Consider the following 57,671-nt stretch of genomic DNA (forward strand, 5'->3'; position numbering starts at 1 on the left):
CATTGGTGACCTCTTGTCTTGGGTGAAAGGATGAATAATGAAACTCGTGTCCCTTCGCATCATCACCACTTCTTAATAAGAAATTATCGGTTTCACCACTAACCTCACGATAACCAATCGCCGCTAACCTTTGTTGCATTTGGATCACACCCGGTACGACGCCTGCCATAGAATGGATTTGACCGTCTGCCGTGATCAGTGAATCACAGATAAACATAAAACCACCACATTCCGCCAAGGTCGGCATCCCCTGGCTAATGGCTTTTTTAACTGAACTTTTGACCGTTGCTTGCTTTGCTAGCTTCTCCGCAAACTCTTCAGGAAAACCTCCTCCTAAATAAAGGCCATCTATATAATCTGGAATCGGTTCATCATTTAACGGGGAAAAATAGACCAGCTCTGCCCCATTAGCTTCTAGCAATTCTAAGTTTTCCTGATAATAAAAGTTAAAGGCGAGGTCTCTGGCAACGGCAATTTTCACACCTGTATTCGGTTTGTTTTTGAAAAGGGGCGACGTCTCTACGTTGAGCTTTTTTGTTTTTGCTAAGTCATACAGCTTATTCATGTCAATGGTTTGGGACACGAGCTCGCCTAATCTATCGAAAAACGGATCCAGCTCCCCTCTTTCAATAGAAGGAATTAAACCTAAGTGTCGTTCAGGGATTTCAATCTCGGTTTCTCTACTCAAATAACCTACGACCGGAATTTGACATTCCTGTTCAACCGCTTCTTTGATTAACTGAAAATGCCCTTCACCTCCGACTTGGTTCGCAATAATCCCAACAATGTTAACCTCATCAGATAATGCTTGAAACCCTTTAACAGTAGCTGCCGCACTACGAGCTACCCCTGAGCAGTCAACAACTAAAATAACCGGACTTTCTGTCATGACACTAATTTCTGCCGTACTTCCCTTGTTTGACTTCGGGTCCTTACCATCATAGAAGCCCATGACCCCTTCAATGATTGAGATATCAGCTCCATCACTCCCGCGCTGTAATATCTCTTTCATTACACTTGGTGAGAGCATCCAGCTATCTAAATTGCGCGAACGACGCCCTGTTACGGACGTATGGTATGTAGGATCGATATAATCCGGTCCACATTTAAAACCCTGAACCGTGTAACCCTGCTTTTGAAAGGCTGACATGAGCCCAATCGTTACTGTCGTCTTGCCGGCACCACTCCCGGTCCCGGCTATGACTAATCTTCTTTCTGACAAAATAAAATCCCCCTATGTTTAAAGGTTCGAAGTATCATTTAAATCGACTTGTATAGATAAAGTACTGGTATATTTAAAGAATTGTTGATGACCCTGATTTATTGCCTCCAATCTAAGTACAAAAGGAGGAAAATCAAAACCAAGAAGTTCGAGGCACGGCATCTGCGAAGTCCGGAGCCTATCGAGTTAATACGTGAGGACTGGAGCAGCAACATAGCGAGCTTTCCCAGGATGGGGTGATTCCTGCGTTCGCCACAGGACGTCGCGGCACTAGCAGGAGGTCCTATTCCAGGACGGTTATGATTCCCGCATTTTTTGAACATTCCCTAAAACTCAATCCCTTTTACCGCTGGAATCCCCTCATCATAATAATGCTTCTCAGCCTCAATAACAGACACAAGGTCTGCTAACGTTTTTATCTCTTCTTTTGCATCTCTTCCGGTAATCACAAGGTGCACATGACGAGGTTTATTTTTTAACATGTCAATGACCTCATCTAATGGTAAGACGTCATCGATCGGAAATTGGCTGATTGCTAAAGCATTGTTCAATTCATCAAGGATGACGACATCGTATTCCCCACCCATCACAGCTTCCTTTGCTTTTGGCCAGCCCTGCTTTAATGCTTCTCGGTGTTCCTCAGGGGTTTTGGTCCATGTAAAACCAATCCCAAGCTGAATCATATCGACACCAAGTTTTTTTAGCGCGATTTGTTCTCCGTAAGAACGTTGTGGTGATTTGATAAACTGATAGATTTTTACTGATTGTCCTCTACCTGTTGCACGTAGAGCCAGCCCTAGAGCGGAAGTTGTTTTTCCTTTGCCGTGGCCAGTATAAACGAGTGTTAATCCTTTTTGATCTTCTGTCATGGTATCCTCCTGTAAAAGAAATTTCTCATTTTTCAAGGCTTTAGTTAGAAGTCGCCACAGGCGGACGCTTTCACCCCTGGGCACAAGTGCGACATCAGCGTTTTTCAAACATAAAAAAACATCTTCCTCATTAGAAAGACGCTAAAATACTTTAAAAGATATAAAATTGCCCGTCAAAAGGAAAAAACTTAATAGGCACTTAACTTCATTGAAGGTTTCCTTTTCACATATCTTTTTCTTTAAGCATTCTTTCCGCGAAGAATTCTTACTAAACAAACAGGCAGGTTTCCTGACTTACGTTTCATCACAATGGCTAAACCCTTCCCATGCTTTATCAGCACAGTGGATTCGACTCTCGTTCATTAGTCTTTGCTCAACGAATACAGTGGCGGGACCGTGCCGGATTCACACCGGCTTCCCTTTTACCCCTTTATAACTATATAAATAGGCACCTGTTTGTTTTATTAAGTTTTATTTTTTATTATGAAAAGTATGTCTTCTTCAATTGTAACGTAACACTAGATGTAAGTCTTGTTTTATTTTTAACCGGTTATCGATTTAACGACAGTGAAGCATTCATCTCATCAACCGTTTCGACTTCAAATCCTAAGTCAAGTAACATTTGGTGGTCGTCGGTTGTTTCTTGACCTTCTGTCGTTAAGTAATCACCAACGAAAATGGAATTCGCTGCATAAAGGCCTAGCGGTTGTAAGGTGCGTAAATTGACTTCCCTTCCACCTGAAATTCTAATTTCTTTCGTAGGGTTAATAAACCTGAATAACGCTAGGACTTTTAAACAATAAAGCGGGTTTAACTCCTTAACACCCTCTAACGGCGTTCCATCGATGGCGTGTAAAAAGTTCACAGGAATTGAATCAGCATCAAGTGCTCTTAAGCTATGCGCAACGTCAACAACTTCTTGCTTTGTTTCTTTCATGCCGACGATGACACCTGAACATGGGGACATCCCCGATTCCTTCGCAACTTCAACCGTATTGACTCGGTCACCATACGTATGTGAAGTTGTAATATTATCGTGGTTCGTTTCTGCTGTGTTTAAATTATGATTATAACGATCCACACCTGCATCTTTTAACCGCTTCGCTTGCTCTGGCTTTAATATCCCTAGACAAGCACAAATTTTCATCCCATATGTGTCTTTAATTTCCTTTACTGCATCGACAACTTGATCAACCTCACGATTTGAAGGACCTCTGCCACTTGCCACAATACAATACGTTCCGATATTTAAATCATAGGCTCTTTTCGCCCCTTCAAGAAGCATATCCTTCTTAACCATTCTGTAGGATTCAATAGGTACTTCTGCAATGGAAGATTGAGAGCAATAGCCGCAATTTTCCGGACAAAGACCTGACTTTGCATTCATAATCATGTTCAGCTTTACTTTTTTTCCAAAATAACGCTTGCGAATTTGAAAAGCCGCATGCAATAAAGGTAATATTTCATCGTCCGGACTCTCTATTATTGATAGTGCCTCTGTATTCGTAAGTTCCTGTCCATCTAATACACGGTCTGCAAGTTCCATCCATTGGTTCATGTTCAGTCCTCCATTTATTTAGTCAAAGACGCAATATTTACGTTATCTTTGACCATCTTTTTTATCTTTTCATTTGTCATATCGTTAAGCTTCGGTGTGATTCCTAAAATCGGTACTTCACACCATTCTTCGATCATTTTCGGATTTGTCTTCTGTGACGGATCTCGCGTATCACTAGCTCCGTTAATCACAATTCCTGCTACTTTTAATCCGGCCTCCCTAGCATAATGTACCGTCAAAAAAGTATGATTAATCGTTCCAAGGTCAGGTCTTGCGACGATAACAACCGGCAATTCTAACGCTTTTATTAAATGACTGACTAAGAAGCTTTCACCAAGGGGGACTGCGATACCACCCGCTCCTTCAACAATAAAAAATTCATGTTTCGTTTTTATCATATTCCACCGCTCAAGTACCTCATCAAATTGAACACTCGTTCCTTCCAACTGTGCTGCAACATACGGAGAGAGAGGTTCTGAAAATTGAAAAGGGGTAACCTCCTCATCTGAAAGAGCGGTTCCAGACATTTTCTTTAATAGAAAAGTATCGCTCTCGGGGTTCTCTCGGGTGATACCACTTAAAAATGGTTTAAACACACCGACATCGACCTTTTTTTCTTTTAATGCAGCCGCAATCCCACACGAAATAATCGTTTTCCCTACTCCAGTGTCAGTCCCTGTCACAAATATTCCAGTCATGTAATCACCTTCAATTCTTCACCGATAAAACGAAAAGCTTCTATTAAATAATCGATCTCTTCATCTGTATGGTCTGATGTGAGCGTAAGCCGAATTCGACTTTCGGAGGGAGAAACAGTAGGTGGGCGAATCGCCGGTGCATAAATGGCTTTTTCTCGGAGCCGATCTGCAAATGAAACCGCCTTTTGTGATTCCCCGATAATGACTGGTACAATTGGTCCTTGCCCTCCTATGACGTGATAACCTAATTCTTGTAAATTCATTTTTAGATACTGGACTTTCGACACCAAAGACTCACGTTTATTCATGCTACTTTCGATCACGTCGAATGCAACAGAAGAAGCGGCACAGCTCGCAGGAGAGATCGCTGTCTGGAAAATAAATGGCCTTGCATAGTTGAGAAGAAAGTCAACGAGGGTCTTTGAACCCGCCACATAGCCTCCTTCTGTGCCAACGGCTTTACTCAACGTTCCGATGATAACATCTGGTTTTATACCAAAGTACTCACTCGTCCCTCGACCATGTTTGCCTAAGACTCCAGTTGCATGAGCATCATCGACGATCACTGACGCGCCATACCTGCTGGCTAATGTCATGATTTTATCTAAGGGAGCAATATTGCCATCCATACTAAAAACGCCATCGGTTACGATAAATCGCCGCTGATAAGACCTTTCTTCTTTCAATTTTTTCTCTAAATCGATCATGTCAACATGGTTATAAATCATCGTGTCGGCTTTTGACAAACGGCAACCATCAATGATGCTTGCGTGGTTTAATTGATCACTTAAAATGACGTCACCCTTTTCTGGCAAAGACGACAAGACACCGACATTAGCTAAATAGCCATTTGAAAAAAGAAGTGCAGCTTCGGTTTGTTTGAATTGCGCGACTTTTTCTTCCAGTCTTTCGTGCCAGATTGAATTGCCGGTTGTAAGCCTTGACCCACTACTGCCTACTCCAAACTCATCTAGCGTAGCTTTGGCAGCGTTAATCAGCCGCTGATCATTAGCCAACCCTAGATAATTATTTGATGAAAATACAAGTTGCTTTTCACCATTGATGTCCACACGCGGTCCTGGTGCAGTATTCATCGTTTTCAGTTTTCGGTACAGCCCCTGTTTTTTTCGCTCGGCCAACCTGTTATTCAACCGCTGATCAAACTCACCCAAGCTCGACCCTCTCCCTTGTAACGACTTCAATAGCTTCCTTGATGATCGATACCATTTCCTGAAGCTCTTCCTTTGTACTCGCTAGCGGTGGCATTAAAACAATGACATCTCCTAGTGGTCTCGTCAGCATACCGAGCTCTCTCATTTTTAAAGAAACGTGATAGCCTACGCGCTTTTCAAAAGGAAATGGCTCTTTTGTCTTTTTTGATTGAACAAGCTCGATACCGCACATAAAGCCAAGCTGACGTATGTCTCCTACGTGCGGAAGCGCATACAAATCATCGAGCATGCTTTTTAGATCTTCCGTTTTTTTGGCTACTTGACCGACGATATCTTCAGCTTCAAATAATCGTATATTCTCAATCGCTACAGCACAGCCAAGTTGATTTCCGGTATACGAGTGACCATGGAAAAATGTTTTCAAATTTTCATAGTCATCATAAAAAGCTTCATAGATTTTCTCTGTTGTATAAGTAACCGCAATCGGTAAGTACCCTCCAGTGATTCCTTTTCCGGCTGCCATTAAGTCTGGCTGAACCCCTTCATGCTCACAGGCAAACATCTTCCCCGTCCGACCAAAGCCTGTCGCTACTTCGTCGACAATCATGAGAACATCATATTTCGTACACAATGTTCTTACTCCTGATAAAAACCCTTCAGGCATAACAAAAATACCTGACGCTCCTTGAACCATCGACTCAATGGATAGAGCCGCAATTTCTTGATGTTTTTCAATAAGTAGTTGTTCGAGAGCGTGTAAGCATTCATCCCGACATTGATCCGGGTCGCCACTTTCTGATCGATATACATTCGGGATCGGTGCTTTATAACTCTCAAACATAAGGGCTCCGTATACGTGATGAAAGAGGTCGATCGATCCAATACTTACCGCACCAATCGTATCCCCATGATAGCCATTACGCATCGAAACTACCTTTTGTTTTTCAGGTTTTCCAATGTTCTGCCAATATTGAAACGCCATCTTAAGAGCAATTTCCATTGCCTCTGCTCCACTGTCTGAGTAAAAGACACGAGTTAAATTTTCAGGGCTTAATTCGACTAATTTTTCTGCTAATTCAGTAGCTGGTACATTCGTCATCCCGAGCAAAGTTGAATGTGCAATCTTACTTAACTGATCTACAATAGCCTCATCGAGCTCTTTTTTACGATGTCCATGTACATTAAGCCAAACCGAAGAAAACCCGTCATAATATTCCTTTCCATTAACATCTCTTACCTTTATACCTTTTCCACTTTCAATAATTAAAGGGTCCCGATCATAATCTTTCATCTGAGTAAATGGAAGCCATAAATGCTTTTTACTTTTTTCAATTATTTCATGTGTCATTGTTCTCCCCCCATTGTACAAGTATCGGTTGCTTTTCCATGTAATGAATATAGGCAGCGGTATCTTTTATATTGTCGACAAAAAAGATCCGACAACCATTTTCATCACCACTATCTTTTAGCTTATTTATTCTCTCGTATCCTGATTTTTTACTTGCCACATAACCGGTTACATAATCAGGGTCATCCGACCAGCATAGCTCCGCCACTGTCGCAACGTGATGATTCACTTTACTAGCTAGAACGAGTGCTTCTTTCATTCGAGGATTGTCAGGTAAGTGATGGTTCTCTGCCCACATTTGAAAATTAGCATTTGTCCAATCCATTCTTGAAACACGAACACTTTTTGCCAGGCATGCTCCACTGTGAATATCAATGAGAGTTGCTCCAGATTGATTAAGGTCCTCAGAAAGAAGATGATAAGCCTTTTCAATAATCCACTTTGGAACTCCCGCACTCTCAAGAAGCTCTCGGGCTAATTGCTGCCCTTTTCCAACTGTTGTAACGTCGTAAGTCGAGACGTGTAATGGTTTAATCCGTTCTACAGCTTCGTCCACAGGGTCGAACTGAATTTGCATAAAATCTGGATTTCCTTTGGGATGAGTGAGCGCCTTATCTAGTAAAGTATTGACCGCTATTTTCATATCTTGATAGCTGGTGAGCATCTCGCCACCTGAAATATGCTTTCCACCTTGTTCATGAGACCTGTACTTTGAAGCTCGCATTCTTACACTGTAAAGCTTATCCTCTGTCATCTCTTCCGCCCTTTCCCCGAATTTCAATGACTTCATAAGTCGTATAAACTCCATCACCTGCTCGGTGCGCAAGATCATACCTTCTCATTACTTCTTTAAGTAAAGCCCTTGATGTTCCTAGTGAGTAATGGTTTTCGCTATAATTAGCGCCCACTGCTTTTACCGACTTTAAAAACTGTTGACAGTTGCCATAGGTAAGTCGCTCGATGGTCTGTTCCGTACTGACTTCTTTTAGCCCGACACCAATTAATACAGCTTGCCAAGCCTTCTCCTCTTGCATCGGAAGCGTATGCCGACCATCTGTAAGCCCCATTTCTTGCTTCACCTCTTCAAAAATTCGATGTAATTCCTGAAAAGTTGCAGGTCCGAAGGTTGAAGCGGCAATCCAGCCATTTGGTTTTAGTGCGCGCTTCAAGTTGGCAATCGTGTGATTTGGCATCTTAAACCACTGAAAAACAGCATTAGAAACAATCAAATCGTAAGGCTCATGCGTTGACCACTCGATCCTTTCTGCGTCACCAACTAAAAATGTCACCTGTGAGCTTACATTTACGCGGGCCTTTGACGCCTCTACCATTTGTTCAGCGATGTCTATCGCTGTAATCGCTGCTTTCGGAAAGCGATCTTGAAGAATTTTTGTCAGTATACCCGTCCCGCAGCCTACTTCCAAAATTCGAATCGGTTCATCGGTTTCTAAGTCACGCAATAATCTCTCCGCCATTTTTCTCTGAATAATCGCATGATCATCATAGGATTGAACGGAGCGGTTAAATTGACTCAAAACTTGACTCTTATGTAATTCCACTGTCTACTCTCTCCTTCATCCAATGAAAAAATCGATCTGCTTCTGTCCAAAACGGCAAATGACCCGCATGGTCCCAACACGTAAACTCACTTTGCGGCAAAGATGCTTCTAATTGTTTCGCTCCTAAATAAGGACAGATGGCATCTTCTATTCCTGTGAGTAAATAGGCCGGAGTGCGAATGCTTCTCGTTTTTTTACCTATGGTAAATTGCCGTAAATAATCGAGTCCCACCTCTAAAGCGCCCTGGTTCACGCTGCTTTCTTTCCTAAAACTCTGCCAGCTTTCATATTTTCCCTGCTTGACTTCGGAAGGAGAAAACATTTGGAGGTCAAACCCCTCAATCGCCCCTTTAGGATTAAGAGATACCTGTCTTTTTAACCTGCGAAGTGATCGTTCATCCGTCCCATGCGGAAACTCATTGGAACGAATAAACTGTCCGGTACCGCCAATTAAGAAAACAGAATGTACGCGGTCTGGGTGTCGGTAAGCCAAATCTAGCGCAGTCATTGCTCCAAGTGACCAGCCAACAATAACAACTGGCGATGTTAACTTCTTTAACGCAGCTTCTGCGATCAACATCATTTCGTCCACACTTTTACATCCATTAAAATCGACTTTTTTATGTATTCGTTCAGGCCAACGCATCATTTGTTCTTCCCAGACTCTCGAATCAACTGACCAACCTGAAACCCATAAAAAAGAACATTGATCTGACATGAAAACTCACTTCCTGACTTCGGTTTAAGAGCTTTTTTCTTTACACCAACCGATAATACCTAATTGTTAACTATATATAAAAATTAGTTAACAATAGGAGTATACCACATTAAAATAAAATAGATAAATAGGTTCCGTTAAAATTTGAATTTAACAATAGAGAAATAGACCTTTAAATCTGTACGAGAGCCTAATGTGGGAAGAACAAATGTGCATGACGTCTGAAGCTAGAAATCACTCCAACTTTAAATAGTGATCCACAACCTTAAAAAATATCAAACAACAAAAAAACTACCCTTTTCGGATAGTTTAAATGGCGGCAAAAAACTGTTTAGATGTAAAAATCAAATTTTTTCTTCTATTCATAACTCCTTTCACTATGATTATTAATAATTGTCACTAATTTTAATTCCCCTCATTAGTTAACATCAGACTTTATTGAATTACCATCGTGTGTTCCATTATCTACAATCGATCGTTCTTTTGATAAAATCTGTAATGCTTCCTCTTTTGAAACTTTATTTCTTGGTGTGATTAAGCTAACGACTATCCCCGCAATTATTGCGACTCCAAGTGACGGAAGGATTGGATTCCCCCAAAATGCCATAAGCGACTCGCTCATTAAAACAACGAAGGAAATGGCCGACCCTCCAATGATACTAGCAAGTCCACCTTGCCAAGTCGCACGTGGCCAAAACTTCCCTAAGAGCGCTGCTACGAACAACCCTGACATAACAGTCGCTATAAAGTTAGAAATATAATCAATAATATTGTCTGCTCCTAACGTAAGAACAAAGGCTAAGATTAACGTAATGACTAAAGCGATTCTTGAATAACCAACCATATTGTCCTTCTCTGGTAGTTTACCTGTAAACGTTTGGAAGACATCTCTTAATAGAATTGTAACACCTGTAATAAAATCAGAGCTTCCAGATGACATTGTTGCACTTAACCCTGCCACTAAAACAATGGCTCCAACCCAAATCGGGAACACTTCAGTCGCCAAAAATGGGAAAGCATACCCCGCCTCTAGATCGGGATTAATGGCATTTGCAGACATCCCAATGATTGCAGGAAATAATGAAAATATGGCAAAAAGAGTGCCTGTGACAAAAAAACCTTTTTTAACTGTCGTAATACTTTCACTCGAGTAGATGCGATGACGAAATGATGGTGTCGCTAATACTCCAACCGCGATCACAACAACAAGCGATAACGCAGGAATAAACCCTAACTTTTCAATACCTAAGAAAGAAACCATTTCATTTGACAGTTCACTTGACAGCTGTCCAAGTCCTCCAACTTTTACAACTGATAGTATTGTAAGCGTTATAAAACCAACAAATAAAATAGCACCTTGAATCGTATCTGTATAAACAACTGCTAAAAAACCACCAATTAATGTGTAAAGTGCAAAGCCAACAGCTACGATGATTTTTGCGTAAAAAAGGTCCAACCCCGTTATCCAAGATAAGTAAAGACTTCCCCCTAAAATATGAGCACCTAACCAACCAAGTGAAGCAATATACATCAGAATTGACGTAGATCCTTTTACTATTTTATTTGCACCATAATAAAAGCTTAACTCTTCAGAAAATGTCATAAAGTTATACTTCCTTACATCAGCAAATAGTAAAAGTAATCCAAACATTCCAATCGAGCCGCCTATTCCATATAAGGCACCTGCCCAACCGTTTTCAAACGCAAATCCCACAGCTCCCATACTTGACCCCGTTCCGACTAAAGTGGCTACGGTAGTCCCTATTAACAGAGGTAGTGTTAACCCTCTGCCTCCCATTAAAAAGTCCTCACCATTTTTTACTTTTCTTGACGTCCAAATCCCAACTAGGATCATAAACATTGTAAACACTAAGAAGACTGTTAAATAAACTTCCTGGTTCTCAATCATCATACTTCCCCCTAACTACTCATCATCACTAGCATCATTACTATACTCAATAAAACCGGTTACATTTTTTACTTAGACTACAACTATCTCTAGCACGAATTAAATTAATAATAAATTAAATATTCAGATTTCATTATAAATAAAGGGTCCTCTTTTATAACATTTAATGTCTTTAATAAACCACCTAAAACGCTTTCAAAATCTTGGCGAGAAAACGATTTACTTCGCTTCCTCGCTATCTTTTTACACATCATAATTTACAACATAATGTTGCATTTGAGTGTTGTAATACCCCTGACTGTATTCAATCACATTACCCGATTCATCATAAGAGTAACGTGATCGCTTTAATAAAGGCGAACCCTTTTTTACACGTAATATTTCTTCCACATGAAAAGGGGCGTGGGCAACAGCAAATTCATCTCGAAATTTTTCTAAAGAAATACCCTGCTCATCAAGCAAACCGTACAAGGAGTGTGCATTTAAATCCGATAATTCAATATCTTCCATTCTTGCAATTAAATAATGTGTGTAATGGATATATGGAACCTCATCAAGGTGATAAAGACGTTCGATAGAAAGACAGCGTTCTCCAAATAATTGATATAACTCTGTTCCCTCTGCATTGTATACAAGTTTTGCTTGTAACAATTTCTTTTGAACTTTATGCCCTTCCCCTACTAAAACTTCTGTAAAACGTTTTCCTTTGGAAAGTTTTGAAGCAGAAGTATTTTGAATGACTTTCGTCCCTTTACCGCTCTTTTTTTCGAGATACCCTTCTTGAACAAGTTCTTTTATTGCATTGCGGACTGTAATTTTACTGACATCAAATTCATTTTCCAGTTGTGGTTCTGAAGGTATGTTTGTCCCAATCGGATACACCCCATGTAAAACTCGATCTTTCAAGATATTCTTTATTTGTAAATACAATGGTCCATTTTTTGGCGAAACGTTCACTATTACATTCACTACCTTTCTATATCACCTACTGAATCAGTTATCGCCCGGAGTATTTCATTTTCCGATAACATTAAGGTATCACCCACAACTGTATGAGTAAGCATCCCTGCAGCTGTGGCAAATGTGACGGTTTTTTCTGGTGAAAATCCTTTAATCTCACCGTGTATGATACCACTCGCATAGGCATCTCCTGCACCAATTCTATCATAAAGTGAAAATGTGAATGTTTTTGAAAAAGTGAATGTTTTCTTCTTAAATATAAAGCCACACAAAGTATGCGTATTGTCCTCATTGATCGATCTATGAGTACCTGAAATTACAGAAATCCTATATTTCTCTGCGACGACTGGAATAAGATCCAGAAGTTGTTCTTGACGTTTATCCTTCTCTGTTTTCATGTCAAGGACAAATAGTGCGTCTTTTTCGTTCATCATGACAATATCAGCCAAATGTAGCATTTCCTCATAATACGGTTTCGCTTTTTCATATCCGTCTCGCCCCCAAAGTGACGGACGGTAGTTACAATCGAAGACAACTGTACCACCATGACTTTTGACAGTCTTCGCAAACGATTTCATGTGCTGACGAACAGAATCATTCATCGCAAGTGTGATGCCACAGAAATGAACAACGTCATTTTCTTTGGCCATCTCTTCAAAATCATACGTTCCTTCATCTGCTGTATTGAAGCTACTTTCTTTACGATTAGAATAGGTAACACGACTTGGCCTTACTCCGAAACCATTTTCTAAAAAATACATGCCAATATAGTCACCACCACGATGAAGGAACCTTTGTGAAACACCCAGCTTTTGAAGATACGATACTGCAGCATCCCCAACCGGATTGTCTGGTAAAATGGATACGAGGTGTCCCGTATGCCCAAAACGTGCTAAAGCTGAGACCACATTCACACCCGAACCAGAAAAAGAATAGTTTAATGTGCTAGCTTGGGACAACAATTCATACCCCGGGACCTGTAAACGCATCATGACTTCTCCAAAAGCTGCAACCTGTTTACCCATGGTCATCAACTAATTTCTTCATCGTTTTAAGTAATTCACGTACATCTTCAACTTTTGTTTTTCCTGTTTCTTTGTCAATAATCGATGAATATACGTGAGGAATAACTTTTGGAACGTTAGCTTCTAAGGTAATGCGTACGATTTTTTCAAAATTTTCTTTATCAATTCCACCTGTTGGTTCTAACGCAAAACCTTCTTCTCCACATGCTTGTGCAACTGCACGATACTCGTCTTCCCGACTTAAACCGTTCATTGGAAAGTATTTCAATGCATTACCACCCATATCACGCACAAGCGCAATCGCCGTTTTAACTGGTACGATCGCACGTTCGTCTTGCGCAGCGCTTATTGGACCTGTTGAAATATTTACATAACCAACGCGCCCTGTTGGGGACACTAAACTGTTAATCCAGCCATCTTTTTCACCAAGGTTGGCACGTGTTGCCCCAACATAAGGGAATACTTGGTTAATGTGACTGCCAGGATAAAATTTCGCTATCTCCGCTACTACAGCTGCTTGGCGATTGTCACCAGCCCCTAGTCCAATCGATACCGCTTCATCTATTTCCTCTCCATATTCCTTCATTGATAATACGGCTGTTTCAACAGTTGGGTAGTCTTTTGAAAGAATACCGACTAAAACGTTTCCTTCTGCCGCTATAAATACATCTTTGGCGTTTTCTACACTATTAGCTAATACATTTAATGCAACACGGTCTTTGTAAAAACGTTTTGTGATGTTTGACATTTTACTTTCCTCCTACTAACTCATGTACTCTTGATTCGATGACATGAATGTCGTCTCCTTGAAGCGGTCGCGGATCAATATCGAAAAAACCTTGTCTCACGCCATAATCTCGAGTATAGATTGCAATTTCACCTTCGCGCAGTCCCGTAACGACATCCTGTGCTGTTGTATTTGCTTGTTGTGATTCTATGTGAATACGTGCACGGAAAATCGCTCGCCCTGCTTCATCCTGTACAATTGCAACCTGAACACCTTCAAGATTTTGCAATGACATTAGTGCTTGTAATGTTTCTTTTTCTTGTTCGCTATTATCTTTTTTAACACCGTATTCATCAAGTGCTTGAAGTAACCCAAAGGTTGTTTCTTTCCCCACCTTCATACTTCGTCCAATACAATGTAACTGTACTTTTACCCACTCAATATAGTCTCGTTTACCCCCAACAATCCCTGAAGTTGGTCCTTCAATTGCCTTTGAACCACTGTAAATTACAAGGTCAGATATTTTTACATATTTTTGAATATCCTCTTCTGCTGCTGCATCCATAATGAGTGGAACATCGTTACGCCTAGCAACTTCCCAGGCTTCTTCGGCAGAAATCATATTTTTTTGGACTGCATGATGTGATTTCACATAAAGAATAGCGGCAGTGTTTTCAGAAATCGCTTCTTCAATATGTTCTTCTCTGCCTTCATTGGCATAGCCAACTTCAACGAGCTTCCCACCACCCAAATGAACCATCGTTTCAACAGGGGCTCCGTATTGTACGTTTTGACCTTTTAGTATAATAATTTCACTTTTAGGAATGTCTTCTTGGTGCAGACGTTCACTTTTGCGACGATTCCCTTGTGTCACTAGCGCAGCAACAGAGAGTACAATCCCACTTGATGCCGAGTTAACAATAACCGCTGCTTCTGAATCAAGGATATCTGAAGCGTAATCTCCTGCTTTATCCACTAAGTCTGCAATCTCTACATAATTTTGCCCGCCTTGTTTCATCGCATCCATCACAGTATCCGACGGAGCTGATACACCAAGGATGCTCATCCGTCCACTAGCATTAATCACACGCTTAAGTCCATATTTAGCATTCAAAGAATTCACCATTGACAACCACTCCTTTTGTTTCTATTCGCCTTTCTGCTACACGCTTCTCCCCTTCAGAATCAACAAGTGTAGTCGGTCCACCTTTAACTGTAAATAGGGTTAAATTCGCAACATCGCCAACTTTAATTCGACCAAGCTCGGGTTTTTCAAGCCAGCTTGCTGCATTTATTGTGACCGCTTCGATCACATCTTCAAGCGAATATCCTAGGTAAAGAAATTTCGAAAGGACATTTGCCATGCTATATACAGGACCGTTTATTCGGTTCCCACGATATATGTCTGTACTGATTGTATCTAAACCGATGCAATGTTGTTTTGCTGCTTCTGCAACCTTAAATGAGAAGCTTGCAGTACCATGACCAACATCCAAATGTACACCACGTTCAATTGCATCGGTGAACACTTTAAGCGGTTTACCATGACCATTGAAAAGGTTATTCTCTTTCCCGTTGAGATAATGAGTAAGGACATCCTTATTTTCTAAAAGCGGAATGACCTCTTCAATATTTGGCGGACCAGAACCGATGTGTACCATTAACGGCAATGAGGTTTTACTAGAAAGTGATCGTGCAATATGTAGGGGTTCAATACCGCTGTCACAAACGACACTCTTACTTATCCGTGCCTTCAACCCAACTATGACATCTCTATACTCATTTACTGCCCGCACTACCTTTTCTTTGTCTATCCATTCTATATTGGATAATTCATCGACCCTTTTCAAACCGATTCTTGAAATGTTCAAAAAAGCGAACATGTTTGTTTTGGCTCTGTTTCTACTCGCACCTATATCTGCTATTCGGTCGGCTCCACAACTACCAGCATCAACAATTGTTGTAACGCCTTGTTTTACTCCTATTTCATCTATTTCATCGCCATAGGGGTCAAAATGAGGAAATGCATGGACATGTAAATCTATCCAACCACTCGATACATACACACCTGAGTGGTCTAACACATACCCGCGTCCACTCCCGGCCTTTGTCACCTCAGCAATTTTACCGTCCCTAATCACGATATCGATCTTCTTTTCATTATTCACCCGCTTTACATTACGTAATACGAATTGACCTTTCATTCATTTCACCTTTTCCCACTCTTATTAAGCACGCTTACTTTCTATGAAAATCAAAATATAATTATAACGTTATAATGTTAAGGTACCACATAAAATAATCAAAGTAAATATAACATTATAATGTTTATTGTCTCACCTTTCCGGAATAATAGAAAAAACCTTTAGTCATCTGGACTAAAGGCATAAATTCTAAATCTACTTAATATCAAAATCCCCCTTTCGCTTCCCACTATTTATTAAATTTTCCATTTGATTGATTCGCTTTTGTAAATAAGTTAATTGATTAATTACACATAGAAGTAAAGTTTCTCCTAGTAGAAAACTAAGAATAATATTGATTTTAAGGAATAATCATACCTAATAGCAGGAAGAAGACCATTCGTTATATGAATGACTTAATCGAATTACCACAGATGAGACAAGACATAAGTACAACTTTAAATACATTTACGTGAATATCATGATGACGGGATTGACCTCATTTAAAGTCTACCAGTAATGAAATAACTGAGCAGATGCAAGAGGTACAAGCAGATAATGTAGGCTTGGGTCAATATGTAAGAAACAGTCTTTCCTATCAAGAGTGGACCGACCTTAATTTGGCGTGAAGCTTATAAAAATGCAGAAATAGATGTGAACGTGGAAGTCAAATGAAAAGAGTTTGGCAACATACATTAAGATAAAATCAAGAGGGTGAGCAATAAAGGAAGTCAAATGAACACCCCCGCATATTTTAGCTTTATAATCAAAAGCAATAAATCCTCCTCAGTTTATCGGGAGGATTTTCTCTGTTCACTTAATCGAATAGTCGTTGCCATAGAAAAAAATAGACGAGAAGTACCCTCACTCTCGCCTAGTAGCCAATTTTATTTTTCTCGTATTTTCTTCGGCACGATATTAAAAATTTCACCGGTTTCAAACAATGAAACGACTTGTGTAAGCCATTCATAATAGGCTTCAGCGTCTTTTAATTTCTCTAAATCGACATCGATTTCACGTTTAATTTGGTCGTGCTCGGTTTCTCCTTCCAAAGAAACCAACATCCTCTTTGTTTCTTCAATCGCTCGTTTATTTTTCTCCGTGGCTTCGCTCCAGCGCGTGATAAAGACATTGGAGAATGACTTATACCAGTCGTCTTCTGTTTTGTACAAATCTTTACGAATGCCTTTTTCCCACACTTGCTCGACCATGTCTGCTTGCAGCAGGGAGCGGATGTTGGTTGACATGCTTGTCTTGCTCATTTCCATTTCGCAACTCATTTGATCTAAAGTCATAGGGCGCTCAGAGAAGAAAACCGTACCGTAAAGTCTACCTGCAGATGGGGTGATGTTATATAAGTGAATATTTTTCGCAATTTCATTTATAAACCGGTTTCGAGCGGCCTCGAGCTTATTTTTGTCCTGGTCGTAGGTGCTATGGTTGGCCATCGCCCTACCTCCTTCTCTTATTACTATACAAAATAGTAGCAGACTCAACTTAGATGTTAAAGACAGAAGAAAGAAAGTAAACAGAAGTAATCACGAGGAAATATAAGTATTTATAATGATAAATCCATACAGTTTTTACTGAACAAACTTTTTATCCAATATAAATGATTCATTCCGTTTGAACATCTTTAACTAAACCAGTATAGTGAGACAAGTGTGATTGAATCTATTTACATATGACTTTTTAATCATAATACAAATTAAACTTTGTTTTCACACCGCGTCACTAGGTCTAAGGTAATAACCTAGTGACGAAAGTTGAGTCTAAAAACTTACACTTTTATCGTTGCATCTTCGTTTTACTTTTACTATCGTCTTTTTTCCAGTTATATATTCTAGCAGTAAAAAAATTGAGGTGATCGAATGTCAAAAATAAAAGTTGAAAAGTTAACCAAAGTATTCGGTAAACGACCGAAACAAGCTTTGAAACTATTAGATAACGACAAATCAAAAGACGAAATTTTAGCAAAGACAGGGATGACAGTAGGGGTCAACCAAGCATCCTTCGATGTCGAAGATGGTGAAATCTTTGTAATTATGGGATTATCGGGAAGCGGAAAGTCCACACTCGTGCGTCTGCTCAACAGATTGATTGAACCGACAAGCGGAAATGTTTGGGTCGACGGCGAAGATCTCGCTCATATGAGTGATAATGATTTACGTCAAGTTCGGCGTAAAAAGCTCAGCATGGTCTTTCAAAAGTTTGGACTGTTTCCGTTTCGATCGATCCAAGAAAACGTCGAGTATGGATTAGAGATTCAAGGAATTGACAAAGAAGAACGGATAAGAAAAGCAAGCCAGTCCCTTGAACTTGTTGGTCTTAAGGGGTATGAGGACAAGTATCCTGATGAACTATCTGGTGGAATGCAGCAACGTGTCGGTCTGGCAAGAGCATTGGCCAATGATCCAGATATCCTCTTGATGGATGAAGCTTTCTCAGCATTAGACCCTCTCATTCGAAAAGATATGCAAGATGAACTTCTAGACCTTCAAGAATCTATGAAAAAAACGATCGTCTTTATTACGCATGATTTAGACGAAGCGCTCCGGATCGGGGACCGCATCACGATCATGAAAGATGGTGCCATTGTCCAAATTGGCACACCGGAAGAAATTTTAACCAGTCCTGCAAATGAATATGTTGAACGATTTGTTGAAGATGTAGATCGTTCAAAAGTGTACACTGCAGAAAACATTATGGTGAGGCCTGAAACAGTAAATGCAGAAAAACATGGTCCTCGTGTCGCTCTACAGCGTATGCGTGACGCGAACATTTCCAGTATTTATGTAACAAAAAGAAACAAAGAATTGATGGGGATTTTGCATGTAGACGAGGTTTCCACTGCAGTAAAAAATAACGAGACTGATATAATGCCTTACATACGAAATGAAGTGCCAACAGTCGATGCAAGCACACCTATGAACGAACTCTTTGAGATTTCATCAACTTCTCAAGTACCAATTGCTGTAGTTGATGAAAACAGACGACTAAAAGGTATTATTATCCGTAGTAAAGTGCTGGCCGCTCTATCTGGAAATGAGGTGAACATTCATGAATCTGATTCCTAGAATTCCCTTAGGTGACTGGGTTGAAGCGTTCGTCGAATGGTTAAAAAGTGCAGAAATGATTATTGGGGCATTAAGAAGTACGATCGAATTTATTGCCTCAAACATCTTTCTATCACTCTTTGAAGTGATTCCACCACTTGTATTTATTCTTTTATTAACTGGAATCTCATTTTTACTCGTACGTAAAGAAAAAAGTTACGGCTTACCATTGCTTGTTTTGTTTGGACTTCTTTTTATAGAGAATTTAGAATACTGGGATGACTTGTTAATTACATTATCCCTTGTTCTTACTGCGACATTAATTTCTGTTATTATTGGAATTCCGTTTGGAATCTGGATGGCAAAAAGTGATATTGTCAGACGAATTTTCACACCGGTATTAGACTTTATGCAGACAATGCCAGCTTTTGTTTACTTAATTCCGGCTGTTGCCTTCTTTGGAATCGGTATTGTACCTGGCGTGGTCGCGTCTGTCATTTTTGCAATGCCGCCAACTGTCCGGTTAACAAACCTAGGGATTCGTCAAGTACCTACAGAAATGATTGAGGCTTCAGATTCCTTTGGGTCCACTCCGAAACAAAAATTGTTTAAAGTTCAACTTCCTATGGCAAAAACAACGATTATGGCTGGTGTAAACCAAACGATCATGCTTGCATTATCTATGGTTGTTATTGCCGCTATGATTGGAACAGATGGCATCGGCCGCCAAGTTTATTACGCGGTTGGTCGTAATGACATCGCAATGGGATTTGAAGCAGGGATCTGCTTAGTGATTTTAGCAATTATCCTAGATCGCATGACACAAACACTTAATAAGAAGGCTTAATCTCTATTCAATATTTAAATGCGTGTTTAACCTATTAAACTATGTTTTTCTCCCTTTTTGAACATCCTTAAAAAGGGTAAAATAAATAGATTTAGTAAAGGAGAGGGTCATGTTGAAACTTAAAAAGTATGGTATCGTTGCCGGTATGTCTTTAGCACTTGTTGCTGCAGGGTGCGGCACTGACGAAGAAGGAGACAGTACTCCAGTAGACGAAAATGGTGGTGCTGACGAGGAAACAGAAGAAGCAGGCACAAACTACGGAGAAGAGCTTGACTTCACAATTACAGGAATCGATGCAGGCGCAGGAGTTATGGCAGCAGCAGAAAAAGCTGTTGAAACGTATGAATTAGACGAATGGACGGTTTCTGCAAGCTCAGATGCAGCTATGACACAAGCACTTGCTGATGCTTACGAAAATGAAGAGCCCGTTATCGTTACAGGCTGGACTCCTCACTGGAAGTTTGCTGCTTATGACTTAAAATACCTAGAAGATCCAGAAGGAACATTTGGTGAAGCTGAAAACATCTACACTTTTGCACGTGAAGGATTAGAAGGCGAAATGCCTGAAGCTTACACTGTTCTTGATAACTTCCACTGGACAGAAGAAGATATGGGTGAAATCATGATGGCTATTAATGAAGGCCAAGATGAAGCCGAAGCTGCAGCTGAATGGGTTGAAAACAACGAAGACACGGTTGCAGAGTGGACAGAAGGCGTTGATTCTGTTGACGGAGATTCCATCGAACTTGCTTTTGTTGCGTGGGATTCTGAAATTGCTTCAACAAATACGATGGGCAAAGTACTAGAAGACCTAGGCTATGAAGTTACGCTAACACCACTTGAGGCTCCATACATGTTCCAGGCTGTAGCAACAGGCGAAGCTGACGCTATGGTAGCAGCATGGTTACCATTAACTCATGACCATCTTCTAGAAGAGTACGAAGATGATCTTGTAGACCTTGGTGTGAACCTTGAAGGTGCTCGTACAGGTCTTGTAGTCCCAGAATACATGGAGATCGACTCCATCGAAGACTTAAAATAAAAAGAATGGGTGCCTGACCCCCACTGCTGTGCAGCATTAACGCAACGGGGGTCAGGCACCTTTTATGATAATGCTTTTAATCCTGTTACGCCAATGACGATTGCAAAAAGACTCACAATGCGCGCTCGGCTCTTTGATTCACCAAAGAATATCATGTTCACGACTACAGCACCGGCTGTACCAATGCCAATCCATACTGCGTAGGCTACACTTATTTGTAGGTAGGTAAAGGATGCGTATAAAAGGGCAAAGGCAATCCCAAAGCCTCCAACAAAAATCAGCATATTTTTTAACGTTTTATTTTGACTAAACATTTTCAATCCTATGACACCGATAATTTCAGAGACTGCTGCTATAAAGACTAAAAACCAACCCATGATTATGCAACTCCTTTTTGTATATCGTCTTCTTCATTTTTATTATCTGCTAGCTTTAAGCCAACAACTCCAGCAACGAGCAGTCCCATAAATAGTCCTTTTGCTACGCTAAAGCTACCTCCAAATATAAACACGTCCATTAAGGCCGTTCCAACTGTACCGACTCCAGCAAAAATAGCATAAACCGTTCCGGTCGGTAGACTTTCACAGGCTTTAGAAAGAAAGTAAAAATCTATGAGAATTATGGTAATTACGATGGCCCAATGCCACCAAGTAGTTGCGACATTAAAACCAAAAATCCACATCCATTCAAATAGACAAGTTAAAATAACATAAACCCAAGCTTTATTCATAAATATCTACCTCCACTGACTGAATATCAGTCATTTTTTAATAAAAAAAATGTGAGCTTCATTTTTAACGATGAAGCCCGAGGCCATGGCCCAAGAACTCAAGTACTTCCTGCTTTTGAAAACGAGCATTGTCTTCCTCGCCGCTATCATACATATATACTTGTTCTGCTGCAGACTCAATGAGCCCAATGATCAGCTTTGACGTACGTTCAGTGTGAACATTATCACGAATGATTCCAGATTCCTTTGCTCGATTTAAAAGCATGCTCACCCATTCGTAAAAAGGCGCATAGATCGCCTCCCACTCTTTTAAATGCTCGGTTTGTGTAAGTCCAGCATAAATAAGAGAAAACACGTCGCGATATTCTCTTGTCAACATAAACACGACATCGACAATCTGTTCAAGCTTAGTTGAAAAAGAGGCACCTTCCTGTACATGATCTTTAATTTCCGTCATTATTTTATCTACCATCACCCCTGCAATAGCAGGCATAACAGATAGCTTCGACGGGAAGTATAAATAAAACGTCCCTTGAGCAATGCCAGCAACCTTCACGATATCAGCAACCTTCGTCTTCTCAATCCCCTTTTCACGAAAGACATCAATAGCTGCATGAATAATTTTTTCTTTTTTATCCATCTCTTACCCCCTCCAACTGACTGACTATCATTCATTTTACAGTCTAACTCGACTGTTGTCAACAGGTGCCTCAACAGGTGCCTGACCCCCACCACTGTACGGCATTAACGTGGTGGGGGTCAGGCACTCTATTTAAGGTTCATTATTCAGCAACGTTGTCCTTTCGCTTCTCTTCATTTCTATCATGGAGCTTACGAGGCCAAAAGCTCCATTTCCCTAATTTAATAATAATAGAAGGAACTAGAATCGTTCGCACTAAGAAAGTATCTAATAACACCCCAAGCGCAACTGATGGTATCTGCGTAGCAGCGCTCTAATCCGAAATAGGAACTCTTTTAGTTCAAACGGCTTGACCAGATAATCATCGGTTCCTAAAGAAAACCCTTTCTCCTTATCTTGAATCTGGGACTTCGCTGTGAGCATAATCACCGGCAATTCGTAATGCTCATTTATTTCTTTTGTCAATTGATAGCCATCCATTTCAGGCATCATAATATCGACAACGGCTAAGTTAACATCATTTTCTTCAAGTAAATTCAGAGCTTCCAGACCATTAGAAGCTTGTATCACATTAAAGCCTTCTTCTCCTAAGTACCTACTTATTAACTTTCTAATATGTTTATCGTCATCCACGATAAGAATCGTCTCATGATCATCCCATCCTTTTAAAAAAGGGTGCCATTCTAAGTTAGCTTTTTGAGTGTTAAACAAGTAAAGATTTGCCCAGTCCCGTTGGACATTACAGATTCTTAACTCCAAAAGCAACAAATGTCTATTATTTTAGTATAGGTTAATGGCTAAAATTCTACTTTCAAACTAGTCCAAATTGCGAAAGGATCGGCTTTTCCATATTAGCAAAATACTAAGAACAAAACCTCCTATGCCTGAAATAGCCAGAACCGTCTGGATCGGAAGTGCTGCTGCAACGAGAATCGAGATGAGCCCAAAGGCAATTGGTTCAAACCCACTTGCAGCAAGCGTAATAATACTCATCACACGTCCCAGCTTATCTTTATCTGTTTTCTCCTGCACCATCGTCACTGTAGGTAAATAAACAAACATAGCGACGAAACCTGTTAACGCAGCTAATAATACAAGGAGTGAGAATACCTCCAACTGACTAAACAAAATAAACAGTACAAAACTTACTAACAATGAAGCAAAAACTAATCGACCTCTCTGTTTCTTTACATTCCATATCACGATCAAGATACTTGCTGAAAACGTTCCGAGAGCTAACCCGCCTTCAAGTAAACTCAGTTCAAATGGTCTCCCACCCAGCGCTTCCACTAGGATCGGAAAGCTAATAAGAATCGGTCCAATCATAAACAAATTGATTATTACAATAGAGAGGGTCCCCGTTCTATGAACGTCAGACCGTCTCACATAATTCAATCCTTCCACTAAGTCTTTCACAGCACTTTGTTTTTCCCCAGTTCGAGCTGACTTTGGGTCTCGAATTAATGGAGGAAACACAAAAACAGCAGATAGGAAAATTAACAGAGCCGAAGCAGAAAACGTAAGCGTGAAATCACCAATTGTTAAAAGGACCCCTGCTAATAAAGGTCCTAAAATAAACATTAACTCTGTTGACCCTTGAAACAAAGAATTGGCTCGCTGCAATTGTTCATCACTCACAATAATCGGGATCATCGATGAAACAGCTGGAAAAAAGAATGCGTCCAAAAATCCAAATACGAAAGCAATCCCAATCAACGAAGTCACACTTAACCAATCATTTGTAAAAAGCACAATCATTGCAATCATGACCAATGCTTGAAGAAGATTTGTCACGAACATGATCAAGGACTTGCGAATCTTATCGGCTAGTATCCCTCCGTAAACCATCATAACAACCCGTGGGATCGACATAGACATAAGTACGATCCCTAAGACTGCTGGCTCGTTCAAAGCATCCACGATAAACCAGGAAACGGACAAAAAAAACATCGAGAATCCGAGCATTACACATAATCCTGCTAACCAAACGAGAACAAACGAACGATTTTTTAATAATGACTTTTCTAAAAGATGACGATTGACCATAACTCATTCTCCTTAATATTACGTACCCTCTTGTGAACTTGTTTCAAATTACGTTCGATGCTCTGCTTTAAATATTTGTCCTAGTCTATAAATGCCCTGTTTAATATCATTTAACGAGGCAAATGCATATGACAACCGGAGATATTGATCCGGCTGCTTTGCATAAATACTTCCTGGATTAAGAAGAACACCTTCAGATAAAGCTTTTTCGAATAAATTCCTTATATGAAACTGAGGCTGAATCTTTACCCATATAAAAAAGCCCCCACCTGGCTCCTCCCAAGTAGCAAACCTTGCTAAATTCTCTTCTAAAGCCTTCACAGCAATTTCTCTACGAACCTTAAGCTGTTCTCTGACAACTTTTAGGTGATCATCGTATAAACCGCTAGACAGCCATTCCGATGCTACCCGCTGAGATAAAGAACTTGAGCCATAATCGGACTGCATTTTCAAATCAGATAGTCTTTCAATGACAGATTCAGGTCCGACAATCCAACCAATCCTTAATCCTGGGCTTAAAGATTTGGATAAACTGCCAAGGTACAGTACATTTCCATACTTATCATTTACTTTTACAGGAACTGGCGGCGCGTTGTCAATCCATAAATCTCCATAGACATCGTCTTCAATGATCGGAATTTGTTCTTTTTCACAAACGGTAATGAGTTCTTGACGTCTTCTGTCCGGCATCAAGATACCAGTGGGGTTATGAAAAGTTGGATTGACATACAAAATAGCGTTCTCTTGTTGTTTTTTTATTATAGGTATGGTGCTGGGAATAAGTCCATCATCGTCCATCGGTAAGCCATGAAGTTTCATTTCAGCCGACTGAAACACTGATAGTGAATAAAGATAAGAAGGCTTTTCCAAAAAAATCGTCGATCCCCTTCTTAAAAGACCGATCGATATGAGTTGTAATGCCTGTAATGCCCCAGATACTATTAAAATCGATGATGGAGACGTGTAGATCCCCTTATTTTTCAAATGGTGACTAATGGCTTGACGTAATTCTAAATTCCCTCTTGGCTCTTCATATCCAATCGGTGAAAGGGTATCGGCAACTTTCACCATGACTTGTTTCATTTTCTCTAATGGAAACGTTTCTGGAGCCAGTTCACTTTTACCCAGTTGAATAAATTTTTTATTTGCTTCAGTCTCATTTATTTCTTTTACAGTTTTAACACTTGCTTTATGAATTCCAAATGTAACATTTTCATTCCAGTTTACGGGCTTATTTTTATGCATCAGCGTCCAAGTATTATTTACGACAACCGTTCCCTTCCCCATTTTCCCCTCGATCAGTCCATCTGCCGTTAATTCTTCTAAAGCAGTAATAACAGTACTTCGGTTCACTGCAAACAACTTTGCTAAGTCACGCTGACTTGGAATCTTACTTCCTATCGACCATTCACCTCTTGCAATTTTCTCCCTTATGTAGTCAATAATGTCGTTATATTTCGTTTTTCTCATTTATGACGTTTCTCCTTCAACCAACCCACCGCTCCAAAAAATAAACTGGTTGGTTTTAATTTTTCTAACTGGTTGCAGACAGTGTATCAGTTAATGGATATCATTGGAATTAGTAACGATCAAAAACATATTTGGTTGGTTTCGATTAGGAGGGAGTAAATGTCATGGACACGAGCCTAAAATTAAGGATACTATCTGCACATGTCTTAATCATCACACTTTGGGCATCTGCCTATTCAGGAATTAGAGTAGGACTTGGTGCCTATTCTCCAGAACATCTCTCTCTTCTGAGATTACTCGTAGGTTCCATAGCGCTGTTGATTTTTGCGGTCATTATTAAAATGCGGTTGCCGGAAATAAAGGATATTCCAATGATCTTTATTTTAGGCGGTTTAGGCTTTGCCGTTTATCAAACTGCATTAAATTACGGTGGGCAAACGGTAAGCGCTGGAGCTATAAGTCTCATTGTTTCAACAATACCCATTTTCTCTGCTATATTAGCCTTTATTTTTTATAAAGAAGGGTTTGGTATCCGAGGATGGATTGGTACGATGATTGCGTTTTTCGGAGTCATCTTTGTGTCAATTGGACCAGGGGATACGATGCCGATTAATTTCGGAGTGTTTTTTATCTTAGTAGCCTCTTTAGCTACCAGCATATTTTTTGTTTTTCAAAAAAAATATTTAAAAAAATATGGTTTCATTCCTTTTACAACGTACACGATTTTTGCTGGTACGCTCATTATGTTCTTCCAATTTCCCGGACTCGGTGAAGAAATTGTCACTGCACCAATGAATGCGACATTAAGTGTCATTTATTTAGGGTTATTTCCAACGGTTTTGCCATATTTCGCTTTAGCTTATATTACATCTCACACAGGAGCATCGGCTGCTACAAGCTCCCTTTATTTAACGCCTGTTTTATCATTTTTAATCGCCTGGGTCTGGTTAGGCGAAGTCCCCACACTTTTTGCCGTCTTGGGCGGAGTTATCACATTAATAGGCGTACTGGTCGTTAATCTTAAAATCGGAAAAAAAGAACAACAACCGCAGCCTGCAAAAATCACACAGGAAGACCGCGAGTACCAACAGGTGAATGGGTAGCAGGCGAAACAGATTCGTATAAGAAAAACCGCATAGCGGTCATTTATTAAAACAGCGTTAGACATCGAAACGTAGATTTTTATTCGCGCAACTCTAAAAAGAAAGGTGACACCAAAGGTTATTGTGGTGTCACCCAATTTGCTATTATTGTTGTTGGTTTTGAGATTGCTGAGCTTGTTGTAATTGTTGCTGAGCTTGCTGTAATTCCTGTTGTGCTTGTTGGAATTGCTGTTGCTGTGCCGGTTGTGCACCTGCTTGAGCTTGCTGTAATTGTTGGGTTGCTTGTTGTAGCTGCTGCTGCGCTTGTTGAAGTGCTTGTGGATTTGCTTGTTGTGTTGCCTGTTGAACTTGCTGAGCTGCTTGCTGTGCAGCTTGTTGTGCTTGCTGAGCTTGCTGTTGTGCTTGTTGTTGCTGTTGTTGGTTCTGTGGCATAAAAAAGCCCTCCTAAAGTTGGATTTTTATTACACCACTTATCATGCCTTTTTCCGAAAAAGAAATACGCATTATTTTATTTTATAAAGTTAAACGGCCATGCTCCCCTTCATTTTGTGCACCTTCTCTATATTTGAACAGCAGGTTGAAGAATTAGACATCGAAACTTAATAAATGATCTGTCCTTCTCAAAAGAAAATGAACCTCTACGTTCCTGAAGTTAAAGGTGATACAGTAAGCGTCGAACATTTTAGCAGAAGCTAGAACCGACTGTATTCCCTCCTAAAATATAGCTCTGTTATGTCAGTTGATACCACCGTATAATCCGCTTGTATAAAGATTTGTTAAATTATCAATGATTTCATCCATTAAAAAATGATTTTCTCCCTTTACACAATCCCACATAAACATTTCATTCGCATAAAACCACCCTCGCGCAACAAGGCTTGGGCTAAAAGAGGGCTTTGCTAGACCATTTGCCTGGGAATAACGAATATCAACAGAAATTCGCTCAATAAAGCGTTCTCGAATGCTATTCCACCTTTGTTCAACAATAGGAGAAATCCCAACGGCTTCTTTAACGACCCTCATCATTGCGCCTTCTTCGATTGCCAAATTGAGAAAAGAACGTACTTGCTCATTAATCATTTGACGTGCTTCCCTTTCTGTTTTTGGTTCAAACTGACGCTCTGCTACTTCATAAAACTGCCCCATTAATTCTTCCATTAAGATGATAAAAAGATCATCCTTGTTTTTGAAATAGACATAAGCAGTACCGTATCCAGTATTTGCTTTTTTGATTATCTGTGAGATTGTTGCTTTTTGGAATCCGTTTTCTAAAAATATATCTCGTCCCGCATTTAAAAGCTTCTTCCTCGTTTGAATAGCTTGACGTTCCCTTGATGATAAGTTTTCATTTTCGTTCGCCATGTGTTCACCACTTTCGGTTTCTGTTCATCTCAACATTATAAGTATATCCATTTTACAAGCAGGTTTTTTTTATTGCAATTACGTACCTTTTCACGTTATACAAGGCACCCCCAATAATTGACACGGCGTCATTGACATGATGTCAATACTCATTATACAATTCAACTATAAATAAATCACTACTTTAATTATTGGGAGGTCTCGCGAATATGCCTGCTTCTAAAAATACTTACAGCCAAGAACACGCGATTCATTTAGATAAACAAGATGAACTTGCGTCGTACCGCAAAGAATTTTACATTAAAGAAGATAGTATTTACCTTGATGGGAACTCACTCGGACTTCTTTCAAAGCGAGCAGAAGAAACACTCTTAAGCCTGCTTGATTCTTGGAAAAATTACGGAATTGATGGTTGGACAGAGGGAGAACACCCATGGTTTTATTTATCCGAATCATTAGGTGAAAAAATGGCTCCACTTGTAGGAGGACTTCCTGAAGAAGTTATTGTAACCGGTTCAACAACAGTGAACCTTCATCAATTAGTCGCTTCCTTTTATAAACCTGACGATAAAAAGACGAAAATAGTAGCAGATGAGCTAAATTTTCCGACAGATATTTACGCTCTGCAAAGTCAGCTCAAGCTAAAAGGCTACGATCCAGACAAGCACTTAATCGAAGTAAGTAGCGCTGACGGACACACGTTAAACGAAGACGATATCATTAAAGAAATGAAAGACGATGTCGCATTAATTGTTTTACCAAGTGTATTATATCGAAGTGGGCAAATTTTAAATATCGAGCGTTTAACAGCAGAAGCGCATAAACGAAATATTCTTATCGGATTTGACCTTTGTCACTCAATCGGCTCTATCCCTCACCAACTCAGTGAATGGGGAGTTGACTTTGCTTTCTGGTGCAATTACAAGCATTTAAATGGGGGACCAGGTGGCGTTGGCGGATTGTATGTCAACAAGAAACACTTTGGTAGACACCCAGGTCTTGCAGGGTGGTTCAGCTCGCAAAAAGACAAACAATTTGACATGGATCATGAGTTAACACCGGCAGAACACGTTGGTGTTTATCAAATGGGAACGCCCCATGTCTTCAGTATAGCTCCATTAATCGGATCAATGTCTATTTTCAATGATGCAGGAATCACAAATATCAGAAAGAAATCACTACAGCTGACTCGTTATATGATGGATCTCATTAGTCATGAATTAGCTGAACATGGGTTTACGATCCGTAACCCAAAAGAAGATCATAAGCGTGGGGGCCATATTTATATTGAACACCCAGAGGCTGCAAGAATATGTAAAGCACTCAAAGCAAAGAACATTACTCCTGATTTTCGTTCACCAAACGGGATTCGCTTAGCACCCGTTGCCTTATACAACACATTTGAAGATGTATGGAAAAGTGTTCAAGTATTGAAAACGATCATGGAGGAAGAATTATATAAGCAATTTAAAAACGAACGAGGAGTAGTGGCGTAACGATGAACGAGAACGTTAAAGACAACAACCCATGGATTGATATTTCACAGCCATTGCACTCAAAGCTAGCCCATTGGCCGGAAGATACACCTTTTTCATATAAAGTCACGTATTCAAAGGAACAAACCGGTTCAGTTAATATTGGACAAATCACCACCAGTGTCCATTCTGGAACTCATGTCGATGCCCCATTTCATTTTATTAATGACGGCGCGAAAGTCTTAGATTTAGACATCAACTTGTATATCGGAGAGGCGCGAATAATCGATGTTTCCTCCTACAATGTTATCGATAAAACCACGCTTCGTCATTTTAATCTAGAAGGGGTAATTCGACTTCTTATTAAAACATCGATTCCTAATCAACCGGAGATCTTTCCCGAGAGCATTCCTTATGTGACAGCTGATGGTGCTAATTACTTAAAAGAAAAAGGGATCCGGTTACTCGGTGTCGATGTCCCATCTGTCGATCCTCTTGATAGTAAAGAGCTAGAAGGTCATCACGCCCTATTCAAAAACAATATTTACATTTTAGAAAACCTGATGCTAGATCATGTTGATGAAGGAAATTATGAACTAGTCGCACTTCCTTTACCATTAAAAGATGCTGATGGTAGCCCAGTCCGCGCCGTCATTAGACCTTTATAAAAAGAAAATTCGACATAAATTTAACGCTCTATCATCAGAGCGGAACCTAGACTTTTTGAAACTGCAATTTCAAAAAACTATTTTCAAGGAGGGGAAGCATGACTAACAAACATGACCAACAACACAAAGCAACCGAATCTGAAAAAGGAATCCATACCGATTTTATGAACAACATGACCTACGGGGAGTATTTAAAGTTAGATGATATTCTTTCTAGTCAAAAACGGTTATCCGATCACCATGATGAGATGCTTTTCATCATCATCCACCAAGTAAGCGAGCTTTGGATGAAATTGATCTTGCATGAAACGAATGCAGCCATTGAGTCGATTAAAGCTAACGAGCTACAAACCTCATTCAAGCGTTTAGCTCGTGTTTCGAAAATTCAATCGCAAATTATTCAAGCATGGGATGTTCTCTCAACATTAACACCAGCCGAATACATGGAGTTCCGCGAATCTTTAGGTCAAGCATCAGGATTTCAATCTTATCAATATCGCTTAATTGAATTTGCTCTCGGCTACAAAACTAGTCATATATTGAAGATTTACGAGAAAGATCCAGAGCTTCACCGTATTCTTGAAGAGGCATATCATGCGCCAGGTTTATATGACGTAGCTATCCAAGCGCTTGCAAAAAAAGGGTTAGCAATTAATCCGGATACGGTAAATCGTGATTTCTCAAAGCCGTATAAAGAAGATCCTACTGTTCGAGAAGCTTGGTTAACGGTTTACCGAAATGTAGATCAATACTGGGATTTATACCAATTAGCTGAGAAGCTAGTAGACATTGAAGACTGGCTTCAACAATGGCGCTTCCGACACATGAAGACGGTAGAACGAATCATTGGCTTTAAAACGGGTACTGGTGGTTCATCTGGTGTCGATTATTTAAAGAAGGTATTAGACCACCGATTTTTCCCAGAATTATGGGATTTACGCACTGAAATATAGCGTTCCTTTTTCCAATGAGAACTTAATCATGGCAGGCCCCTTCTACTTTTGGAGGGGCTCATTTTTTTCTAAAAAAATCCATTAAACCACTCCTTAATGGAAAGGAAGAGTGATTGAAATACGTATAAATACTTTTTACGATGGTGACGTTTTTCCTCTTATTCTACAGGTAGAACAACTACCTAACAGCACAAGGCGTTATCCAACACATGTTCCTAAACGAAAATAAAAACCCCCATCATGAAGATGAAGGTTTTCCGGAAATTTACAAAGAAGAAGCACGAGAACCGTCTCTATGCTTCCAAAACCTTTGGACTGTTGCCTTAGAAACATCTGATAAGTGCTGATATTGATAATGTGGATTATGGTCTTTATCTATAAGAGTTGCGCGTACCCCTTCGAAAAAATCGTGGTGATTCATAAAATTTGTAGCAAGGACTAAATCAGTAGCAAAACACTCTTCTCGTGTTTTGTTTTCTCCTTCAATTAGCTGCTTTAATGTTATTTTTAAAGAGAAAGGAGATTTTGATAGCAATGTTTCTTTTGTTTTAGTTGCCCAATCACACGATTTGTCCTCTAAAGATTTGACGATGTCTTCAATCGTTTCAAAAGAAAAGTGATAATGTATATCTTCTTGATATGCGGCTAGCTTACTTGCATTTGGAGGTAGCTCACAAAATTGACTTACGAGCTGCTTAAGTATAGTGTCTACGTCATTGTTATGCCAATTGGTTTTCTCAACATGTAAGAGAAAAGCTTCAAGATGATCATTCTTCATGTAGGTATCTGCTCCATTTATATACATAACATCTGAGGCCTGAATGACAGATGCAGTTAAGGCTAGGTAGCGTCCCGTATATCCTGGTGCTTTATTTAAGAAATAGGCAGCTCCTACATCTGGAAAGAACCCAATATTCATTTCTGGCATCGCCCATTTTGTACGGTCAGTGACAATTCGATAACTGGCTCCATAGGTTAATCCAACTCCCCCGCCCATCACAACACCATCCAAACAAGCGATAATTGGTTTCGCATATTGATAGATGCATTGGTCGACTTTATACTCTACTTCAAAAAAACGTTCTGCTTTTTCCAACGCCATTTGATTAGACTGAGCTTCATATAACGTTTTAATATCACCGCCAGCACAAAAACCTTTCTCACCACTACCTTTCATGACAATCAAGCGAACCTGGTTATCTGCTTCCCAATCTTCCAGCTTTTGTCCAATCACTTCCAACATTTCAAGAGACAATGAATTCATAGCCTTTGAGCGGTTTAGCGTTATGGTTGCTACACCATTTTCACTAACCGAATAGAGCACGTCATTCGTCAATTGTAAAACCTCCCTTTTATGAATGTAGAAAATCAGGCTTTCGCTTTTCAATAAAAGCTTGAATGCCTTCTTTTGCATCGTTAATTAAAAATAACTCAGCAAACTTTTCCCGCTCTCTTTTTAACCCGTCATCTAAGGGCTCCTGATTTCCTTGGATAATGCATTCCACTACTCGTGAAACACTTGTCATGCTCTTTCCTTCTACAAGAGTATTGGCAATCGCAACTGCAGTTTCTAACACTTCATTTTCAGAAGCTACTAATTGAATAATCCCAAGATTGACAGCTTCCTCTGCACTAAGCTGTTTGCTTGTTAATATTAAATCCAATGCATTGGCCGTGCCTGTTATCCTCGCAAGGCGTTGAGTACCTCCGAACGTCGGGAGTAGACCAAGTTTCAACTCCGGTAAACCGAGGGTCGCACTATTTGAAGCAATTCGATAATGACAACTCATCGCTAACTCTAACCCTCCTCCAAGGGCAGGACCATTAATCGCAGCAACCACCGGCTTATTCATCGTTTCGATTTCGTTACATAATGCTTGACCTGCTTCTGCCATTGCCAATCCTTTTTCTTCGTCTCCTAAAGCAGATAAAAATTCCTTTATATCCGCTCCGGCAATAAAAAACCTTCCCGCACCAGTAACGATAACAGCTCTTGTTTCTTCATCATCCGCTAACGTATTGAAGCGTGCACGCAATTCATCGATACATGCAGACGATAACATGTTTGCCGGGGGATTATTCACTTCTACGATCGTGATAAAGTTCTCTTTGATTACTTTCGTATAGTTGTATTCCACCTTGCAATACCCTCCTTCACATTTTTACCATAAAAATTTCGAGACAGCCTTTCGAAAAAAGGGAACCATCGCTTTTTCCATGGCTCCCTTGTAAAAACACAGCTTAAAACCAGCGCTCCGTAACGACTTTTTTACGAGTGTAAAATTGCACACCATCCTTTCCGTTCGTACCGAGATCTCCGTAGAAGGATGCTTTGTTTCCTGCAAATGAGAAAAACGCCATTGGAGCTGGGACATTGACATTAACGCCAATCATTCCAGCATCAATTTTTTCACGGAATCGTTGTGCGTCTTTACCACTTGATGTATAAATGACTGCGCCATTTGCAAACTTAGATTGATTCGTAATTTGAATCCCTTCTTCAAGATCCTTTACTCTTACCACACTTAATACAGGTGCAAATATTTCGTCTTGCCAAATTTTCATATCCGGCTTTACGTGGTCAAAAATCGTTGCCCCTACGTAATACCCGTCTTCATCAGTTACACCTTCTCGGCCATCTACCAATAACTCAGCGCCTTCTTCAACTCCCCGGTCAATATACCCAAGAACACGCTCTTTATGAACTTCGCGAATTAATGGCCCAACAAAGTTTTCTTCGTATCGTCCATCTCCTACTTTTAATTTACGTGTTTCTGACACGAGAACGTCCATGAATTGATCTGCAATATCATCCTCAACGGCAACAACTGAACATGCCATGCATCGTTCGCCACTACTGCCGAATGCCGATCCGATCACACCTTGAACGGTTTTGTCGATATGACAATCGGTCATAACCAGTGCATGGTTCTTTGCGCCCGCAAGTGCTTGGACTCGTTTTCCATGAGCCGTACCTGTTTGATAGACATGTTTTGCTACTGGTTCAGATCCTACAAATGAAATCGCTTTAACATCGGTATGTTCTACTAAGCGGTTTACGACATCTTTACCGCCATGAACTAAATTCAAGACACCTTTTGGAAAACCTGCCTCATAAAACAGCTCGACTAGTTTCCCTGCCAAAATAGGTGTTCGCTCTGATGTTTTCAACACAAATGTATTCCCACATGCTACGGCAAGCGGAAACATCCATAGAGGGATCATCATCGGAAAGTTGAAAGGTGTAATCCCTGCAACGACACCAAGAGGGTAACGCCAAATGGAGCCATCAATTCCTTCTGCAATATTCGGAAGTGCTTCACCCATCATTAAATTTGGTGTCGACGTCGCTAGCTCAGCCGCTTCAATTCCACGTTGAACTTCTCCGCGTGCGTCCTTTAACGTTTTACCATTCTCTAATGTAATAATTTCAGCCAATTCTTCTTTTTGTTCTTGTAATAATTGAAGATACTTGTATAGCAACCTAGATCGTTGTGGAACTGGTACTTCAGACCACGATGGATAGACACGCTGAGCCGCTTCGATCGCACGATTAGTGTCTTCTATTGTAGATAATGTGACGTGCGCAATGACCTTTCCATTTGCGGGATTGGGAACCGCTTCAACCTCTGTGCCAGTAGAATTTTCCCATTTACCATCAATATGATTTTGAATATGTTGGACTTTTGTCGTAATCATTCCATCATCTCCTTTCCCGATAATAAAGACGGCGTCTGTTCACTAATTTTACGATAAAGAACAGACATATCTTTTTCACCAAACCCATTTTTCTCCACTTCTTCGTACATTGAAAACAACGCCTTACTTATTGGTAAATCTAGTTCCTTCTTCTCTGCCAAATCTAGCGCAAACCGTAAATCCTTGTTCAAAAGCTTTAAAGAGAAGCCGGGTTCATATTGATCGCTTGCTATAAAGCTTTTGTAATTCCGTTCGTAAATTCGACTTTGACCATAACTAACATTTAAAATAGTAAACAATTGATCTAAGTCTAAATCACTTTGTTTCGCTAGGTTAAGTGCTTCACTTACCCCTGCCGTATAAAAACCGATGAGGAGATTGTTAATGAGTTTTGTAACCGTTCCACTTTCAATTTTTTCACTAATATGGACAACATTTTCGCCTAATGTATCCAATACCGGTAATGCTTTCTCATAGGCTTCTCTTGGACCACCGATCATGAACGTTAGTGTTCGATTGAGCGCACCGACAACGCCTCCGCTGACAGGTGAAGCTAAGTAATCAATGCCATTTTTTTTAGCAGCTTTTTCAATTTTACTATTAGTTTCCGGAGTGACCGTACTCGTGTCAATGAGTACGGTATTCGGGTGGCTGTTTCTAACGAGTCCCTCGTCTCCTAAAAAAATGGACTCTACTGCATCAGTAGATGGTAAGCTTGTTATAATAACATCACAATTTTGTCCCAAAGAAGGAATGGAAGCGCCAATCGCCCCCCCTGCTTGTTGAAAAGAAGCTTCAGCGTCCGCATTTAAATCAGAACCATAAACAGTATAGCCGGATTCGATTAAATTACTAGACATCGGGAGCCCCATGTTCCCAAGTCCAATAACCGCTATTTTTTCCATTTTAATTCCTCCATTTAAATGTTTATCGAGCTCGATCGGTGATCTCTTTTGCAATCTCTCGTTTATACGAAAATAGATTGTTGTATAGAGGAATATGAAGATGACGGACTTCATTTAGCAGGCTCTTTTTATCCTCTTCATTCGATACGATCCCAGATATAAAAGAGATGACGGCCTTTTCCACTCTACGGAAGCCTTCCTCACATAAAACATTTGTCATCAATTGCTTGATCTTCTCTTTTTCCGGACCATTTTTTGCTTTAGCTTTTTCTGTGCGCAAATAGGACGACTCCATTACATACAAATCGCTCATCGTATCAGCTAATATTCGTAACAATTCTTGCTCTTTCTCAACCTTAAGACCAGATACAGAAAACGCTTTTAAGGATTGGTTAAGTAATTGTTTAGATAGTTGAATGTACTGTCCATTTCGATCACTGTTTGTTTCACTTGTCATGTCTGTTGTTGTAAATCGAGATTGCCGGAATTTCTTCAACAACGATTTTGCGATTGTCAAACGATTAATTTCGTTTGTACCTTCAAAGATGCGACTAATTCTAGCATCTCGATATAACCGTTCTACTTCGTTTTCTTCCATATAGCCATATCCACCATGTATTTGAACGGCTTCATCTACAACTCTACCAAGCACTTCTGAACACTTCACTTTGTTAATCGCACATTCCATCGCATAATTGGCGATCTTTTTGTTTATGTTATCGCCGTTATCTGCTAATTGGATCACCTCATCTAACACACCAGCTGTTCGGTACGTAGCACTTTCCGCTCCGTATATAGAGGTAGTCATATTTGCGATTTTTTCTTGAATAATTGTAAAATCGGCGATGGGCTTTTTAAACTGCTTCCGTTCTTTCGCATACTTAACTGACAATTGAAGTGCCTGTTTAGCCGAACCAATATTCGCAAACGCAAGCTTAAGACGTGCCATGTTTAATATATTTAGTGCAATATGATGACCTTCACCAACTTCTCCAAGTACATTTTCATTTGGTATTAAAACATCTTCTAATATGAGCGTTGCTGTAGAAGATCCTTTAATCCCCATCTTCTTTTCTTCTGAACCAATAGATACACCTTGAAACGTTCTTTCAACGATGAAAGCCGTCATGCCTTTTGCTGTTTTTGCGAAGACGACATATACATCAGCAATATGGGCATTCGTAATCCACTGCTTTTCTCCATTCAGTACCCACGCTGTGCCCTCATCATTTTGCACAGCGCTCGTTTTTGGGTTTAATGCATCAGAGCCTGCATTTGATTCCGTTAATGCATAGGCGCCAATCCAAACCCCTGAGGAAAGCTTAGATAAATATTTTTGTTTTTGTTCCTCCGTTCCGAAATAAACGTATGGTAATGTACCGACACCAGCATGAATATTAAATGCAACGCCAAATGATCCACCATAACCCATTTTTTCTGCTACAAGGCCTGATATTTTTTTATTTAAGGACAATCCTCCACATGCCTCTGGAACTTCGATCCCTAGTAAACCAAGCTCTCCTGCTTTTTCAAATAGTTTGCGGGCGATCCCATAATTGTGTTGCTCTAGAGACTGTAATTGAGGGACAACTTCTTGGTTTACATATAGTTCTGTTGTTTTCGATATGAGATGATCTTCGTCGCTGAAATCTTCCGGCGTAAAAAGATCAACACTCGTCTCATGTGATAAAGAATGAAGCGCTAATTCATCCATCACGACCCTCCTCATCTTCAATGTTCATCAGGTATAACTGTTTTGGCTATCTCACTATCTAAGTCCTCAAATTTATAATAGGAAATCGTTTCATACAATTCACTTCTCGTTTGCATCTTTGAAAGGCGATCCTTTTGAGAGCCTTGCTTTTTAATCATTTGAAACACGTCTTCGTATGCTTTAGCGGCAACTCGAAGTGATGTGACTGGATAGATCACCATCTGAAATCCCATGCTTGCAAATTGTTCTGCCGTATAATAAGGTGTTTTTCCAAATTCGGTCATATTCGCAAGCAATGGTGCCGTTATTTTATTTGAAAATACGCGAAATTCCTCTTCTGACTGGAGCGCCTCGGGAAAAATGGCATCTGCACCTGCTTTAATGTATGCTGTTGCCCTATCGATAGCGGAATCTAAGCCTTCAACACCTCGAGAATCTGTCCGTGCTACGACAACCATATCTGGTGCTACTTCTTTAATCGTTTTTATTTTTTGTACCATCTCTTCTGTTGAAATGAGCTGTTTTCCGTTTAAGTGTCCACATTTTTTGGGAAGCTGCTGGTCTTCAATTTGAACGGCTGCTACATTTGCTTCCATCATTTCTCTAGCTGTACGTGCGACATTCAATACACCTCCAAAGCCAGTATCGATATCAACAAGGACAGGCAGATTTGTAGCTCGTACAAGATCTCGAGCTCGATCTGCCATTTCTGTTGACGTGACAATACCCAAATCCGGTAAACCGCGACTAGCTGTATAGGCTGCTCCTGATAAATAAAGTGCCGAAAACCCTGCACTTTTTGCAACTAAGGCAGCCATCGCATCATGAGCACCTGGAATTTGCAGGATTTCTGGAGATGATATTAGCGAACGAAATTGATCTGCCAGCTCTTTTTGTGTTACCTGTTGATCTACTATCCAAGCCATCTAGGAGTCCTCCTTATTAAACTAAGAACAAATCGACAAATTTTTTAACACTCATTTTTTCTAATGTTTCTTGGTCATAACAAACATCTTCAATCCTTTGTGTCTGTTTCCTTGGAAAATGATTTTTTATATTACTAGAAAATTTCTCTTTAATCTTAGGAATGGCTTCTTCCCTACGGAAGCGGTGACCTAGCGGGTATTCAATTGCCACATTTTCAGTTGAACTTCCATCTTTAAAATGAACCTGAACGGCATTGGCGATTGAGCGCTTGCTCGGTTCAAGGTAATCACGACTGTACTGTTCATTTTCTAAAACGACCATTTTATCCCTTAAACGATCAATGTTAGTATCTAAAGCTACACCATCCTCATAATGCTCGGCTTTAATATCCCCTTTCAACAAGCCGATTGCGGTAATGTACTGTAAGCAGTGGTCGCGATCGGCCGGATTGTGGAGTGGTCCTTTTTTATCAATAATACGGATAGCAGATTCATGTGTCGTGATCGTAATGCTATCAATATCATCAAGACGATCTTTCACTTGTGAGTGAAGCTGTACAGCACATTCTGCAGCCGTTTGTGCATGAAATTCTGCTGGATAGGACACTTTAAACAACACATTTTCCATTACATAGGAGCTTAAAGGACGACCGAGCTTCAATTCTTTTTTATTGAATAATACATCTTGAAAGCCCCATCCTGGAGCTGAAAGTGCAGATGAATACCCCATTTCTCCCTTTACAGCCATCATCGCTAAGTAAACACCTCTGCTCGTAGCGTCACCTGCTGCCCACGACTTACGTGATCCCGTGTTTGGAGCCTGCCTGTACGTACGTAAGCTGGAATTGTCTATCCACGCGTTAGATAGTGCGTTCGTAATTTCCTCAGCACGACCACCTAACATTTTCGTGACCACCGCTGTCGTCGCAACCTTGACAAATAGCACGTGATCCAAACCAACTCGATTTAAACTATTTTCTAAAGCAAGCACACCTTGAATTTCATGTGCCTTAATCATCGCCTCTAACACGTCTTTCACTGTTAGCGCACTTTTACCCTCTGCTACATTCTGTCGGCAAATGTAGTCTGCCACAGCTAAAATACCACCAAGGTTATCAGATGGGTGCCCCCACTCTGCTGCTAGCCATGTGTCGTTATAATCAAGCCAGCGAATCATACAGCCAATATTAAAAGCTCCTTGAACGGGGTCTAGTACATACGGCGTTCCTGGAACTCGACTACCATTGGGTACAACCGTTTCAGGTACGATTGGTCCTAACAATTTCGTGCAATCTGGATAGTCTAATGCAAGAACTCCACAGCCAAGGGTATCAAGCAAAACATAACGAGCAGTATCAAACGCCTCTGAGCTAGTAATCTCTTCATGCAGTACATAGTCAGTAATTTCCTCTAATAAACGGTCTACATTGGTTTGTTCATTAAGTTGTAGCAATTGAATCTTCCCTTTCTAAATGTAATGGTTTAAGTCATGCTCCTGAAAGCAGCGTTTACAAGTGGTATAAACAGCTGCGAGATAAATCAATCGTTGCAGACATGTTGTTTTCCTGTATAAAGTACACGCGGACGGAACAGTCGATTATTGTTGTGCTGTTCAATCACGTGAGCACATAACCCTATCGTTCTAGCACTGAAGAAGATAGGTGTATACAATGGAATCGGAATTCCAAGCATCCAATATACAGGAGCTGCATAATAATCCAAATTCGGATAAAGCCCTTTTTCTCTTTCCATAACCTTTTCTCCTGCTTCACACATCTGGTAAAGCAAATTGTTACCTTTCACTTCACACAATTGCTTTAACGCTTCCTTCATCATAAGTGCTCTTGGGTCCATTTTCTTCATATATACACGATGTCCAAAACCCATAATCCGTTCTTTTTTAAATAACTTTCGTTCCAACAATTCCTCAAACTGCTCTACCGTTTCCACCTGAAGCAGCATATACATGACTGCTTCATTTGCACCACCATGTAAGTTCCCTTTCAATGAAGACACTGCCCCTGTCAGTGCCCCATACAAATCAGCGTTTGTGGAAGAAATGACTCTTGCAGTAAACGTGGAATTAGGCATCTCATGTTCACTATATAAAACAAGAGACTTATCAAAGATTTGTTCTTCTAATGACGTTGGCTTCTTTCCCGTAAGCATATAAAAGAAATTGGCACTATACGACAAGCTCTGAAGTGGAGCTACGGGTTCATTTTTATTAATGATCCGATAACTGTTACTAACGATGTTTGGAACCTTCCCTAGTAGTTTATAAGCTCGATCCCTATTCACTGTTAAAGAACGGTCCTCCAGTTGGTTGTCGTAACCTGCAAGAGCAGATATCCCTGTACGTAGCCCGTCCATTGGGTGCGTTTGCTCTGGCAAAAGCTTAAAGCCGTCCAACACTCCTCGCGGCAGCTCATACTCCTTCTTTAACACCTCTTGCACAGCTTTCTTTTCATCGTTCATAGGAAGTGTCTTTTCAAGTAAAAGATGGACGACATCCAAATACTCCTTTGTTTGAGAAAGCTCAATAAGATCATACCCCTGAATGACAATTTTCCCTTGCACTGTATCTAAAAGAGAGATTTCTGTTTCTGCAGCAACTACCCCTTCAAGTCCTGGAGAATACTCCACTTTAGATTCCATCTTCATCCTCCCATCCAAATAAATCCTCATTTATAATTTTGTAAGCCTTTTCAAGATTTCGTAAATAAGTATATCTCCGTTTTCTCATTCAAATTTTTTATTTCAGTATTTAGCCATTGATAATTTGTTTGCAAAGTAGAAGAGTTTCTTAAAATGTAATTGTTCATAATGCAACTCTTGAAGTGATTCATAAAATAGTCGACTGTTCCAAACATAGCTTCTCCTCCATCATGACCATTACTGAATTTCAGTAATAAAAAAAACAACTCCCGAAGAAGTTGTTAAGTCACGATTGTATACTTAAATAAACATGCTAATGACTAGAATTTAAAAGCATGCTTTCCATTTCGCACTTAACACCCCCTATCCGCGTAGGTATTGATGCTTGCTAAAACAGGCAGGTCTCCTGGCTTATGATCATCGCGTTTCGAACCTTCCCGTTTTCCCATCACGGAAAACAGTGGTGTTTTCGAATTGCTCCCAAATACAGTTGCGGGACAGCGTCGGATTTTAACCGAACTTCCCTTTTAAGCAGATAAGAAATTATCTACACCTATTTTTTCTAAAACTATTTACTTTTACCAATCCAATATAACAATTTTTCTGAAAATTTACAAATGGTTTTTTGTGTGATTGGAGTTGTAGCGTTCTATTTCGTGTATAAATTGCGGTTTTACACCGATATATTTCATTCGAGAAAGTTACTCTAATGCTAGGTTCTGTGGATAAAAAAGCTTGTTGCTAAGCAAATACTTGCCCAAAAAGCAATAAACTTTACGAAAACAGTCGTTTATTTTAAAAGAGTGTCTCAAAAGGTGAAAAATTGACCTTTCTAATTCGGCTTTTTAAAATAAATTATTGAACCAATTCCTAATAGAAAGAAAGAATGTTTGGAATACATTCTTATTATCTTCTGTTTTCACCTGTTTAGCATTCTCATCTCTTGTTGATACGTCTAATAACTGTGCATCTACGCCCTCAACGACCTGAACCATCTCTGCGCCATATTCGTCATAAATAATTTGTGCGTTCTCTTCATTAAAAGGTAAGATCCCAACGTCGACTTGATTATTAATAACATCAACACCGGTATGGTGAATCGTTATACCTCGATCTTCAAATTCACTTAAATCAATTTCCTCTTGCTTTTTTGTTAATTCACTTTCCGTATAAGTAACTTCACGTAATTCGATTTCGGCAGGCTCTTCTACTAAATTCTTTATATCTTGTTTCGCTTCTTCACTAATTTGTTCTATAAAGGAAAACACGAGCACCCCTAAATCTCTTTGTTCACGATCAATATGCATGCTCACGAAAACATCATCTTCTATATTTTCATCAATATAATCCATAATGTTTTCAGTCACCTCAGTATGATTCGGATCAACCCCTTGTTCTTCCCATTCCTGCATTTGTTCTGTAAAGGAATCTACTTCACCACTTTCCGCTAAAGTAAATTGCCCCCCAAACCCTGAAAGAGAAAAAATCATAACACCACTTACAGTTAACACGACTTTTTTAATCGGTTTCATTTGAATAGCTCCTTTCTTATACATGATCGCCTTACTAGCAACTGTGCTCTTCAGCTAAACTAGAAGATAATTGGATATTGTTTCTATGTATTAAGACGTCTCTTTATGTGAAGAGTTACAGTTCATAATCCTCATAACTGTCTCTTACAACGAAAGAAATACGATTTTGAGCAATCCTTAAAGTAACATATAAAGCATAACCTTTCCTACCTACTAAAAAAACTTCCGAAACATGCTTCGGAAGTCTTCATAAGTTTATGTATGGTGGAGACGGTGGGAATCGAACCCACGTCCAGAGATAACGATACCTAAGCGTCTACGAGTGTAGTCAGTTTATTAGCGTTTCGCCATCACTTCAGCCAGCTGACAGGCTTCCGTGTAACTATCCTGATTGATCTCTTCCTCTTGTCCTCAGGCGGTGGACGCAAGGCGTATCCCACTATAAGTGAGTCCCTGATCCTTCACATGGGCGATGAAGGGAGGAACCGCAAGCAACTGTTACGCTGCTAGTGCGAAGTTGTTTTCTTCTTTGCCAACTATAGGCGATGAGCGTTTTATACGAGGACACTCAGCTCGACTCGCAACTTAAGCTCGACCTACCCCTGTCGAATCCAGAACGTCCCCATGAGATAAAATGGGAAAGCTGGAGAACATGAATAGATGCTATTCAATTTTTCTGTCGTTGGAAAAACCACCATTTCTCCGTCCGACAATTACTATTATAACACACGCATATTTCCGGTCAAATGGAAAACTCCTCCGCCAATGGAACGGCTTGCTGACGTTGTTAGCGTCCTAACTGATGGTCCTTAAATGCACGTTCGATATCACGTTTCGCTGCTTTTTTCTTTAGATCCTCACGTTTATCGTATTTCTTTTTCCCTTTTCCAAGACCGATTAAGACTTTCGCAAATCCACCTTTTAGGTAGACCTTCAGCGGAACGAGTGTATAGCCTTTTTCTTTTGTCATACCGATAAGCTGGTTGATTTGCTTTCGGTGCATGAGCAATTTCCGCGTTCTTACTGGATCGTGATTATAGCGGTTTCCTTGCTCGTAGTGGCTAATGTGCATGTTATGAATCCACGCTTCACCGTTACTTATTCGGGCAAAGGAATCCTTTAGGTTCAATCTGCCAGCACGAATCGACTTAATCTCGGTTCCTGTCAGTACAATGCCTGCTTCATACGTTTCTTCAATATGATAATCGTGTCTTGCTTTTTTATTTTGAGCGACTAATTTACCTTCTCTAGCCATATTGGTTGCATCCTTTCAAAACGTGCTTCGATTCCTTTATCATATCAAATGAAACGTCATTTGTTAATGATTAGAAAGCATTGCTGTAGACAATTTGATCTTAGTTCGTCCAGATCTCGACATTCAAGGAGAGATTTCCAGTAAAGAGGAGCTATTTTCCTGAATTCAGTAGGTTTTTTCAGCAACGATCACTTGGATTTCAGTTTTCTTAACATAGCCGCAAGCTTTGCATAAAAAAATTCTTCTGCAATAAGCAATGGATATTCTGCATTTCGACTTCTCTTTAAAAAGCGAGACTCTCGAAACGCAGAATTCCCATAAGGCTCAAAAAATCCAAACCCACAATCGATGAGTTTGGATTTTTTTATCTACTATTTTCGTTTCTTTTTCTTCTTTTTTCCTGTACCTTTCGGGGCTCGATCGTAAAACGGCTTATCTTTTCCACCGTCGCCTTTACGCTTACCGTTTTTGCCTTTGTCACCAAGCTTCAATCCATCTTTTCCTTTTTTACGAGATTGACGCTTCCCGCCTTCGATGACTTTCGGCGCATCTTTCTTCTTCGCTTTACGCTCCTTCATCCCGACGATTTCAAAGTCAATGATTCGTTCCTCTACATTGACATTAATGACGCGAATGTCGATTTGATCACCGATTCTAAACACCTTACCGGTACGCTCTCCAATCATCGCGTATTGTTTTTCGTCGTAATGATAATAATCGTCAGTTAAGTAACTTACGTGAACAAGGCCTTCGATCGTGTTCGGCAATTCAACAAACAAGCCAAATCCTGTAACACCACTAATAATCCCTTCATATTCTTCACCGACTTTATCTTCCATGTACTGAACTTTTTTCAGCTCGTCGGTTTCACGAGAGGCATCTTCTGCACGGCGCTCTAATTCAGAAGTATGATCGGTTAAAGTAGGAAGCTTTTCTTCCCAGTAGGCCTGAATCCGCTCATCGGTTTTCTTTTCGAATAAATACGTACGAATCAATCGGTGGACTATTAAATCCGGATAACGGCGAATCGGTGATGTAAAGTGTGTGTAAAAGTCGGCTGATAAACCAAAGTGACCGACATTATCTGGATCATACTTTGCTTGACGCATCGAGCGGAGCATAACCGTACTAATGACGGCTTCTTCCGGCTCCCCTTTAGCCGCGTCAAGAATATCTTGCATCGCTCGAGGGTGAACCGTGTTGGCACTTCCTTTCACGACGTACCCGAAGTTCGTGATGAATTCGAGAAATTTGTTCAACTTCTCCTCATCGGGATCTTCATGTATTCGATAAACAAATGGAAGTTTTAGCCAATGAAAATGCTCAGCAATTGTTTCGTTTGCAGCGAGCATGAATTCTTCAATTAATTTTTCCGCAACGGAACGATCACGAAGGACCACATCTGTCGGTTTCCCGTCTTCGTCTACAAGAACTTTCGCTTCTTTAAAATCAAAGTCAATCGCACCACGATCAAACCGTTTTTTTCGTAAAATAGCAGCAAGCTCTTCCATTTGTTTGAAGAAAGGGACGAGAGATTCATAACGCTTCGTCACTTCTTCATCTTCTTCTTGAAGAATTTTTCGTACATCTGTGTATGTCATTCGTTCCGTTGTTTTAATAACGCTCTCAAAAATTTCATGGTTGACGACTTCTCCTTGAGGGGAAATTTCCATCTCACAGCCGAGTGTAAGCCTGTCCACTTGCGGATTCAGAGAGCAAATTCCGTTTGATAGTCTGTGCGGAATCATCGGAATCACACGATCTACTAAGTAGCAGCTCGTCGCACGTTCATAAGCTTCCGCATCAATTGGAGAGCCTTCCTTTACATAATGTGAAACATCGGCAATGTAGACGCCTAGTATATAATTTCCGTTATCTAGCTTCTCGACTCGGACCGCGTCATCTAAATCTTTAGCATCTGCACCATCGATAGTCACAATGGTTTTGTCCCGCAAATCTTTACGATGGTTAATCTCGTCGGGACTGATTTCATCTGGAACCGAATGCGCGTGATCGATGACTTCCTGAGGAAACTCTCCTGGAAGACCGTGCTTATGGATGATCGATAAAATATCGACGCCCGGGTCGTTTTTATGACCGAGAATTTCAATAACTTCTCCCTCTGCACTCATCCGGCCCTCAGGATATTTCGTAATTTCGACAACTACTTTGTGGCCGTCAACGGCTCCGCCTTCTTTTTTCTTTGGAATAAAAATATCATGCGGAATACGTTTATCATCTGCTACTACAAACCCGTAATGCTTGTCATCTACATAGGTTCCAACCGTTTGTTTTACACCACGCTCTAAAATGCGGATAATCGTACCTTCAGGTTTGGATCCACTTGAATTAGAATGAAGACGGACGAGTACTTTGTCCTTGTTCATGGCATTGTTCATATCAGCGCCTGAAACGTAAATATCATCAAAGCCTTCTTCTGTACGTACAAAGGCAAAACCTTTAGGATGCATAATGACGGTCCCGCGGATGAGGTTCATTCTGTCAGGTAGGCCATATCGATTACTGCGAGTGCGAACGAGCTCCCCTTCTTCCTCCAATTCATTTAAAAGTTTGACAAAAGCCTTGAATTGGCTGGAGTCTGACACTTCTAGTGCTTCTTCAAGATCTTTGATAGATAGAGGTTTGTCCGCTTCTTCTTTCATGTAATTAAGTACAAATTCTTTTGTTAGTTCTGTCATTTTTACCGCTCCTTTCCCTAGGACCACCGCTGCACAAGGTACCTTATTTAAACATTCCAGTCCAGCTTCTCAAGAAACTGATACACGTCTTCATGCAACTCGTCCTTTTCTTTATCCAACGTAATGATGTGGCCAGATTCTTCATACCATTTTAAATCTTTCACGTCGGACTCCACTTCGTTATAAATGATGTTTGCACTATCTGTGTCGATCATTTCATCGTGCCTAGCTTGTACTACAAAGACAGGTGCGTAAATCATGTCAACATTTTCACGCACTTCCTGGTTTAATTCTTGCAACGCTTTTAATGTGTTCATCGGTGTCTTTTCAAATTCCTTCATTTCTTCTTCAATTTGCTCTTCTGACTTTTTTTCATAACGTTTATATTTACGTGCGTATTCAAGAACGCCTTGATACATCGTTTCTTCGCTCTTAATATACATCGGTGCACACATCGGCACAATTCCCTTTATAGGTAGTGTGTACCCAATCTTAAGGGAAAATACACCTCCTAAGGAAAGTCCAGCCACTGCAATTTCCTCGTAACCTAACTCTTTTAAATGATCATACGCTTCTTGAACATCCTTCCACCAGTCTTCAGGACCTGTATGTACAAGCTCCTCCGGCGGAACCCCATGTCCTTTATACTGAGGTGCATGGCACGTATACCCTCTTTTCTCTAAGTATCTGCCTAGCATCCGGACATCTGCAGAGTTTCCCGTGAACCCGTGCAAAAGTAAAACAGCACGGTCCCCCCCTTCAAATGTAAATGGCTTCGGTTGTGAAATTTTCATCATGATCTCTCTCTCCTTCTCACAGCTGTTAATACTCATGTGTATTCAAGACACTAAACATAGAAAGCATGCCGATGAATGGAAAGCGGCATGCAGCTTTTACCCGTGTTCTTCTTCACCCTCTTAAGCTGATCCATCTTCTGTTAAAAGACAGCGATCGTATCAAGGAGTAGTGGTTTTAGCTGGCAAAACCAATTATAATTGTTTGCATTCTCGAGATAGTATACCCTTTTTTCCTAAGATTGAATGTGTTGATAAATATATTGGGCACATTTTTCGGTAGAACTAGTCCATTGCGACCTGCTTGAATAATATTTGTGTCGGCATGTTATGTAAAAGCATCCGACTGACCTACTTGACTAGAAACCTGCGTGGTTTGACTAGATCCACGCAGGAAAACAAACTCGGATTTTAGGTTGACTAAATCAACATCAATCCTCATTATCATACGAAAAAAGGTCGTCCCATGTCACGGAACAAGCTCACTCTTTCACGTATCTTCTCTCTGTAATAAGTTGGTGCTAACTGATCTTTTATGCATAAGAACAACAGCGTCAGCTCGCATGTTTTAAAGTCTCAAGGATGCTTTTCCCTTGAGACGAGCGGCTTGAAGGTAGCTGTCCTCTTATAAATGCTTTTTTATGAAAAAAACAGCAAGGATCATATCCTCACTGTTAGCTTCGTTACGTTATTTTTACATGTAAAATGCAACAGCAATTGTTAAAAGGAAAAACAATACAGCAAGAACGACGGTAGACTTGCTTAAGAAAGCTTCCAAGCCGCGTGCTTTTTGTTTACCCATTAACTGCTCAGCACCACCAGAGATTGCTCCAGAAAGGCCTGCGCTACGTCCAGATTGTAACAATACAACTGTAATGAGCATAATGGAGACAATAACAAGAAAAACCGATGTGACAGCTAACAATCTCTACACCTCCATCCGACACTTAAACCTATTCTAATCTTATCAAAAAAGGATAAGCACTGCAATAGCGGAGTACGGGGACTGTCCCCGCACAATTTTGTGTAAAATTGTGGGGGTGGTGGGGCTTGCTTTGTTGGCGCTGTCTTGAGCGATTCTCATGTTGAAAATGGACCGCCTAATACGAAAAAACCGCTGTAATGCACAGCGGTTTTTAATACTTGTCATCGTGTGTAATTACTTGCTTAAGTGATAGAACGCGTCACGGCCAGCGTAACGGCCGATGTACTCGAGCTCGTCTTCAATGCGAAGAAGCTGATTGTATTTTGCTACACGGTCAGTACGAGACGGTGCCCCTGTTTTAATTTGTCCTGCGTTTGTTGCAACAGCGATGTCAGCAATCGTGCTGTCTTCTGTTTCACCAGAGCGGTGAGAAATTACGGAGGTGTAACCTGAACGCTTCGCCATTTCGATTGCGTCGAACGTTTCAGTCAACGTACCGATTTGGTTCACTTTGATCAAGATTGAGTTTCCAACACCTTGCTCAATGCCTTGAGAAAGCTTGTTTGTGTTCGTTACGAAAAGGTCATCGCCAACAAGCTGAACCTTATCACCGAGAGAATCGGTTAGCTTCTTGAATCCGTCCCAGTCGTTTTCGTCCAAACCGTCTTCAATAGAAACGATTGGGTACTTAGAGCAAAGGTCTTCGTAGTAAGCGACCATCTCTTCAGACGTTTTTACAACACCTTCACCTTTCAAGTTGTACTTGCCGTCTTCATAAATTTCAGAAGCTGCTACGTCCATGGCAAGAACGATATCATCACCTGGCTTGTAACCAGCTTTTTCAATCGCTTCGATAATAGTAGAAAGCGCTTCTTCGTTGGATGACAGGTTAGGAGCGAATCCACCTTCATCACCTACAGCTGTGTTATAGCCTTTATCTTTTAATACTTTTTTCAAGTTGTGAAAAATTTCCGCTCCCATACGAAGCGCATCGCCGAATTTTTCAGCTCCAACTGGCATTATCATGAATTCTTGAATATCGACGTTGTTGTCTGCGTGCTCACCACCGTTTAAGATATTCAGCATTGGTGTTGGAAGCGTCTTAGCGTTGAAGCCTCCAAGGTAAGTATAAAGAGGTACACCGAGTGCTTCAGCAGCCGCTCGAGCAACAGCGATAGAAACACCAAGGATCGCGTTTGCACCTAATTTTTCTTTATTTTCCGTTCCATCAATTTCGATCATTAATTGGTCAATGCCAACTTGATCTAATGCATCAAAACCAACAAGTTCTGGTGCGATGACTTCGTTTACGTTTTCAACAGCTTTTGTAACGCCTTTACCCATCCAAGCGTCTCCACCATCGCGAAGCTCTACTGCTTCATATTCTCCAGTAGATGCGCCACTTGGTACGAGGGCACGGCCGAATGCGCCGCTTTCAAGAGTTACTTCAACTTCTACAGTCGGATTCCCGCGAGAATCCAATACTTGACGTGCATATACATCAAAAATTGCCGTCATGTCCAACACTCCTTTTAAGTAAGTTTGTTTAGTCTTTAATCAATGATTTGCCTGTCATTTCTTTTGGCTGGTCAACACCTAAAAGTTGAAGCATTGTTGGAGCTAAATCCCCAAGAATGCCGTCTTCACGGATTTGAACGTCTTTATCTGTTACAATCACAGGTACAGGGTTCGTAGTGTGGGCTGTCATTGGCTTGCCTTCCATCGTCTCAATTTCATCTGAGTTCCCATGGTCTGCTGTAATTATTGCATGACCACCTTTTTCGACGATTTTATTCACCACTCGTCCTAAACATTCGTCAACAGCTTCAATGGCTTTGACCGTCGGATCCATTTTTCCGGAATGCCCAACCATGTCCGGGTTAGCGTAGTTTAAAATAATCATATCATGCTTGTCTTGCTCAATTTCACCTACAAGGGCATCCGTCACTTCATAAACGCTCATTTCCGGCTTCAAGTCGTAGGTAGCCACTTTCGGTGAATCGATCAAAACTCGTTCTTCACCTTCGAACTTCTCTTCACGCCCGCCACTGAAGAAGAATGTAACGTGGGGATATTTTTCTGTTTCTGAAATACGCAGCTGCGTGAGTCCTGCTTTTGAAACGACTTCTCCTAATGTGTTATCGAGATTCGCTGGTTCAAAGGCGACAAATCCATCTACTGTTTCACTGAAATGCGTCAAGCATACATAGTGTACGTTATTAGGGAATTTTTTACCACGGTCGAAATTACTAAACTCAGCGTTTGTAAACACTTGTGACATTTGGATTGCGCGATCCGGCCGGAAGTTAAAGAAAATGATAGCATCGTCATCTTGAATCGTACCAACCGGCGTTTCTCCGTCTTCTTTCGTCATCACAGACGGAAGCACGAATTCGTCATGGATATCATTCTTATACGAATCTTCCAAAGCATCAAGTGCATTACGGTACTTTAAGCCGTCACCATGAACCATGGCACGATAGGACTTTTCAACTCGATCCCAACGCTTATCCCGGTCCATCGCATAGTATCGACCTTGAATCGAGGCAATTTCACCAATCCCTAATTCTTTTAACTTGTCTTGAGTTTCTTTAATGTATTTTTCCGCAGATTGCGGCCCTACGTCACGACCATCTAAAAACCCGTGCAGGTAAACTTGCTCGACACCGTTTGCTTTTGCCATCTCAAGCAGTGCAAACATATGGTCAATATGACTGTGAATACCTCCATCAGATAAAAGCCCGTATATGTGAAGGTTCGTTCCTTTTGTTTTTACATGTTCCATTGCATTTAGAAATGTTTCATTCGCAAAGAATTCCCGTTCCCGAATGGCCATGTTCACACGCGTCAAACTTTGATAAACAACGCGGCCTGCACCGATATTTAAGTGCCCCACTTCAGAGTTCCCCATCTGCCCTTTTGGAAGACCTACCGCTTCACCACTAGCGGTGAGGGCGGCATGGGGATACTCTTCCCAGTAACGGTCAAAGTTCGGCTTTTTTGCTTTTTCAACAGCATTTCCTTTTTTCTCATCGCGCAACGCAAAACCATCCAAGATGATCAGTGCGGTTGGTTTTTTACTCATTTCCTGCCTCCACTAGCTGTAAAAAGGATTGAGGATCAACGCTCGCACCACCGACAAGAGCACCATCAATATCAGACTTACCTAATAGCTCCTCAATGTTTGCAGGTTTGACGCTTCCACCGTATTGAATACGGACAGCATTCGCTGCCTCTTCTGAAAATGTCGATTTCACTACGCTACGAATGACACCGCACGTCTCGTTCGCATCATCAGCAGAAGCGGTTTTTCCAGTTCCGATTGCCCAAATGGGTTCATAAGCGATAACGGTTTGTTTCACTTGCTCTTCAGAAAGACCTTCGAGGCCTTTTTTAACTTGAGTTGTCACGACATCTGCTGTTTTATCTGCTTCTTTTTCTTGAAGCGACTCACCAACACAAACGATAGGTGTTAAATTGTGGGTAAATGCAGCGTGTACTTTGTGATTGACGCTCTCGTCAGTTTCACCGAACATGTCACGTCGTTCAGAATGACCGATGATTACGTACTCAACTCCGATATCCCTCAATGCAACCGGACTAACTTCGCCAGTGAAAGCTCCATTTTCTTCAAAGTGCATGTTTTGAGCACCAATCTTTAAGTCACTGCCTTCCACTTCCTTTGTTAACGCATCTAAAAAGAGCGCAGGTGAGCAAACAACGGCGTCAACCGATTCCTTGGAAGGGATAAGTCCTTTAACTTCCTGAACGAAGTCAACTGCCTCTTGCTTCGTTTTATTCATTTTCCAGTTTCCTGCAATAATTGGTTTGCGCATTTTAAACCTCCTAAAAGCAATTCGTTCTTATGTTTATTTATCGTTTAACGCTACAACACCAGGAAGCTCTTTACCTTCCATAAACTCTAAAGAAGCTCCGCCTCCTGTAGAAATATGGTCCATGCTGTCAGCCATTCCAAATTTCTCAACAGCAGCAGCAGAGTCACCTCCACCGATTACTGTGTAAGTGCCTTCAGATTTTGCCAAAGCATCTCCAACAGCTTTCGTCCCATTAGCGAACAGTTCAAGTTCGAAAACCCCCATCGGACCGTTCCAGATCGCAAGTTTAGAAGAGGAAATGACTTCGCGGAAGGTTTCTCTTGTTTTTGGACCGATATCTAAGCCTTCCCAATCGCACGGGATGCTATCGATTGCAACGACTTTTGTGTTGGCTTGTTCACCAAAATCATCAGCTACTACAATGTCTTCCGGCATATAAAGCTTGACACCATTCTTTTCGGCTTTCTCCATGAACTGTTTTGCCAAATCAAGCTTATCTTCTTCAAGAAGTGATTTGCCAATCTCATAGCCGCGAGCTTTAATGAATGTATAAGCAAGTCCGCCACCGATAATCAAGTTATCTACTTTATCTAATAAGTTATCGATAACTCCGATTTTGTCCTTTACTTTTGCTCCACCAATGATCGCTGTAAATGGTCGCTCTGGTTCGGAAAGAGCTTTTCCTAATACATCGAGCTCTTTTTCCATTAATAAACCTGCAGCAGCCGGTAAATGATGAGCGATACCTTCAGTAGAAGCATGAGCACGGTGAGCTGCACCAAATGCATCGTTTACGTAAACGTCTGCAAGCTCAGCAAATTCTTTGGATAGATTTTCATCATTTTTCTCTTCGCCTGCCTCGAAGCGGACGTTCTCAAGAAGAACAATTTCACTTTCGTCAAGTTGTTCAATCGCTTTTTTCGGCTCTTCACCATAAACCTCATCCGTTTTAAGTACTTCTTTGCCAAGTAAATCAGACAAACGCTTGGCTACTGGATCTAACCGAAGCTCTTCAACGACTTCACCTTTAGGACGGCCTAAGTGGCTTGCTAAAATGACTTTAGCACCTTTTTCAGAAAGGTTTTGTATGGTCGGTAACGCTGCACGAATACGAGTGTCATCAGTAACTTCACCGTCTTTCATAGGAACGTTGAAGTCAACTCGACAAAATACTCGTTTCCCTTTTAGTTCGAAGTCACGAATTGTTTTTTTGTTCATGAAGATGCCTCCTCATTTAAATTCAATTATGGATCGTCAAATTGTTAGAAAGTTAGTCACAAAAATGAAAGAGGAAACCGGACACTTTCGTTTCCTCTTTCATATGTGGATTGGATAAGAGAGGTTTATAGACCTTTTTTAGCGATATAGTCAACAAGGTCTACAACACGATTAGAATAGCCCCACTCATTGTCGTACCAAGAGATGACTTTAACCATATTGCCTTCCATAACCATTGTAGATAAAGCATCGATTGTAGAAGACTCAGGATTTCCGTTGTAATCACCTGATACAAGTGGCTCTTCGCTGTATCCAAGTACACCGTTCAACTCGCCTTCAGCTGCTTCTTGAAGAGCTGCGTTTACTTCTTCAGCCGTTACGTCTTTGTCAAGCTCAGCAACAAGGTCTACTAAAGATACGTTTGGCGTTGGAACTCGCATAGCGCCACCGTTTAGCTTTCCGTCAAGCTCAGGAAGGACTAAAGCAACCGCTTTTGCAGCTCCTGTTGTTGTTGGAATGATGTTTTCTGCTGCAGCACGCGCACGACGGTAATCTTTGTGAGGTAAGTCAAGAATTTGCTGGTCATTCGTGTAAGAGTGAACAGTTGTCATCATTCCTCGACGGATTCCGAACTTGTCATTCAAGACTTTTGCAAATGGTGCTAGACAGTTCGTTGTACATGAAGCGTTAGAGATTACGTGATGGTTGCTAGCATCGTAGCTGTCCTCATTTACACCCATAACCACTGTAATATCTTCTTCTTTAGCAGGAGCAGAAATGATCACTTTTTTCGCGCCAGCTTCGATATGTTTCGCAGCATCGGCACGTTGAGTGAAGCGGCCAGTAGATTCAACTACCACTTGAACTCCTAGGTCTCCCCAACCTAATTTTGCAGGATCACGTTCAGCAAGTACTTTGATTTCTTTGCCATCTACTACTAGGTTGTCACCTTTTACTTCAACTGTTACATCTAATTTCCCGTGTATAGAGTCGTACTGTAGTAGGTGTGCAAGCATATCAGCATCTGTTAAGTCATTTACTGCAACAACTTCCACTTCAGAGTTGTTTAATGCTGCTCGGAAAACGTTACGTCCGATACGTCCAAATCCATTAATACCAATTTTTGTTGCCATAATAATAGCTCCTCCTTAAGTTAGGTAAAGAAAGTTTTTATATTTCAAAGGGGATTCCCCTTGATACACATTATTTAACACGTGCTGTAGTGCATTTTAAACGTCCATTTCATCGAGCATCGCTTTTGCAGCCCCTTCATCCGTCACAAGAACCTGGCTCGGCCCCTGTTTCAAATAAGCTTGAATAGCATGCCCTTTAGACGCTCCTCCTGCAACGGCAATCACATACGGAATAGACGTTAAATCTTCTAGCTGCAGACCAATTGTAAGGACTTTATGAATAATATCCCCCCTCTGATCAAAATAATAACCAAAGGCTTCGGCTACTGCTTGCTTTTGAAGAAGTTTTTCAACAATTTCCTGTGATGATTGTCTGCGCTCAGCCATTGTCTTCGCTTCACCAATGCCATGAACAACAATGGTAGCTGAGCGAATCAAGTTTAAAATCTCTCGAACAGAAGGCTCTTCTACGAGAGACGCATACGATTCCTTACTTAATTGATCAGGTACGTGAAGCAATCGGTACTCACCGGACGCTTTTCTCGCCATCTCAGCACAGATCGTATTTGCTTGATTTTCAACCTGTTCGCCAAGTCCTCCTCTAGCAGGAACAAACAAAGCGTTTTCCATCTCGCCATCAGGTGTCATCATATCTGCAACTGATGAGATCGACGTACCGCCAGTAACGGCAATGATGTTTCCTTTTTTAGCAAGCCTTTTCTTCATAAGAGAAACTGCAGCACGGCCCATCTCTTTTTTTACCCACGGAAATTCATCGCTGTCTCCAGGTACGATTATCACGTCTTGAAGGTGAAGTTGCTCCTTCAATTTCCGTTCGATTGTTTTTAAGTCAAAGGTTTCTTTCATCACTTCTTCTAATTGAACAAGTAAATTGTACCCTTCTTCTGTGAGTGTCATTCCCGACGCCGCAACATCAATTAACCCTTGCTCTTTTAAAAAAGTCACTTCACTGCGAAGAATCCGTTCTGACATTTCCAGGCTAGTTGCGAGACTTCTTCTTCCGATTGGCTGCATGAGCCGGACAAAGCGGAGAATACGATAACGCATTCCCATCGTTTCTACGAGATCAGGAAGCAATTTTTTCTGAATATCTAACAATCGATTCATCTTTAGCGACTCCTTTTGTTTCGCCCGTTTTTATGTACGCATTTCGGGTTATAACAAGAAAAGCGCATGGAGCTAGACACCGAAACGTAGATTTTATACTTTCTTAACTCTTAACAAAGTCTTATCGACCTCTTTTCGTTCGGGACCAAAAAAGTCCCTCATAGACATATTATGTCCCAGATAGGCGAAAAAAAAAGATCCTTTCTTTGCCAATTGAAAATTAGAAATAGACTTTTGTCTACTTACTGACATTGTAGCAAGGAAAGAATCATCATTCAAGAATTAACTTTTAATTGGATCACTTTAATCCAAAATAGAGGGCAAAAGGACTTGGTAAGGTCCATTTATAACTAGAATACCGTTATTTTTCCCGCATCTTTTGAATATCCTCTATTTTTTGTTTTAAGGTAAATGAAGAAAGGATCCCTTCATCTAACACAATCCCTTTATCATCCGTTACGACAGGGATTCGAATTTGATATAACTCAAGTAAACGGTCATCATCATAAATATCAACTTCTTCTATGATAAAATCAAAATTATCTTTTAGTAGCTTTAAAAAAGAAAGCCCCTTCTCACATAAAGGACATTGTTTTTTCGTGTAAAAATATAGCTTCATCTTAAAGAAATCCCCTGTCTACTAATCGTGTCTTTACGTAAATCGTTTTCGTTGCGAAGAAGAAGGAATGTGCATTTCATCACGGTATTTAGCTACCGTTCGTCTAGATACATGAAGATCGTACTCTGCCTTTAGCAAGTCGGCCAGTTTTTGGTCGGATAATGGTTTCCTTTTTGATTCCTGGTCAACTAACCGCTTCATATAAATCTTTACTTTTTCAGAAGAAGCACCGTCTCCTCCATTTGAATTTCCTCCAACCATGGAAGTGAAAAAATACTTCAGCTCGAATACTCCCCGAGACGTTTGCACATATTTCTTTGTTGTCGCACGTGAAACAGTCGATTCATGAACATCAACACTTTCTGCGATTTGTTTTAAAGTCAGAGGCTGTAAATAACCTGGGCCGTGTTCGAAAAATGCCTCTTGGTGCTCCACTATGGCCTCTGTAACTTTCTTAAGCGTCTCCTGTCGTTGAACAATACTTTTGATGATCCACTGCAATTGTTCGTATTTTTGTTTTAAATATTCATCGACTTCATCATTCTTTTCTTGGAGCATCCGTTCATATCCCCGATTTAGAGACACTTTTGGTAAGTGCTGTTCGTTTAGCATCACTTTGTATTCACCGTCGATTTCCTTCACGGTCACATCAGGAGTCACATATTCAGCTGGTTCATCATGAAACACAGCACCCGGCCTCGGATTTAAAGTTTGAATAAGATCTGACACACTTTGAATATCAAAAACGTCTACCTGTTCTAGTTTGGCGATTTTTTGGTATTGCTTTTTCGCAATAAGATCTAGATTATTTTCCACGACCCGTTCTGCCAAAAGGTCTCGATTTTCTAGTTGTCGCAATTGCAAAAGCAAGCATTCCTTTATAGATGTTGCGCCAATCCCCGCAGGTTCAAGGCTTTGTAACACGTTTAACGCTTTGGCTGCCTCTTCGATCGGTTCTTGCAATTCCTCCGCTAACTTATCTAATGAAAAAGGTAAATAGCCATTTTTGTCTATACTCAGAGCCAAGTAAACCACGCTTCGCCGGAGTTGATCTGAAATCTCTAAAAACCGGATTTGCGCTAAAAGAAAATCTTGTAGCCCCTCTTCTTGTTCACTCACATTATCAATGACAGAATAATCATCATCGTGGTCTTGACGATTTCTACTATCATAATAAGGTGTTTGTAAATTCATATTGTCGCGAACGAGCTCTTCCTGGGCTCGGTTTTCCTTCAGTTCGATTAACGGATTTTCAAGCTGCTGTTCGTGTAAGTAATGATTCAAATCCAA

Annotated in this window: 53 protein-coding genes, 1 other RNA gene and 2 riboswitches (2 of these 56 cut by a window edge); of the genes, 7 read left to right on the forward strand and 47 right to left on the reverse strand. The window is 40.5% G+C overall.

What is annotated here, in order from left to right; translation table 11 throughout:
- From CDZ94_RS10580 to CDZ94_RS10655, 16 genes are all read right to left on the reverse strand, one after another.
- Positions 1 to 1,222: the 5' portion of a cobyrinic acid a,c-diamide synthase CobB gene (locus CDZ94_RS10580; RefSeq protein ID WP_096436838.1), read on the reverse strand. Its footprint begins 152 nt before the window's first position; the window shows 1,222 of its 1,374 coding nt (coding positions 1-1,222); its start codon is at positions 1,220 to 1,222; its stop codon lies off the left edge, out of view.
- A gap of 326 nt (positions 1,223 to 1,548) precedes the next feature.
- Entirely contained in the window at positions 1,549 to 2,091 is a 543-nt protein-coding gene (locus tag CDZ94_RS10585; protein WP_096436840.1) for a cob(I)yrinic acid a,c-diamide adenosyltransferase, read from the reverse strand.
- A gap of 262 nt (positions 2,092 to 2,353) precedes the next feature.
- A riboswitch (cobalamin riboswitch) is annotated at positions 2,354 to 2,562 on the reverse strand.
- Between the two features lie 79 nt (positions 2,563 to 2,641).
- On the reverse strand, positions 2,642 to 3,649 hold the full coding sequence (gene bioB, locus CDZ94_RS10590; RefSeq protein ID WP_096436842.1) for a biotin synthase BioB: 1,008 nt from the start codon (positions 3,647 to 3,649) through the stop codon (positions 2,642 to 2,644).
- A 14-nt stretch (positions 3,650 to 3,663) separates the two neighbouring features.
- Positions 3,664 to 4,347 carry a dethiobiotin synthase gene (bioD, locus tag CDZ94_RS10595; RefSeq protein WP_096436844.1) on the reverse strand — a complete coding sequence of 228 codons (684 nt, stop codon included), beginning with the start codon at positions 4,345 to 4,347 and terminating at the stop codon, positions 3,664 to 3,666.
- Positions 4,344 to 5,519 carry an 8-amino-7-oxononanoate synthase gene (gene bioF, locus CDZ94_RS10600; protein WP_096436846.1) on the reverse strand — a complete coding sequence of 392 codons (1,176 nt, stop codon included), beginning with the start codon at positions 5,517 to 5,519 and terminating at the stop codon, positions 4,344 to 4,346. Before bioF ends, bioD begins: the two co-directional genes overlap by 4 nt.
- Positions 5,512 to 6,867, reverse strand: a complete 1,356-nt coding sequence (gene bioA / locus CDZ94_RS10605; RefSeq protein WP_096436848.1) for an adenosylmethionine--8-amino-7-oxononanoate transaminase — start codon at positions 6,865 to 6,867, stop codon at positions 5,512 to 5,514. The genes bioF and bioA overlap by 8 nt, the downstream gene beginning before the upstream one ends.
- Positions 6,857 to 7,621: a 6-carboxyhexanoate--CoA ligase gene (bioW, locus tag CDZ94_RS10610; RefSeq protein ID WP_096436850.1), complete on the reverse strand. Its 765-nt coding sequence runs from the start codon at positions 7,619 to 7,621 to the stop codon at positions 6,857 to 6,859. The genes bioA and bioW overlap by 11 nt, the downstream gene beginning before the upstream one ends.
- Positions 7,608 to 8,426, reverse strand: coding sequence for a malonyl-ACP O-methyltransferase BioC (gene bioC / locus CDZ94_RS10615; RefSeq protein WP_096436852.1), 819 nt, complete (start codon positions 8,424 to 8,426; stop codon positions 7,608 to 7,610). Before bioC ends, bioW begins: the two co-directional genes overlap by 14 nt.
- A complete protein-coding gene (locus CDZ94_RS10620; protein WP_096436854.1) occupies positions 8,413 to 9,144 on the reverse strand; it encodes an alpha/beta fold hydrolase in 732 nt (243 codons plus the stop codon). The genes bioC and CDZ94_RS10620 overlap by 14 nt, the downstream gene beginning before the upstream one ends.
- Before the next feature lie 418 nt (positions 9,145 to 9,562).
- On the reverse strand, positions 9,563 to 11,053 hold the full coding sequence (locus CDZ94_RS10625) for a sodium:solute symporter family protein (protein ID WP_096436856.1): 1,491 nt from the start codon (positions 11,051 to 11,053) through the stop codon (positions 9,563 to 9,565).
- Positions 11,054 to 11,296: 243 nt separating this feature from the next.
- Positions 11,297 to 12,022 carry a GntR family transcriptional regulator gene (locus CDZ94_RS10630; protein WP_198546711.1) on the reverse strand — a complete coding sequence of 242 codons (726 nt, stop codon included), beginning with the start codon at positions 12,020 to 12,022 and terminating at the stop codon, positions 11,297 to 11,299.
- The gene (locus tag CDZ94_RS10635) at positions 12,022 to 13,038 is read right to left on the reverse strand and encodes a sugar kinase (protein WP_096440754.1); all 1,017 of its coding nucleotides are present in this window, start codon (positions 13,036 to 13,038) and stop codon (positions 12,022 to 12,024) included. The genes CDZ94_RS10630 and CDZ94_RS10635 overlap by 1 nt, the downstream gene beginning before the upstream one ends.
- Positions 13,031 to 13,786 (reverse strand): 2-dehydro-3-deoxy-phosphogluconate aldolase, encoded by a 756-nt coding sequence (gene dagF, locus CDZ94_RS10640; RefSeq protein ID WP_096436858.1) that lies wholly within the window; start codon positions 13,784 to 13,786, stop codon positions 13,031 to 13,033. Before dagF ends, CDZ94_RS10635 begins: the two co-directional genes overlap by 8 nt.
- Position 13,787: 1 nt before the next feature.
- Positions 13,788 to 14,891, reverse strand: coding sequence for a DgaE family pyridoxal phosphate-dependent ammonia lyase (locus tag CDZ94_RS10645; RefSeq protein ID WP_096436860.1), 1,104 nt, complete (start codon positions 14,889 to 14,891; stop codon positions 13,788 to 13,790).
- Positions 14,869 to 15,969, reverse strand: a complete 1,101-nt coding sequence (locus tag CDZ94_RS10650) for an amidohydrolase/deacetylase family metallohydrolase (protein ID WP_096436862.1) — start codon at positions 15,967 to 15,969, stop codon at positions 14,869 to 14,871. Before CDZ94_RS10650 ends, CDZ94_RS10645 begins: the two co-directional genes overlap by 23 nt.
- Positions 15,970 to 16,835: 866 nt before the next feature.
- Positions 16,836 to 17,396, reverse strand: coding sequence for a GbsR/MarR family transcriptional regulator (locus CDZ94_RS10655; protein WP_096436864.1), 561 nt, complete (start codon positions 17,394 to 17,396; stop codon positions 16,836 to 16,838).
- Positions 17,397 to 17,819: 423 nt separating this feature from the next.
- Between CDZ94_RS10655 and CDZ94_RS10660 the strand changes: the two genes are divergently transcribed.
- The 3 genes from CDZ94_RS10660 to CDZ94_RS10670 all read left to right on the forward strand — a co-directional run bounded on the left by CDZ94_RS10660 (position 17,820) and on the right by CDZ94_RS10670 (position 20,893).
- On the forward strand, positions 17,820 to 19,025 hold the full coding sequence (locus tag CDZ94_RS10660) for a quaternary amine ABC transporter ATP-binding protein (RefSeq protein ID WP_096436866.1): 1,206 nt from the start codon (positions 17,820 to 17,822) through the stop codon (positions 19,023 to 19,025).
- Positions 19,009 to 19,851, forward strand: a complete 843-nt coding sequence (locus tag CDZ94_RS10665) for an ABC transporter permease (RefSeq protein WP_096436868.1) — start codon at positions 19,009 to 19,011, stop codon at positions 19,849 to 19,851. The genes CDZ94_RS10660 and CDZ94_RS10665 overlap by 17 nt, the downstream gene beginning before the upstream one ends.
- Positions 19,852 to 19,960: 109 nt before the next feature.
- On the forward strand, positions 19,961 to 20,893 hold the full coding sequence (locus CDZ94_RS10670) for a glycine betaine ABC transporter substrate-binding protein (RefSeq protein WP_096436870.1): 933 nt from the start codon (positions 19,961 to 19,963) through the stop codon (positions 20,891 to 20,893).
- 62 nt (positions 20,894 to 20,955) lie between these two features.
- Here CDZ94_RS10670 and CDZ94_RS10675 read toward each other — a convergent pair whose 3' ends face one another.
- The 7 genes from CDZ94_RS10675 to CDZ94_RS10700 form a co-directional block, all read right to left on the reverse strand.
- The gene (locus CDZ94_RS10675) at positions 20,956 to 21,270 is read right to left on the reverse strand and encodes a DMT family transporter (protein WP_096436872.1); all 315 of its coding nucleotides are present in this window, start codon (positions 21,268 to 21,270) and stop codon (positions 20,956 to 20,958) included.
- A 2-nt stretch (positions 21,271 to 21,272) separates the two neighbouring features.
- Positions 21,273 to 21,623: a DMT family transporter gene (locus tag CDZ94_RS10680; RefSeq protein ID WP_096436874.1), complete on the reverse strand. Its 351-nt coding sequence runs from the start codon at positions 21,621 to 21,623 to the stop codon at positions 21,273 to 21,275.
- Between the two features lie 64 nt (positions 21,624 to 21,687).
- Positions 21,688 to 22,263, reverse strand: coding sequence for a TetR/AcrR family transcriptional regulator (locus CDZ94_RS10685; RefSeq protein ID WP_096436876.1), 576 nt, complete (start codon positions 22,261 to 22,263; stop codon positions 21,688 to 21,690).
- 142 nt (positions 22,264 to 22,405) lie between these two features.
- Complete coding sequence (locus tag CDZ94_RS21915) at positions 22,406 to 22,540, reverse strand: hypothetical protein (protein WP_342587628.1); 135 nt, start codon at positions 22,538 to 22,540, stop codon at positions 22,406 to 22,408.
- Entirely contained in the window at positions 22,531 to 22,974 is a 444-nt protein-coding gene (locus CDZ94_RS10690; protein ID WP_342587629.1) for a response regulator transcription factor, read from the reverse strand. Before CDZ94_RS10690 ends, CDZ94_RS21915 begins: the two co-directional genes overlap by 10 nt.
- Positions 22,975 to 23,079: 105 nt before the next feature.
- Positions 23,080 to 24,309, reverse strand: coding sequence for an MFS transporter (locus CDZ94_RS10695; RefSeq protein WP_096436878.1), 1,230 nt, complete (start codon positions 24,307 to 24,309; stop codon positions 23,080 to 23,082).
- A 48-nt stretch (positions 24,310 to 24,357) separates the two neighbouring features.
- Positions 24,358 to 25,779, reverse strand: a complete 1,422-nt coding sequence (locus tag CDZ94_RS10700; RefSeq protein WP_096436880.1) for an aminotransferase-like domain-containing protein — start codon at positions 25,777 to 25,779, stop codon at positions 24,358 to 24,360.
- A 164-nt stretch (positions 25,780 to 25,943) separates the two neighbouring features.
- On the opposite strand from CDZ94_RS10700, the gene CDZ94_RS10705 reads away from it, so the two are divergent.
- Positions 25,944 to 26,882: a DMT family transporter gene (locus CDZ94_RS10705; protein WP_096436882.1), complete on the forward strand. Its 939-nt coding sequence runs from the start codon at positions 25,944 to 25,946 to the stop codon at positions 26,880 to 26,882.
- A 144-nt stretch (positions 26,883 to 27,026) separates the two neighbouring features.
- Here the strand turns inward: CDZ94_RS10705 and CDZ94_RS10710 are convergent, their stop codons facing one another.
- Both CDZ94_RS10710 and CDZ94_RS10715 read right to left on the reverse strand, forming a co-directional pair.
- A complete protein-coding gene (locus tag CDZ94_RS10710) occupies positions 27,027 to 27,314 on the reverse strand; it encodes a hypothetical protein (protein WP_096436884.1) in 288 nt (95 codons plus the stop codon).
- 303 nt (positions 27,315 to 27,617) lie between these two features.
- Entirely contained in the window at positions 27,618 to 28,244 is a 627-nt protein-coding gene (locus tag CDZ94_RS10715; protein WP_096436886.1) for a TetR/AcrR family transcriptional regulator, read from the reverse strand.
- Positions 28,245 to 28,453: 209 nt separating this feature from the next.
- Between CDZ94_RS10715 and kynU the strand changes: the two genes are divergently transcribed.
- From kynU to kynA, 3 genes are all read left to right on the forward strand, one after another.
- Positions 28,454 to 29,740 (forward strand): kynureninase, encoded by a 1,287-nt coding sequence (gene kynU / locus CDZ94_RS10720; RefSeq protein WP_096436888.1) that lies wholly within the window; start codon positions 28,454 to 28,456, stop codon positions 29,738 to 29,740.
- 2 nt (positions 29,741 to 29,742) lie between these two features.
- Complete coding sequence (gene kynB, locus CDZ94_RS10725) at positions 29,743 to 30,387, forward strand: arylformamidase (protein ID WP_096436890.1); 645 nt, start codon at positions 29,743 to 29,745, stop codon at positions 30,385 to 30,387.
- A gap of 98 nt (positions 30,388 to 30,485) precedes the next feature.
- A complete protein-coding gene (gene kynA, locus CDZ94_RS10730) occupies positions 30,486 to 31,340 on the forward strand; it encodes a tryptophan 2,3-dioxygenase (RefSeq protein WP_096436892.1) in 855 nt (284 codons plus the stop codon).
- Between the two features lie 265 nt (positions 31,341 to 31,605).
- On the opposite strand, the gene CDZ94_RS10735 is transcribed toward kynA, so the two are convergent.
- The 22 genes from CDZ94_RS10735 to rpoN all read right to left on the reverse strand — a co-directional run.
- Positions 31,606 to 32,676, reverse strand: coding sequence for an enoyl-CoA hydratase/isomerase family protein (locus tag CDZ94_RS10735; protein WP_096436894.1), 1,071 nt, complete (start codon positions 32,674 to 32,676; stop codon positions 31,606 to 31,608).
- A gap of 16 nt (positions 32,677 to 32,692) precedes the next feature.
- The gene (locus tag CDZ94_RS10740; protein WP_096436896.1) at positions 32,693 to 33,478 is read right to left on the reverse strand and encodes an enoyl-CoA hydratase-related protein; all 786 of its coding nucleotides are present in this window, start codon (positions 33,476 to 33,478) and stop codon (positions 32,693 to 32,695) included.
- 103 nt (positions 33,479 to 33,581) lie between these two features.
- Entirely contained in the window at positions 33,582 to 35,039 is a 1,458-nt protein-coding gene (locus tag CDZ94_RS10745; protein WP_096436897.1) for a CoA-acylating methylmalonate-semialdehyde dehydrogenase, read from the reverse strand.
- Positions 35,036 to 35,944, reverse strand: coding sequence for an NAD(P)-dependent oxidoreductase (locus CDZ94_RS10750; protein ID WP_096436899.1), 909 nt, complete (start codon positions 35,942 to 35,944; stop codon positions 35,036 to 35,038). The genes CDZ94_RS10745 and CDZ94_RS10750 overlap by 4 nt, the downstream gene beginning before the upstream one ends.
- Before the next feature lie 22 nt (positions 35,945 to 35,966).
- On the reverse strand, positions 35,967 to 37,658 hold the full coding sequence (locus CDZ94_RS10755; RefSeq protein ID WP_232735697.1) for an acyl-CoA dehydrogenase family protein: 1,692 nt from the start codon (positions 37,656 to 37,658) through the stop codon (positions 35,967 to 35,969).
- A gap of 17 nt (positions 37,659 to 37,675) precedes the next feature.
- A complete protein-coding gene (gene prpB, locus CDZ94_RS10760; protein WP_096436901.1) occupies positions 37,676 to 38,584 on the reverse strand; it encodes a methylisocitrate lyase in 909 nt (302 codons plus the stop codon).
- A 16-nt stretch (positions 38,585 to 38,600) separates the two neighbouring features.
- Positions 38,601 to 40,037: a bifunctional 2-methylcitrate dehydratase/aconitate hydratase gene (locus CDZ94_RS10765; RefSeq protein ID WP_096436903.1), complete on the reverse strand. Its 1,437-nt coding sequence runs from the start codon at positions 40,035 to 40,037 to the stop codon at positions 38,601 to 38,603.
- An 86-nt stretch (positions 40,038 to 40,123) separates the two neighbouring features.
- Entirely contained in the window at positions 40,124 to 41,242 is a 1,119-nt protein-coding gene (gene mmgD / locus CDZ94_RS10770; protein WP_096436905.1) for a citrate synthase, read from the reverse strand.
- 379 nt (positions 41,243 to 41,621) lie between these two features.
- Positions 41,622 to 41,814: riboswitch (cobalamin riboswitch) on the reverse strand.
- A 273-nt stretch (positions 41,815 to 42,087) separates the two neighbouring features.
- Positions 42,088 to 42,774, reverse strand: a complete 687-nt coding sequence (locus CDZ94_RS10775) for a hypothetical protein (protein ID WP_096436907.1) — start codon at positions 42,772 to 42,774, stop codon at positions 42,088 to 42,090.
- Between the two features lie 262 nt (positions 42,775 to 43,036).
- Positions 43,037 to 43,398: a transfer-messenger RNA gene (ssrA, locus tag CDZ94_RS10780) on the reverse strand.
- A 163-nt stretch (positions 43,399 to 43,561) separates the two neighbouring features.
- Positions 43,562 to 44,029 carry an SsrA-binding protein SmpB gene (smpB, locus tag CDZ94_RS10785; RefSeq protein ID WP_096436909.1) on the reverse strand — a complete coding sequence of 156 codons (468 nt, stop codon included), beginning with the start codon at positions 44,027 to 44,029 and terminating at the stop codon, positions 43,562 to 43,564.
- A 371-nt stretch (positions 44,030 to 44,400) separates the two neighbouring features.
- Positions 44,401 to 46,728: a ribonuclease R gene (rnr, locus tag CDZ94_RS10790; RefSeq protein ID WP_096436911.1), complete on the reverse strand. Its 2,328-nt coding sequence runs from the start codon at positions 46,726 to 46,728 to the stop codon at positions 44,401 to 44,403.
- A 47-nt stretch (positions 46,729 to 46,775) separates the two neighbouring features.
- Positions 46,776 to 47,522, reverse strand: a complete 747-nt coding sequence (locus CDZ94_RS10795) for an alpha/beta hydrolase (RefSeq protein ID WP_157812150.1) — start codon at positions 47,520 to 47,522, stop codon at positions 46,776 to 46,778.
- 694 nt (positions 47,523 to 48,216) lie between these two features.
- Positions 48,217 to 48,447 (reverse strand): preprotein translocase subunit SecG, encoded by a 231-nt coding sequence (secG, locus tag CDZ94_RS10800; protein WP_096436915.1) that lies wholly within the window; start codon positions 48,445 to 48,447, stop codon positions 48,217 to 48,219.
- Between the two features lie 234 nt (positions 48,448 to 48,681).
- Complete coding sequence (gene eno, locus CDZ94_RS10805) at positions 48,682 to 49,965, reverse strand: phosphopyruvate hydratase (RefSeq protein WP_096436917.1); 1,284 nt, start codon at positions 49,963 to 49,965, stop codon at positions 48,682 to 48,684.
- Between the two features lie 28 nt (positions 49,966 to 49,993).
- Positions 49,994 to 51,532: a 2,3-bisphosphoglycerate-independent phosphoglycerate mutase gene (gene gpmI / locus CDZ94_RS10810; protein WP_096436919.1), complete on the reverse strand. Its 1,539-nt coding sequence runs from the start codon at positions 51,530 to 51,532 to the stop codon at positions 49,994 to 49,996.
- Entirely contained in the window at positions 51,525 to 52,283 is a 759-nt protein-coding gene (tpiA, locus tag CDZ94_RS10815; protein WP_096436921.1) for a triose-phosphate isomerase, read from the reverse strand. Before tpiA ends, gpmI begins: the two co-directional genes overlap by 8 nt.
- Before the next feature lie 33 nt (positions 52,284 to 52,316).
- Positions 52,317 to 53,501 (reverse strand): phosphoglycerate kinase, encoded by a 1,185-nt coding sequence (locus tag CDZ94_RS10820; RefSeq protein ID WP_096436923.1) that lies wholly within the window; start codon positions 53,499 to 53,501, stop codon positions 52,317 to 52,319.
- A 125-nt stretch (positions 53,502 to 53,626) separates the two neighbouring features.
- Positions 53,627 to 54,634 carry a type I glyceraldehyde-3-phosphate dehydrogenase gene (gene gap, locus CDZ94_RS10825; RefSeq protein ID WP_096436925.1) on the reverse strand — a complete coding sequence of 336 codons (1,008 nt, stop codon included), beginning with the start codon at positions 54,632 to 54,634 and terminating at the stop codon, positions 53,627 to 53,629.
- A 96-nt stretch (positions 54,635 to 54,730) separates the two neighbouring features.
- Positions 54,731 to 55,762: a sugar-binding transcriptional regulator gene (locus CDZ94_RS10830; RefSeq protein WP_096436927.1), complete on the reverse strand. Its 1,032-nt coding sequence runs from the start codon at positions 55,760 to 55,762 to the stop codon at positions 54,731 to 54,733.
- 361 nt (positions 55,763 to 56,123) lie between these two features.
- Entirely contained in the window at positions 56,124 to 56,381 is a 258-nt protein-coding gene (locus CDZ94_RS10835; RefSeq protein WP_096436929.1) for a glutaredoxin family protein, read from the reverse strand.
- A gap of 33 nt (positions 56,382 to 56,414) precedes the next feature.
- On the reverse strand, positions 56,415 to 57,671 hold the 3' portion of the coding sequence (gene rpoN, locus CDZ94_RS10840) for an RNA polymerase factor sigma-54 (protein ID WP_096436931.1). It continues 99 nt past the right edge of the window; 1,257 of the gene's 1,356 nt are visible here — the last part of the coding sequence; its start codon lies beyond the right edge, outside the window; it ends in the stop codon at positions 56,415 to 56,417.

This window comes from Alteribacter populi, assembly GCF_002352765.1.
In the GTDB taxonomy this organism is placed as follows: domain Bacteria; phylum Bacillota; class Bacilli; order Bacillales; family Salisediminibacteriaceae; genus Alteribacter; species Alteribacter populi.

Coding starts and splice junctions, on each gene's coding strand:
- mmgD (WP_096436905.1), bottom strand. CDS start 41,242: ATGGAATCTAAAGTGGAGTATTCTCCAGGACTTGAAGGGGTAGTTGCT.
- CDZ94_RS10715 (WP_096436886.1), bottom strand. CDS start 28,244: ATGGCGAACGAAAATGAAAACTTATCATCAAGGGAACGTCAAGCTATT.
- bioB (WP_096436842.1), bottom strand. CDS start 3,649: ATGAACCAATGGATGGAACTTGCAGACCGTGTATTAGATGGACAGGAA.
- dagF (WP_096436858.1), bottom strand. CDS start 13,786: ATGTCAAACATCACAAAACGTTTTTACAAAGACCGTGTTGCATTAAAT.
- kynU (WP_096436888.1), top strand. CDS start 28,454: ATGCCTGCTTCTAAAAATACTTACAGCCAAGAACACGCGATTCATTTA.
- CDZ94_RS10680 (WP_096436874.1), bottom strand. CDS start 21,623: ATGAATAAAGCTTGGGTTTATGTTATTTTAACTTGTCTATTTGAATGG.
- tpiA (WP_096436921.1), bottom strand. CDS start 52,283: ATGCGCAAACCAATTATTGCAGGAAACTGGAAAATGAATAAAACGAAG.
- CDZ94_RS10645 (WP_096436860.1), bottom strand. CDS start 14,891: ATGGTGAATTCTTTGAATGCTAAATATGGACTTAAGCGTGTGATTAAT.
- CDZ94_RS10795 (WP_157812150.1), bottom strand. CDS start 47,522: ATGAAAATTTCACAACCGAAGCCATTTACATTTGAAGGGGGGGACCGT.
- CDZ94_RS10620 (WP_096436854.1), bottom strand. CDS start 9,144: ATGTCAGATCAATGTTCTTTTTTATGGGTTTCAGGTTGGTCAGTTGAT.
- gap (WP_096436925.1), bottom strand. CDS start 54,634: ATGGCAACAAAAATTGGTATTAATGGATTTGGACGTATCGGACGTAAC.
- prpB (WP_096436901.1), bottom strand. CDS start 38,584: ATGGCTTGGATAGTAGATCAACAGGTAACACAAAAAGAGCTGGCAGAT.
- gpmI (WP_096436919.1), bottom strand. CDS start 51,532: ATGAGTAAAAAACCAACCGCACTGATCATCTTGGATGGTTTTGCGTTG.
- CDZ94_RS10695 (WP_096436878.1), bottom strand. CDS start 24,309: ATGGTCAATCGTCATCTTTTAGAAAAGTCATTATTAAAAAATCGTTCG.
- CDZ94_RS10830 (WP_096436927.1), bottom strand. CDS start 55,762: ATGAATCGATTGTTAGATATTCAGAAAAAATTGCTTCCTGATCTCGTA.
- CDZ94_RS10655 (WP_096436864.1), bottom strand. CDS start 17,396: ATGGCCAACCATAGCACCTACGACCAGGACAAAAATAAGCTCGAGGCC.
- CDZ94_RS10625 (WP_096436856.1), bottom strand. CDS start 11,053: ATGATTGAGAACCAGGAAGTTTATTTAACAGTCTTCTTAGTGTTTACA.
- CDZ94_RS10745 (WP_096436897.1), bottom strand. CDS start 35,039: ATGATTACGACAAAAGTCCAACATATTCAAAATCATATTGATGGTAAA.
- CDZ94_RS10665 (WP_096436868.1), top strand. CDS start 19,009: ATGAATCTGATTCCTAGAATTCCCTTAGGTGACTGGGTTGAAGCGTTC.
- bioD (WP_096436844.1), bottom strand. CDS start 4,347: ATGACTGGAATATTTGTGACAGGGACTGACACTGGAGTAGGGAAAACG.
- kynB (WP_096436890.1), top strand. CDS start 29,743: ATGAACGAGAACGTTAAAGACAACAACCCATGGATTGATATTTCACAG.
- CDZ94_RS10705 (WP_096436882.1), top strand. CDS start 25,944: ATGGACACGAGCCTAAAATTAAGGATACTATCTGCACATGTCTTAATC.
- CDZ94_RS10710 (WP_096436884.1), bottom strand. CDS start 27,314: ATGCCACAGAACCAACAACAGCAACAACAAGCACAACAGCAAGCTCAG.
- CDZ94_RS10670 (WP_096436870.1), top strand. CDS start 19,961: ATGTTGAAACTTAAAAAGTATGGTATCGTTGCCGGTATGTCTTTAGCA.
- rnr (WP_096436911.1), bottom strand. CDS start 46,728: ATGACAGAACTAACAAAAGAATTTGTACTTAATTACATGAAAGAAGAA.
- CDZ94_RS10755 (WP_232735697.1), bottom strand. CDS start 37,658: ATGGATGAATTAGCGCTTCATTCTTTATCACATGAGACGAGTGTTGAT.
- CDZ94_RS10585 (WP_096436840.1), bottom strand. CDS start 2,091: ATGACAGAAGATCAAAAAGGATTAACACTCGTTTATACTGGCCACGGC.
- CDZ94_RS10835 (WP_096436929.1), bottom strand. CDS start 56,381: ATGAAGCTATATTTTTACACGAAAAAACAATGTCCTTTATGTGAGAAG.
- CDZ94_RS10635 (WP_096440754.1), bottom strand. CDS start 13,038: ATGGGTAAACAGGTTGCAGCTTTTGGAGAAGTCATGATGCGTTTACAG.
- CDZ94_RS10675 (WP_096436872.1), bottom strand. CDS start 21,270: ATGGGTTGGTTTTTAGTCTTTATAGCAGCAGTCTCTGAAATTATCGGT.
- bioW (WP_096436850.1), bottom strand. CDS start 7,621: ATGACAGAGGATAAGCTTTACAGTGTAAGAATGCGAGCTTCAAAGTAC.
- CDZ94_RS10660 (WP_096436866.1), top strand. CDS start 17,820: ATGTCAAAAATAAAAGTTGAAAAGTTAACCAAAGTATTCGGTAAACGA.
- eno (WP_096436917.1), bottom strand. CDS start 49,965: ATGACGGCAATTTTTGATGTATATGCACGTCAAGTATTGGATTCTCGC.
- CDZ94_RS10775 (WP_096436907.1), bottom strand. CDS start 42,774: ATGAAACCGATTAAAAAAGTCGTGTTAACTGTAAGTGGTGTTATGATT.
- smpB (WP_096436909.1), bottom strand. CDS start 44,029: ATGGCTAGAGAAGGTAAATTAGTCGCTCAAAATAAAAAAGCAAGACAC.
- kynA (WP_096436892.1), top strand. CDS start 30,486: ATGACTAACAAACATGACCAACAACACAAAGCAACCGAATCTGAAAAA.
- CDZ94_RS10750 (WP_096436899.1), bottom strand. CDS start 35,944: ATGGAAAAAATAGCGGTTATTGGACTTGGGAACATGGGGCTCCCGATG.
- CDZ94_RS10685 (WP_096436876.1), bottom strand. CDS start 22,263: ATGGATAAAAAAGAAAAAATTATTCATGCAGCTATTGATGTCTTTCGT.
- CDZ94_RS10650 (WP_096436862.1), bottom strand. CDS start 15,969: ATGAAAGGTCAATTCGTATTACGTAATGTAAAGCGGGTGAATAATGAA.
- CDZ94_RS10820 (WP_096436923.1), bottom strand. CDS start 53,501: ATGAACAAAAAAACAATTCGTGACTTCGAACTAAAAGGGAAACGAGTA.
- bioA (WP_096436848.1), bottom strand. CDS start 6,867: ATGACACATGAAATAATTGAAAAAAGTAAAAAGCATTTATGGCTTCCA.
- CDZ94_RS10700 (WP_096436880.1), bottom strand. CDS start 25,779: ATGAGAAAAACGAAATATAACGACATTATTGACTACATAAGGGAGAAA.